Genomic DNA, 57671 nt, shown 5'->3' with positions numbered 1-57671 from the left:
TCCATTGATCGCGCCCTAATGCATCAGTACCCATCCAGAAATATTTGTCCTTTGCCCCTTTCAACTGATAGACGTCTACTTTTGCCTGTACCATCGGAATTTTATTACCACGATAATCAAGCTCGTATTCTTTAAACACTTTCACAATCGAGCCTTTATATTTTTCTTCCATGCTTGTTTTTTTCACATCCATGACTTTCGTTCCATCCCATATCCCCAGCTTCTCTAGCACCGGGACACGCGGGGGCAGTAAGCTCCAATCAATATGTTGTTCCCTATAGGAATAAGAGCTGATCATTGGAGCAATGATCGCCAGTAGAACGATAATGCCAATCACAATTGCCGCGATGGTGGAAGCCTTGCTCCGGCGGAATCGCAGCATCGCATCCTGTAGAAATCCAATCGCCTTGCCTTCAAATTTTTCATCAGCGATAGGCTTGTCCCGTTGTACGAATTCGAATGGGTTCCGCTCCTTGTTGTGCTCCGTATTCTGGCTCGTCTTCATTACTTCTTCCCTCCCATTCGAATTCGCGGGTCAATAATGCCATATGACAAATCTACGACTAGAATACCGATAAGAGCAATTAAAGAATAGAAAAACATGACGGCAATCGTCAGTGGATGATCCAATGAATTGATGGAATTTACAGATAAAGAGCCAATACCTGGCACGCTGAAAATATTCTCAATTACGATTGCTCCCGACAATATGGAGAAAAACATAGGAATAATAATATTCGACAGCGGAATGAACGAGTTGCGTATCGCGTGACGTACGGTAGCCTGCATATGCGATAAACCCTTCATTCTTGCCAGCAGCATATAATCTGAATTAATTGTTTCACATAATTCGGCACGCAAATACCTTGCAATGACGGCAATCTCTCCAAACGATAATGCCAGTACCGGCAAGATCATGGATTTGAACTTATCCCAGGTGATCCCTTGATCCGTTGAGAGCAGAATCGGCAGCAGCTCCAACTTAAAAGCCACCACATATTGGAGCAGAGCGGCAAATACAAAGGAAGGAACGGATATGAACAGAACAACCATTAAGTTAATCCCATGGTCGGTCATCGTATTCTTCTTCAATGCCGCTATGATTCCGCACATAATGCCTATTGGCAGCGTAAAAATAAGAGCCAAAATATTTAACTGGATCGTGATCGGAAGTTTCTCCTTAATAATATTAAATACCGGAACCTTCGGCTGGACTTTAAGCGAATCTCCGAAATTGAAAGTAAGGAAATCCCCCAGGAAATATACGTATTGAACAATGAGCGGCTTATCCAAATGATATTTGGCTTCCACCCGTTCCCGAATGTCCTTAGGCAATAACGGATCGTCTACGATGCTACCGGGCATAGCATGAATTAGAAAGAATAGCAGGCTAATGATAAGAAATAGGGTAATAGCCATGGCAATGAGTCTTTGCGATATGTATCGTAACATAAGCCTGGAACTCCTTTTCCGCAAGGTAGGAGACCTTGCGCAACCGCAAGGCCTCCTCTGTTCTGGTATTAGTCGACAATGTCAGCTTGAAGTATAGCAAAACCGACTTCTGGGAAGTACTTCCCTTTTGTAGCCAAATGAACTCGATCTAGGAAGATCCTAGCATTATTGTTTTGGAAGAGCGGAATTTGCGGCACATAATCGGCTATCATCTTCTCCATCTCCCCTAATGCCTTCAAACGTTCCTCTGGCTTCAAAAGCAAATCACCTGTCGTAGTCCGCTTCTGCAGCGCGTCGAAAGCGTCGCTGGAAAAGCGATGGTTGCGGTTCGGGAAGTCCTTCGTCCATACCTTCATGCTGCCCCATGGATTGAACGGGTTTTGTGTCATGGAGCCGATACCCAATTCGTACTTTCCTTCTTTGTAAGCGTCGTAAGCTGATCTCGGTGGCATTCCTCTAAGCTTAACGGTCAGCTTATCCTTGCCGAACAGGTTCTCGTACGCTTCTTGCGTTACTTCGGCTGTGCGCTTCATTTCTTCCTGCGCATCGAAGTAAGTAATTTCAATCGTGATTTTTTTGCCGCCGTTCGCCTGATAGGCCTTTTCGAAATACTCCTTCGCCTTATCCGGATCATAGCCCGTTCCTGGGACTACGGCTAACTTCGCTTCTTCGGAATCACGATAACGCTTGCCCTCTGTATAGTCTCCTACGATACATATCGTGGAGATATAATATGGAGCCGGTTTGAACGTTTTAAAAATCCCTTTTGCAATTTTATCGCGATCGATCCCATAATACAGCGCTTTGCGGAAATCGTTGTTTTTCAAAATCGGGTTGCTGTCCGATTCCGAGTTTACGTAGAAGCCCCATACTCCATTAGCTTCTGTATAGGCGACCCGAGGATCCTCACCATATTTATCGAATTGTTCGCCGCTAATAGAAACGAAGTCTATTTCCCCTTTTTCCCACAATTGAACGCGTGTTGAGCTTTCCGTGACAACACGGGTTTCGATGCGGTCAGGCTTATAAATTGCCGCTAATGGCGAATCCGGGTTCTTTTCAAACGTATGATGCTGGTCGCGCACCCACTCCGTTAATCGATACGTTCCAGAAGAAGGAACCTGTTCTACCGTTGTTCCGTAAGTCGTTTCCGTTCGATCAGCCTTCATGCCGCCCTCATAGAGCTTTTCGTTAACGGGAGACGTCGCCCCGCCGTTCGCAAAGGCGCCGTAGATATCAATTTCCGGCATTTTCGATTCTAACGTAATTTCCAGCGTAGTATCATCTTTGACCTTAATTCCGACATCTTCCCATTTTGCTTCGCCCTTAAAATATTTGTTAGCGTTTACAATAGGAATATCGTCAAATAATATGTAAGAGTTCTTATTGGCCAGCTTTGGATCAAGCAGCATTTTATAGGAATATTCATAAGTTTTCGCATTAATCGGCGTGCCGTCCGTCCACTTCAATCCATCCTTCAGCTTGAACGTCCATACTGTATTATCTGTTGAAGTAGGCAGATCAACCGCATGATTACCGACAAATTTTATATTGTCTGAAGGCTCGTCATAAATGATTTCCAATAAGTTCCCGTAAATATATTTCATCATATCTGCGGTTTCGGCACTGTTGTACGTATGCTGATTGAACGTATCCGCAGACATCGTAGAAAGCCGTAATACCTTCGGCTTATCGCTCGCTGCGCCTCTCTGCTCGGTCGTAACCTTACCTTCATTCTCTTTACTTCCCTGACTCTCTTGTCCGGCATTCCCGCTCCCGCTCGTGCAACCCGCGAACGTAAGCATCATCATGATAGCCAAAACAACCAAGAACGGTTTTTTTGGCAGCTTCATACAATCCCCTCCTGATTTTCTCATTTTTTTCAATTCATTATGTAAAATATGTGGGTAACAAAGGAAATAGAATGTTGGGTCGATTATGCCAACAAAATTGACACCTTGTGAAATAATGTGCCTTTGGATTGGATGGATGCGTTCACATTGTTGTAGGTTTGATATTAGACTGAGAGCCGATTCATTGAGGAAGATCATTACTTGTCGGTTGCTATATATGCGTATATACCACGAATCGACAACGATCTAATGCATACTTGTGAGGTAAATTATGGTACAGTTTTTTATAAATCTATCAAACTAAATACCCATAGTCAACAGTTAAATCACAGAATATTCCTTAGAATACTGGAATAAATGGAGAAATAGGAGGATTAATGATGGATTATGGCGAATATTTCCTAGTCATCAGATCAAAATATCTTCTCACTCGTCACATCCGAATCCTCCAACACATCTAGATACGAGCGAGTTTAAAGGGAAAGGATTTTTCGCCATGAAACGACTGCTGCTTGTTGTAACCCTCTTATTTGCCGTTGGTTATTCCATCTTAAACGGTCATAATTCCCTGCTTATAAATCTGTCGAATTCCTTCTTCATTATCGGTCTTATCTACCTATTGATCGCCTTGCTTGCTTACGTGCGGAACATCGGCTTTTTTAAATCATTGAGTTATCACCTCCATCGTAAGGAGAAGGAACAAGAACAGGCGGTTCATTACGATTCCAGTGACATATCGTCGTCTGGGCAGCCCAAAAAGAGAATGGCTCTGCATGAATATGCTGAATTGATTCACACAAACCAATGGTCAAGCAAAATATTATATTTGTATTCGATTCCGCTGCTGCTGTGCTCCTGCATATTGGCAATGTTCGCAGCATAAACAATACGCGTTCCATAACAGAACGGGGATTAATCAAACGCTATTCAATGTTTAAAACGTTCATTTCCATGTAATCACAAAGTATTAACCCGTCCAGCAAGGACGGGTCTAATCCTTCATCTCTTTTTGACTAATTGGACAAGGTCTGCTGTTGTACATGTTCCTGCTCGCTTGTCTCCGAATCTGTATAGCTTAATTGACGCAATGCTGGCCGCGTCATGGCACCAAATACAATGACTAACAAAAATATCCCAAAAATACGCACAACAAACTGGATACCTATCCCAGCATGCAGCAAATAAGCAACGAATGCGTAAGAAAGCGGTGTTAATCCGGTTACAATCGATATGAAAATACTCATTACTTTCCCTATCATATGATGGGGAGTGCTTGAATGAATGTACGTGAACAATGGGATATTCATAACCTGAATCAATACTCCAATCGTGAACAATACAAGCATAGACACGACTAAATGATGCACATATCCGAGTGACGTGTAAGCAATAACGATTAGAAACAACGAGCATAAAATAACAATTCCCGGTCTTGCGAAAGACTTTCGCAGCGATACAACAATGGATCCCAATATAAATCCGACTCCCAGCGAGACCTCTAACAGGGCTAACACAACTGCGTTCCCCTTGAAAATATCCTTAGCCAAAATCGGAAGCATTACCCCCATTGGACCAGTCACAAAAAAATTCATGATGAATCCAATTGCCATTAACGTGGGTAATGCGCAATGTGTACGAATATATTCGAAGGAGGAAGTCAATTCCCTCCACTTTGATTTCCTCGGTGTACTTGAATCATGCGATTGAATCCGAATAAAGGATATAAGCGTAGTCGAAATAATGATAGAAATAAGACTAAATAGAAAGACACCGGAAAAGCCTATTGTAATAATAAACGTGCTGCTGATTAAGGGACCTATGATTAAACTGTACTGATTAGCCATACGAAGCAGCGCGTTGCCTCTCTGGTAAGCCTTCTTATCAATGATTGACGTAATAACAGAGTCATAGGCCGGGCCAGCAAATGCATCCAGCACACCGAACAAGAAGGAGACGATGATAAGGAATAACGGGGTGATCATATCCAGCCAGTACATCGTCAGCAGTACCCCGATCGAGAGCACCTTCATCCATTGCGATGAGAGGATAATGATCTTTCGATTGACGCGATCTGCGATTACTCCGCCGTATATCATGAACAGCAGTCTCGCACCGGAAGAGGAGAAAAGGATCAAACCCAAATAACTGCGCGAGTCAAATAAGGTCACTGTCAGCCATTCGACAGCAACAATGTAAATATAATACCCAGGACTAACTAGAATTGCGGCGGTCAGCAGCAGCATGTAGTTCCTGTTGCTACGGAGATTAGTTGTTGTATTCATAGGCAGGCTCATTCATTCTGGATTCTTCATGCAAGATCAACTGAATCAACTCTTCCGGTTGCGGAAGAGCGGCATCTGAACCGGTATAGGTTCCGCTTGAAGCTTTATATCCCTCTGCCTGTACATTAACGAACAGATGTCCATCCGTCTTGAGGATTTCCACGTTCCGCTGCACGCTCGGCTGATTCCACATGGTGTTATTCATATTCGGGGCGATGTATATCGGGTTCGTATAGTTCAATACGCAGCAGCTTAACAGATCGTCTGCCATCCCGTGCGCCATCTTGGCCAAGAAGTCCGCAGATGCGGGAAGTATGAGGAAGATGTCGGCATCCTGAACAGCGTTGACATGCGGAGCTTTGAGATTTGTCGTAAATAGATCATCATAGACATGATCGCACAAATTGGCTAGTGCAAGCGTAGACACGAACTGCTTGGCATTATCGGTAACCACAATATCCAATTGACACTGAAAGCGGCCTTTAAGCGCGAAAATATAGTTATGTACGTTCAAGGCGCCAATTGTACCTGTAATCCCTATTAAGATTTTGTTATACGCTCGGCTCATAAGCATAATCCTCATTTACTAATGTAATGTACTTCTTAATACTCTTCTTGACTGGAGGACATGGTGTTGCGCCAGTCTCAATTCGTTCGAGCGGGCATGCATTCCCCTGGCATGATGGTCTGAAGAAGCATTTGGTACAAGATGTATCCTCATTGACTCCGCCTGTAACCCACAAGCTCCATTTCTCTTGATCAATGACCATATCCCCATTTTCAAGAATATCGCCTACATGATTCATTGGATTATTGAATGCAACTGTGCATTTGTAGATCATCCCGTCAGACCCGATTACACATGAGGATGGACTGGAGGCATAGCATTCAGAACCTCCTGGGCGCAAGTATTGCTTGTAGAAATCGAAATTAAATCCTTTTTCTTTCGCTTTCTCATAGAACGGAAACAGCATTTTCGTATCGCATAAATGGATGTCAGCTGTCTGTTCCCCTTTCAAATTCTGTATCGGCACGAAATGCAGCATGAAACGGGGATCGTCAACAAATGCACTGCTGACTAACGAAATATAGTTATCCATCACAGTCGACACTTCTTGATTGATATTGGAACGCAGTACAACATTGAATGGTCTATCGCTTTGCTTCATCTTCAATAAATTAGAGAAGATCGTATCAAATGTCTTCTCTCCGAATCGGCCAACTCGATAACTGTCATGCGTTTCCGCAGTCCCATCCAATGTGATTTGAAAGCTTCTCACATTCATCTCTAGCAGTTCCTCGAAAGTCTCACTATTAAGCAAATAGCCATTCGTTGTGATATTGGCGTGATATTGCACGTTGTATTTGGCGCAAATCTCCTTAATTGGAGCAGACATACGCTTTATGACATCGAATGATTTGAGCGGCTCCCCGCCAAACCAGCTAATGAGCAGCCGGCTATAATTTTTTACGTTTCTCTCCAAAAAGTTCAATATTCCTTGCTGCACTGATTCCTTCATTTCGGACTTCAGAAAGTCTTCATAACAGTAAGTACAACGGAAGTTGCAATCCTCATTTGGCAGTATTATTAACTGCAGCATACGGTTCTCAGCTAACATATTGTACTTTTGCGCAGTTGCCAGCTGAAATTCATTCACTCGATTCTTAACTAAGAAACCTTTATTTTGTAAATGTTGAATTAACCCACTGCGAACCTCATCTTGCGACTCTACTGCCTCAAGCTCCCTGACTTTCAACAGCTCTTCTACGATCTCTGCCTCTTCACCAGTGAACTTACTTATTTTCCCGGTATATGAATTATATAATCGCAAATATTCGCCGTCTGCGACACGTACATTGAAACGAGATGCCTTGAGCGTGCTGCTGTCCTGGATCGTTATATCTCCTCTTAATACCAATTGAATCCCTCCGCAGCTATTTAAAATACCTACCAAATTGAGAATTATGTACTCGCTCAGCATTGCTGCTGCTATTGCTATATGGATAACTGTCCTGCTCATTAGTGCAAGTAGAATCAGTAGAATAACCTCGGTTTAAATAGATGTAAACGATTACAAAATAGGCTGGAGCCTATTTTGTAATCGTTTGGGATAAGTGCTTAACAGAAAATGTTGATTGTCTTGGATCCGCCTTCTTCGCCTTCTTTTTCAACTGAAAATGCCATTTGATTCACCTCCATAATTTGGTTTGTTTGCCACTTGCAAGTTCAGAATAATTCCATTTTATACTAAAGTCAACTCTTTTCTTGAAATTTTTTTTGGTATAATATATAACAAAATTAGGTTTAATCCATGTATGACAACATTCTATCTATTACCCTCTAATCGCTAAGTAAACAAGTTGTTTCCACACTGATGTTAAGTTGATTCACTCCCTTATTACGAACATTCGATATCACTCTCCACAACAAAAAGAGCCAAAATCCTGCAGGCAGAATAATGGCTCCCCAACGTATATGTTATCTGTTACTTGTAATCATGACTCTTCCTCTCGTTTCTTAAGGCAAATATTCATATCTTACGTCGACCCAAGCATTTTCGTTTGTGGCAAGACCTAACGTTGCAGCAACGCCTGGCGACAAATCGATCCCGGCAGGATTGAGCACCTTGCGACCCTGTGAATCCTTGCCATTGTTCCAATTGTTATAATAGGCAGCTGTTGAAGCAGGAGTACCCAATGCTAATCCAGAGCCGAATCGCCTAGGATTGCTTCCGTTGGCAGTATCCCAGTAATTATCATCGACATTCCAAGGGCCAACATCCTTCACTTCTACACCAAGGGCAGACATAACCGTATTTGGATTATAAACATTGACTACATACTTCGGATTGCCATACGTCCCTCGCAATTGGACTGGGATATTACTAATCCAGCCTTTATTCGCAAATTTAATATATTTATCAGGCAGTGCGACCTCATAGGAGCCGCTTATATCTGGATCATATTGAGTTGCAAAAATTCCAGAGATTCGCGGTACGTCAGCATTTGCACCGTATTTTGTCTTCAACCATGTATTTCTATATTCTTTCTCGTCTGCCCACCACTTCGTCACCCATTCTTCGAAGGCAATGTGCTTATCTTGGAGCAGACTCTGTAAGGCAGCATTCCGTACTTGAAATAAGGTGTCTGCCTTCGCGTTATAGCTGTCCACCGTTAGCGACTGCGCCTGCAGCTGCAGTGCTCTGGCTGAATTACGTTCTTTGAGCCCCATATCCTTTAGTTGTGTCATTTGCTGATCGGACAATCCCAGAGCCGTCTGAAGTGAGGCTACGTCCGCCTTCAGCTTGTCGTCCTTGGTCCAAAATAAATAATTCAATACTTCCTTGCTGTCCAGCAGTGGGTTCGATTGTTCATCAATTGCATTTCCATAAGCAGATCCCGTCGAAGCAAAGAGAGACAAAATGAGAGTAAAAAGCAACATGATGGTCATATTCCTTTTTAACATAAAATTCGCCTCCATATTTCATGGCATGTTTTCCGTGCTTATTCATTACTCGCAAAACGATACCTGCTTACGACAAATATGCCAGAAGGACCTTCCTTACTTGGTTGGATGAGCTCTAGCTGAATGGTTCTCCCGTCTTTGAGTGCGTATTGGACAACTTTCTTGGCTTTCTCATCTACAATAAGCTTCACATCAATGTCTTCATTAACTACGAGGCCTTCTTGTGTATGAGATACTCTCTCGATACTTGCTGCCAGTCTGTTAGTCCAGGCTTATGGCCTTCATCCACCTGTTTTTGCAAGTTATCTGCTTCTTGCTGCGAGAAATTTGTGCTCACCCAACCCTCACCCTTTGAAGGTGAACCTGAACAACCAATCAGTACAAACACTACAACTAAAAGTATGGCGCTAACGGAAAAGAAACCTGTCTTTACTCTCATATACGCGTCTCCTTCTCATCATTCGTATTTGTTTGTCACGCTGGCATGTTATAGACGCGCAAGTCTTGACCAATGTTTCTCGCATCACACCAAAGGCATCCCCCGCTCCTCAGTTTGATAGGGCTTGTCCCTCTTGTTGCAGTCCAACTGATGTATATCTATGACTACGTAATAGACCAATCAAACTTGACACAAACGTGAAAATAAAATAGCCGTTCAAGCTCATTGAGATGAAAGACTAGATTGTATCGATATGGAGTAGAAGAAAAGATAATCGGTAACCGAGGGGGGGGGTATGCTGGAGTTATTGTAGCGTTCACACAAATACGAACACCTTATCGGGAAGCCGTGAGGCGGGGTATCCTCTGACACTCTCACGTGCCTCCCTGCACAAGCGTATTCTTGTGCATGCCTGAGGTGCTTCAAACTACATCAATTGCTTATGCAAGCTCACGAGTGCTCGCAGACAGATTCAAGAAATAGTTCAACGTCTTCTGAACTCGTTGAATCACTTGCTCCTGAACAGGCTGCCCTTCTGCTGTGAATTGTCTTGCATCGCCGCCGATGGAAATCCATTCTGGACAGTTAATTCCGTGTACATTGCGAACGATTGTCTGTAAATGCGTCAACGAACTGATACCAACCGCACCACCTGCAGAGCTAACCGACAAAACGACCTTATTGTTGAAATAGTCAAAGCTCAAATAATCGAGCGCGTTCTTCAGTACGCCGGATATACTCCCGTGATACTCAGGTGTAGCCAACACAATGGCATCAGCTGCGAGAACCGACTCTCTCAACAGCTTCACATTCGTATGCTGTTCTGCATCGTCTGGGCTGTAGAGAGGAAGCTGCAGTTCATTGAGATCAATGACTTGCGCCTCATGGCCTTTCTCCTGAATACTTGCTGCTAGATAACGAACAAGCTTCGTGCTTGTTGCTTCTTTACGATTGCTGCCAGAAATACATACGATGCGCATGATCGCACTCCCCTTCCATCATCATTCGGCTGACAAGCGTCTATTACGTCTATTAATCTCGAACGGGGATGATATATCCGCTGCCATTCACGCAGCGTTTCTTCTCTAGCAAAGTCAAGCCCTCCCAAGTAACACCCGGGATCTCCCGCTCGAAATGTGCTTCTGCTTGCAGAAATGCTTGTTCTTCTGTATCTGCTGTCAGCACACATACGAACGTTCCTTGCACCGAGGACGCTTCCAACCGATATATGTACATTTTTCCATCCCCTTCCCTATCGCACATCATACATAAAACCGGAATCATGCGTCAAGATGTCACATCAATTGAAATCATCTATCCCTCCTCCGCACATCTTGCAAATATACAAAAAAACCCGGCCAACCGCATGATGCGGCTTTGCCGGGCTTATCCAAAACTGCGTGAACCAGCAGCGTCTTATTGACACAGACGCGAAGCCAATTCGTACAGCTCCATATTGAATTCCTTCTTCGTGTTCACAACAAGATCGATGTCGGTTGCGACCAGCTCACCCTTAATCATACCGCAAGCCTTGCCGGATTCGCCTTCTATCAGCTGGCGAACTGCGAAGTCGCCTAGACGGCTTGCCAAGATACGGTCGAACGCTGTTGGAGAACCACCGCGCTGAATATGACCGAGAACCGTAACGCGCGGCTCAACAGTTGGGCAGCGTTCAATGATGGCGTTCGCGACATCTTCACCGCGTCCAACACCTTCCGCGACGATAACGATGCTGTGGCGCTTGCCGCATTCGAAGTTCTCACGCATACGACCTGCAACTTCATCGATGTTATGGTCAACCTCAGGTACAAGAATCGATTCCGCACCACTAGCAAGACCTGCATACAGCGCTATATCTCCACAATGGCGACCCATCACTTCTACGACGGAAGAACGCTCGTGGGAGCTCATCGTATCGCGAAGCTTGTTTACTGCGTCAACTACGATGCTGACAGCTGTGTCGAAGCCAATTGTATAATCTGTAAAGGAAATATCATTATCAATTGTTCCTGGCAGACCCATTGTCTTGATGCCAAGCTTGCTCAACTTGTTCGCACCTTGATAGGAACCGTCGCCACCGATAACAATCAAGCCATCGATGCCGTGCTTGCGCAAAATGTCTGCACCCTTTTGCTGGCCTTCTGGAGTTCTGAACTCTTGGCAGCGAGCGGATTGCAGAATCGTTCCGCCACGTTGAATGATGTCACCTACACTGCGAATATCCATTGGGCGAATATCTTCGTTCAATAACCCTTGATAGCCGCGCTGAACTCCATAAACCTCAATTCCATTGAATATAGCTGCACGCACTACTGATCGGATTGCAGCGTTCATACCTTGTGAGTCTCCGCCGCTTGTCAATACGGCAATCTTTTTTACAGCAGACATGATTCGTTTCCTCCCTCATAATCCTCAATACATATGTTTACGTATCCAAAGACTGTTCAACCAGAAAAATAATCTCATAAGCGGACTATTCTTCATGAGACGCTTGGATACTTGTTGAACCGCGGCCTGTTCCCTTACTTTCGGATCTGATAAATATAGAGCTAGCAGCCCTTCTATAATCATACGATGAAATCGTCCATCCGGCAGTGAGCTAACTCGCACCGTTGCAAGGTCTGCAAAGTGGCCAATCCGGTTCACGACCAAGCTCTGATCGTCGTAATAATTGCAGAAATTCAAGTCTCCGCCGGCACGATCTTCTTCTTGGTCAATTAAATAATCTAACATAATATGCAGTCCACATACATATGGAAAATATGCCTCTAGAATGCGGTCTGCATCTGCTTGCGTCAGACTCTCGTCCGCCGCAGCCAAAAATAACTGGAACACACCTAGTGTGGAGCCGGTCGCCGCAGCGAATTCATTCCAGCCCAGCTCCGTATAAGCCGATTCATGCAGACTCCACCAATCCAGCAGCGCCTGCTCCCGAGAATCCGGGTGAATATGCTTGTACACCTGAAGGTCTGTATACAGTCCGACGAGACGAACAATATGCGGCTGTGCGATTCCATACGCCGGCAGTGAAGCAATACTATCTCTGCACGTCTGTACTAGATCACGCAAATAGCCCCCGTCCTCTTGATCATCACGGAGCGCATAATAGTCTTTGAGCGGTTCGTCCGGTTGGACCGCATCCAGCATAGCCTGATGGAGCAAGCGGAAATCCTCCGCATCCATCGAGGTGCTTCGGTCGCACAGGTTGTCCAAATAGTCACTGATCGTCTGAAAAGCAACAATGAGCGGGATCAATATATGGCGTACATCTAACCTAGCCGCAGCGTATACAGCACCGCCCTCACAATGAAATTGCTTGCTAGCGATGCTCGCGAGCGCCTGCTTGCGCAGCTCCTCGTTCGGAATTCGTTCAGCCCGCGTCTGCCAGCTTGCCAACGATTGACGAACCCCCGGCAATATATACTTATATACGCGGTACATGAGTCCGAGCGGCTCTTTCGGAGCTCGCGTACGGCGTTGCCTCACCTGATTCAAGAAAATCCTCCGTCCTCTGTGTAGGTCAACTTCTACGAGATGATGTTACTCACACTTATTGAGTACCCATTTTAACCACACCTATTATATTACGAAGTGACTAATTGCACAAACGATTGCATGCGATATTCACTAGTGGTGATTTTTGGCATCTACGTCCTGATGAACCCGGTACCACAAATTCAAATCGATAATTTGCGAAGCAAGCTCTGCGATCTCGCTATTCAGCCGGCAGGAAGCCTCAAATTGCTCCTCCTCATTCAGCGCATTCTGCTTCAAAACAATCGTACGTTCCAGCTCTTTAATACGGTCGGGAATTCTGCCGCGAGTGTGTTCCCACTTGTCCATAATGAGCACTTGTTCGTCCCAGCTCATTCCATCCCAAGAATCCTCAACTATGGGCACTTCAATACCAAGCCGTTCGTCGAATTCGAACCAATCATTCACCATGCTGCCGCACCTCCGGTAAATAGGATGCATCATTAATGCTGTTAATGTACCATGCCGCTTGCGAGGATGTAAATGACGAAACCGCCCCAATCCACAGGAAGCATGCTATACTAGGGATTATTCCATTTTTACTTGCTCAATTGACAACTCCGATTTATACACATTCATCTACTTCATGGAGGGAACACGCATGGCGTATCCGGCACCCCGGAACACAGAAGCGCATTGGCTGCGCGCCTTTACATTTATGATCTTTATGACCTCTTCGGTCGTTGTATCGTATTTGCCGCTCTACTACAAATCATTGCAGTTTACAAGTGTCCAGATTGGGCTTCTCTATTCCATTGGACCGCTCATCTCTATCATTTCCAACCTATTCTGGGGCGTAACCAGCGATAAACTCGGTACGTTGAAAAAAGTGCTCATCACGTTGTTGGTCGCACAAATCGTATTATCTGTGGCACTTGCTCAAGTATCCTCGTACGGGTTGGTTGCTCTGCTTCTCGTTTGCTTTTATTTCTTTTACTTTCCGATATATCCACTGAACGACAGCTTCGCGATTATGACTGCGCAGGCTCAAGGCAAGAGCTTTATCGGCATTCGTGTTTTTGGCTCGATCGGTTTCGCTGTATCTGCACTCTTATTCGGATTCATATTACGCTCGGTAGGCGCTTCGTACAGCATATGGGTCATTGTTCTGCTTGGCTTGCTATCGCTGGGGCTTGCCTTCCCCCTTACGGATAAGCGCGCCACGATGAAGAAGATGGAACTGTCCGGACTGTGGGTTGTCCTGCGGCAGCGAGAAGTACTATTGTTCTTCCTGTTCGTGCTGCTGCTTGCCATCGGGCATCGTCTGAATGAAGCCTTCCTCGGATTGTCATTGTCCCAGATTGGGGCAGATGAATCTTTGGTTGGATGGGCTTGGATGCTCTCAGCGCTTAGTGAAATTCCAATCTTCTTCTTATTGAATGCCTATGGGGAGAAATTCAAGGAACTGCCGCTATTAGCATTCTCCGGGTTAACCTATACCATTCGGCTTCTGCTTATTGCAGTGCTGCAAGATCCAACATGGATTGTTTCTACGCAGTTGCTGCACAGCGTGTCATTCGGGATCTTTTATTTCGTTGCCGTTCGCTATATAAGCCGTGTCATTCCTGACGAATATCGTTCAACAGGGCTTGCACTGTATACGATCGTCTGGTCCAGCATCGCAGGGCTCATAAGCGGAACTTTCGGTGGAATCTTAATGCAATCCTTCGGCAAGGATGTGCTATATGAGGTTGCAGCAGGGTTCTCATTTATAGCCTGCCTCGGCTTTATAACTATGGCTATCATTGCCCGTCATAGTGAAACAGCGACAATCCAAGCGTCCAGCAGACACAGCTAATTGCATTTTTTCAACTGTACCGTATAATAGTAGTAGGTCTTAATACAAGGTCTTAAAGCAATCATACTACTCGTTCGGTGGAGGGTCACCAATATGACAACAACGTATGAGACAATAAAGGAAGTCATTCATGGGCGCCGCAGCGTTCGTCGCTACGATGAACGTCCAGTGTCTGTCGACGACATTAAAGAGCTTGTGGATTGTGCGCGTTACGCGCCAAGCGACACAAACTCCCAAACATGGGAGTTCATCGCCGTTGTGAATCGTTCGATGATCAAGCAAATCGAGCAGCTTACATGGGATGCACTGCATGCCAAGGCTCAAATAGCGGAAGAGCAAGGATTAAACAAGGAAGCGAGAATGCTGCTCAAGTCCTTCGGGCCCTATGCAACGGCCTTCTCAGACGCACCAGCACTCATTGTATGCTTAGCGACGCCTTACACTTCGAAATTCCGTGAGCGCATCTTCGATCCGATTCAACTGGTGCCGACTGCGGTATGGGAAGAAGAGGGCATTAAGAGCAGCTGCTTGGCCATTCAAAATCTGATGCTAGCCGCTCATGCGCAGGGCTTGGCTACCTGTCCAATGACTGGCCCTGTCCTACTGGCTGCTGATGCAATCAAGTCACTGCTTGACATTCCAGAAGACCGCCAGGTCAACATGGTGCTTGCACTCGGCTATCCGCTGGAAACACCGGCCAAGCTCCCACGCAAGCCGGTCGAAGAGATACTGCGCATCATTGAATAACAGGGCATGTCCACGTATCAATAGCACATGAAGCCCCTTAACTCCCCACAATAACTGTGGCGGAGCGAGGGGCTTCTCTTTTGGGAGATTCGTATTATTACTACTATAAGATCTGATATTACTGCCGGATCTATGTTCCATTCACTTCTGTAGCATCAAATACACGATGATCACCCATCAGTTTCCCCGCATGAAGGAGACGGAACTGGACTGGCGTCATTCCCTCTTGCTGCTTGAATCGATGAATGAAATAACTCGTGTGCATGAAGCCAACCTCCTGTCCCACCTGCTGGACAGACAGCCTCGGGTAAGCGAGTAGAAGCTGCTTCGACTTACGAATCCGCAGACGTATCACATATTGAAGCGGCCGCATATCAAGTGTTCTTCGAAACAGCTTGCATACATATTGCGGAGTAACACCTATCTGGTCGGCCATCTGCTGAAGTGTAAGCTCCTGATGAACATGTTCTTGAATCCACTCCAACAACGGCGTTAACGGATCATTATCCACGTGCCGCCCTTCCCTGACCAGAGTCTCCCATCCGGATTGAGTCCACGCCATAATCAGCTCATAGGCATGTCCTGACAGCATTGTGCCTTGTCCCTCATTGAACGAGGATCGGTTCAATAGAGCAATCGCCCTCTTGATTGGCTCTAGCGTGAGCTCAGGGTTCATTGGCGTAATCCTTGTCGATTGATACAATTGAGCCGCAGTCAGCAGCTCCTGCGATAAGCTTCCTTGAAATCCAAACCAATAGATTCCCCATGGCTCCTCAATTGGCCTATATTCATGCGGTATATGGGGAAATAAGATAACACCCTGCCCAGTCTCAACAACGATAGGCTCACTCATCCCCTTCCACCAGAACTCGCCACGGCCGGACGTGCATTGCAGCCACTGGTAATCAGGATATCCGCTCAGACGCACAATTTCCTGTTGGCTTACCCAGCTTCCTACCGTAGTTACAACGAGTGGCAACGACCGCTCACGTTCGCTGATCATTGGAAAATGAAAATGCTGCATTGACTTCACCTGTTTCGAGTTTCATATATTGTTATTTCAAATAAAATCGTTAGATTGATTGAGCGTCTTTTTTCATTTTATCATATATACAATCAACAGCCTTTTATATTCATATCGTGATATTGAGTCTATAGCATTTGAAGGGAAGATGAGAATGTCAGTAGAACGAATGAACCTGGTAGATCCGCACAATGAACAAGCTCCATTAACACTGAATGAATTATTGCAGTCACCTACTGTATTGCATCAACAACGCCTCCATGACCGTGCCTACTTCATTCCTTGTGCAAGCGCCTCCGAAGCATTGACGTACGAGCGCGGTGCATCGGCCTATTTCCAGCAGCTGAGCGGCACCTGGAAATTCAGCTACGCATCGAGTCCCGAGCAAGCACCGGCAGCGTGCTGGATGCCCCAGTACGATGATTCCGATTGGGACGAGATTCCGGTACCTTCGAATTGGCAAATGCACGGCTACGGAAAACCAGAATATACGAATATCCTCTATCCGTTCCCAGTTGAACCTCCCTTTGTTCCCCATGAGAATCCTACAGGAACGTATCGCAGGACTTTTTGGATTGAGCCAAGCTGGATGGAGCAGCGGGTCGTCCTTCGATTCGAAGGTGTGGACAGCGCATTTCGAGTATGGGTGAACGGGCACTTTATTGGCTACAGTCAAGGAAGCCGCATTCCTGCGGAATTCGACATCCGTCCCGCCCTGCAGCAAGGTATGAATCAAATTACCGTTCAGGTATACCAATGGTGCGACGGCTCCTATCTGGAAGATCAGGATATGTGGTGGTTAAGCGGTATTTTCCGCGATGTGTATTTGCTGGCCTTCCCGACGGAGCATATGTGGGACTTTACGGTTCGCACGCACCTGCTCGACAATGGTAAGCGTGCTCAACTGGACGTTGATGTCGAGCTCTGTATCAGCGAGGAGGCTGCGCAGTCACATACATTTGCATGGACATTATTGAATGCAGCCCGCCAGCCAATTTCGCCGGCGAACACAATCTTGGTATGTGATCGATGCCAGCAATCAGAGCCAATCATCCGGGTAAGCACTACCGTAGAAGCCCCTACACTATGGTCAGCGGAGACCCCTTATTTGTATCATCTCGTGCTGGAGCTTCGAGACAAGAACCAAGAGGTCATTCAAGTAATCTCGCAGCGAATCGGATTCAGAGAAGTGAAGCTTACCGGTACGAATCTTCTCGTAAACGGGAAGGCCATCATGTTCAAGGGCGTCAATCGGCATGAATTCCATCCGGATCATGGACGTGCGATTCCCTATGCCACAATGGTCGAAGATGTGCGCTTAATGAAGCAGTTCAACTTGAATGCTGTGCGGACCTCACACTACCCGAATGATCCGCGCTTCTACGCCTTATGTGATGAGGCAGGGCTATACGTAATCGACGAAGCGGACTTGGAAACACATGGATTTCAAGCTGCCGGGTGTTGGTCACTGCTCAGTGAGGATGAGACGTGGAAACAAGCCTATGTGGAGCGAATGCAGCGGATGGTAATCCGTGACAAAAATGCGCCGAGCGTCATCATGTGGTCACTTGGCAATGAATCCGGCTGCGGGTCCAATCATGCAGCCATGGCTGAGTGGGCACAGCAATATGATCCGACTCGCCCCGTTCATTACGAAGGCGATTGGAGCAACATGCTTGAGCTCGGCATCCGCTCAACGATGTACCCAACACTCGAAGCCATTGAGAAGGTTGTCCAGTCTGATGACGATCGTCCGTATATTTTATGTGAATTCGCGCATGCAATGGGCAACGGCCCGGGAGCGCTTAAGGACTACGTGGAAATGTTCTATCGCTACCCGAAGCTGCAAGGTTCGTTCGTCTGGGATTGGGTCGATCAAGGCATTCGGCGTGAGCGAGAGGATGGCCGCCAAGAAATGGCGTATGGCGGAGACTTCGGCGAGCTTATTCATGACGGAAACTTCTGCTTGAATGGACTCATCGACGGAGACCGTAAGCCGTGGCCCGCTCTGCATGAATACAAAAAAGCGATCGAGCCTGTCAAAGTCTATGCCAGCAGTGAACCAGGAGAATATATCATCGAGAACCGGTACGACTTCCTTCCATTATCATGCTTGCGCGGTCACTATTCCATCATTGCCGATGGTGAACTAATTGCCGAAGGGACATTCGAGGTACCCGAAGTAACTCCACGTGAGCGCGCTGCATGGCGGTGGGATGCGCGGACAGCGATTCGAGCCGCGTTCGGCCATACGATATCTGAACCGGCATTTCAACATATGTGGCTTCGGTTCTCCTTCCGTTCGGGTAGCGGCACTTATGGCACAATCCCCTGGCTCCCTGTGGGTCATGAAGTGGCATGGGCTCAATTTGAGCTTGAGCCTTCGCAGGTTCTTCAGCTACAGCATACCGATTGCATACAGGAGACAGCAGCCTCCTCTACCATATCATCGTCTAAGAGCAGCCTGACATCCGGCTTCGGTATTCATACTGCCCCTGCAGGCATGATGTCGCTGAAGCCCATTTCGATCCATGACCAAGGAGCTAGCCTCATCCTTACAGGCAGCAGCTTTACTATGGAGATCAATCGGTCAGACGGAAGCCTTCTCTCTTGGCGTTTCCATAATACAGATTTGCTAACTGGCAGTCCCCGCCTTCAATTATGGCGTGCCGTTATCGATAATGATCGCTATCTAGTGACGGATTGGCGGAATGCTCGACTACATCAATTGAAGAAACGGATAAAACAGGTGACCATCGATTCATCACGCGCAGCAGAGGGGATGATTACCGTAACGACCTGCTTCCGGTTAGGAGCACCTGCCTTCATGTGGGGATTGGCCTGTGAGCAGATCATGACCATACAAGGAAATGGGATCATACAGCTGCACATTGACGTACGGCCTGAAGGATGCCATCCAGAGGTTCTCCCTCGTTTTGGCTACGAGCTTGGCATCCCTGCCGGCTTGAATTCCTGCAGCTGGTATGGACGCGGTCCAGGCGAAAGCTATGTCGACAGCAAGGAAGCAGCTGCAATAGGCTGGTACGAAGCGAAGGTCGATGATCTTATGGTGGCATACGAGAAGCCGCAGGAGAATGGCAATCGTACAGATACAAGATGGGTATCTTTTGTGAACACTCAAGGCACGGGACTATTCTTTACAAGCAGTTCTGGAGTGGATACCTTTGACTTTAGCGCCCATCGCTACTCGGTCATGGACTTGGAGAATGCCGCCCATCATGCTGATCTAGTGCCTCGAAGCGATATTGTTCTTCATCTGGACAAAGCACAGAATGGTCTTGGTAGCAACAGCTGCGGCCCGAGAGCGCTCCCTGAGCATGAATTGAAGTGCAAGGACATGTCATTCAGCCTGCAAGTGATCCCATTCAACTGTGAGACACTGTCTCCGAGGCAACTTGCGCGGCTCGTGCACAGCGGTATTTTATCCTAATCAAATCCATGACTCTCGGATCGAGCAAATATCTTTATGAACAAGTCCGATGAACAAATAGGGTACTGGCTAACAAAATAATGGGTTCAGGCTACTGCGATCAGATGAGAACATAAAAAAGCAGCCATGCTCAACATGAACATGGCTGCTTGGCGTTGCTAGTGCACTATTTATAAATGACAGCCCTTAACGGGACAATTCATTATAATTTAATGACATTAGCTGCTTGCGCACCGCGATTGCCTTCAGTAATATCGAACTCTACTTCTTGGCCTTCGTCAAGTGTTTTGAAACCGTCGCCTTGGATTGCGGAGAAATGAACGAATACGTCTTCGCCGTTTTCCACTTGGATAAATCCGTAGCCTTTTTCTGCGTTAAACCATTTTACAGTACCTTTCAAAGTCAAAACCTCCTCACTTCTTCGCCCTGACAGGCGAATAGTAATATTATACTTAAGCAAAAAGTCAAACGCAACTTTTCCCACAAAAAAAGATTTCTAAAAAAATTGCAAATAATGTGATCAATATTGCGGTTTTCCAGTGAAATCAGATTTGATTTCATTTAATGGCTAAGGTATCATGATCGGTAAGACGAACTGCTTGGCAATACCGCTTACAACTTAGAGTGACAGTGCCCTGCACCAAGAAACGAGGGAACCAAATTATGATGAAGAAACATGTTATTTATAAAAAGGATAACTGGAATATGCTTACGGTTGAAGTACAAGGCCGTTATATCGTATTGCGTGAAATATCCGAACAATGGGGAGAAGAATGCCACAACTTCTTGAGCCGTCCGGCCTTGATGCATTGGGCTGAACAACGCTTTCCTAAAGAAGATTACGTAGGCAAGGAAGAAGAATGGAACGAGATCATGGACAAATTCAAGCAAGTATAAAGGCAGGATGCTTATGAATTCATCAACGAACCTTATTTTTATTTTGCTTGCATTTTCACTTGGTGTGATCCTAGTCTGGAAGAGAGACACGCTGCCGGAGAAGCTGCGCAGGCCGTTGGCGATTACTGCATTATGCTTGATTACATTCGCCTTCTTCCTAATTGTCTATTCTTTCTTTGCGCTCGGCAGTTAGCTTCTTCAACGAACAAGCACAGCCGTCCGCAACAAATAGTTTGGCGTTCTCTGGTCATACTACCCTACAGATTAATCGGTGAGTGCACACAGCACCATTGCCGCACGGCAACGCTACCGGAGGGGGATATATGGCCACGACACGCCAATTGGTTATTGGGCTGGTCACCTCTGCCATCATGGTGACCAGCCTACTGTCTGCTTCAACAGCCGCTAGTTATAAGCAAGCGACAGCGAAGCCATTATCGCAATATCAATATATGAGGAGGGTACATATGGAACAAGTATGGAAACGTTCAGAAGTCCCACAGGATGTCCGCTGGAAATTGGAGGACTTATTCGGATCACAAGCAGAATGGGACAAAGAATTCTCGCTGGTTAACCAGCTGTTGGATAAAATGAAGCAATATCAAGGCAAGTTGAGTGATGCGGAAGCACTGAAGAATTGCTTTGAGCTGGAAGACGATATTTCCCTACATACAGAGCGCCTGTACGTATATGCGAGCATGCGCCATCATGAAGACACAGCGGAACCTGGATATCAGGCATTGTCCGAGAAGGCCAAGCAATTAAGCGTAACAGTTGGGGAGGCTCTCTCTTTCATTACGCCTGAAGTTCTGTCCTTGTCTGATGAGCAATTGAATGCCTTCATTCAAGAACCGAAGCTGGCTGCTTACCGCTTCACGTTGACTGAAATGCAGCGCCAAAAGGCACATATTCTGTCCAAGCAAGAAGAAGCGCTGCTCGCGCAAGTTGGAAGCATGTCCAAGGCGCCTGAGACCATTTACAGCATGCTGAACAATGCCGACATGAAGTTCCCAACGATTAAGGACGAGAACGGCAAGGATGTAGAGCTGACACATGGCCGCTACATTCAATTCCTTGAAAGCCGCAGCAGCGAAGTTCGCAAGGCTGCTTTTGAAGGCGTATACGGTACATATCGCAAGCTTCGCAATACAGTTGCTTCTACACTCAATGCGAACGTACAGAAGAACCTGTTCTATTCTCGCGCACGCAAATACCCTTCCACATTGGAAATGTATCTGTACGGCGACAACATTCCGAAGGAAGTATATACGAATCTGATTGACACGATCCACAAGCACTTGCCGCTTATGCACCGCTACATGAAGCTTCGCAAGCAGCTTCTGGGTGTGAAGGAACTACATATGTACGACCTATTCGCTCCGGTTGTCGATGAGTTCGACATGAATATTACATTCGAAGAAGCGAAGGCAACTGTTAAGGAAAGCTTGAAGCCGCTTGGTGAATCGTATCTGAATGTGCTTCAAGATGGTTTCGACAACGGATGGATTGACGTTTATGAAAATGAAGGCAAGCGTACTGGCGCATACAGCTGGGGCGCATACGGCACGCACCCTTACGTGCTGTTGAACCATAAAGACAATTTGAACAGCATGTTCACATTGACACATGAAATGGGTCACGCACTACATTCGTACCATTCGGACAACAACCTGCCATATCGTGACGCACAGTACACCATCTTCTTGGCAGAGGTTGCTTCCACGTTAAATGAAGCGCTGCTCATGGATTATATGCTGAAGAAGACAACGGATAAGAAAGAAAAGATGTATCTGCTTGCGTACTACATCGATCAATTCCGTACAACTGTATTCCGTCAGACGATGTTCGCTGAATTCGAGATGATTATCCATGATCACGCTGAGAAAGGTGAAGCACTGACACCGCAGCTCCTCTGTGACGTATACTATGACTTGAATAAGAAGTACTACGGAGATGACATGGTCATCGACAAAGATATCGAGATGGAATGGGCACGTATTCCTCACTTCTATACAAGCTTCTACGTGTTCAAATACGCGACAGGCTTCTCGGCTGCACAAAGCTTCGCGAAGCAAATTCTCGAAGAAGGTCAACCGGCAGTCGATCGTTACACAGGCTTCTTGAAGAGCGGCGGCAGCGACTTCTCGATCAACATTCTGAAGAAGGCCGGCGTCGATATGTCCACTCCGAAGCCAATCGAAGAAGGCATGAGCTTGCTTGAATCCCTTATCAAAGAGATGGAACAGCTCGCTGCAAAATAAATGTAAAAGAGACGCTAGACAGCCTAACTAACTGCTGTCTGGGCGTCTCTTTTTTTGTCAGCTATCCTGTCACATTCACTCTTGTATCAAATTGAGTAAACCTAGGGACACGATGCGTGCTAATAGGTAAGAAGCGAAGAAGTTGATATAGCTGCGCTATACGATTTCGGTTCCATCGAACGGCCAGCTTCGCTGTACGCCTGCCCCATCCAGCTCCGCTTGATAAGCGCTGAGATGGTGCTTATCCTCATAGACCTTGCGCGGAATGACCCCTTGCTCAATCGAATAAGCGATCAAGTGACCGACGGATTCTCCAATATTCCATTCGGTTGGATGCAAGCGATAGCACCCGTTAGTGAGCTGAGTCGTACCGATATTTTTGCAAGCAGGCAGAACATTCGTGACCCGCTTCGGAATGAGAGATCCAAGCGGAATTTCATAAGGCAAGGTCGGAATATAGCAGCTTCGTCCAGTCTTGGTTGTTGTATGCAAATCCATAGAATAATGCCCTACTCCTACACTATCCTCATATCGTCGAATACCTAGTCCCTGCCCCTTGCGAAGCTCCTTGCTCACATCATGTTCCGTTATCGTATATAAGGCATGAATTCTTCTCGATTCACGAATGTAAGCCGACTTAGCAAGGCCATCATCAGTGCCGACAGATGGACGATACAAGCGGAATTCGGGGTACCCTACTCTACCATCTTCACGTGGCGCTTCTGTCTGAAGCCAATATAACAGAGACAAGCTTAACTGCTTAGCCTCCTCAACAACCGCATCCCGCTCTTCATAACTCATCTCAACAGGAGATGCAATGGAATAATCATTTTGCGGCCAATTAATTAAGGACAGATCTCCCTCATAATGTCCGTCCCGAAACTGCGATGCGTCCACAGTACGGCGATACGTCCACAGAGGCAGCGGGTCTATACCGTCGGGCAAGCAAATGAACTTGCGCAATTCATGAGTCGCATTCGGCTTTGTATCCCACCAACTTAACAAAGGATAAGGCGATCCTTCATGGTGAAAGCTTCTCCACCAATCATAACTTGCGGGCTTGGCAATCGGCTCATTGCGTTCAGCGGCGTTGGCATCCAGCTTCTCCAGCGACATCACTACTGTAAACGCTTGCAAATCAGCTGGGTCTGCTTCTGTTAGCGCATGAGGCTCCCCTGTCATCTGCTGTGATTCAGCACCAACGATATATTCAACACCTGCGAGCGGCAGCACGTCACCACATTCTGTTGCATCTACGTAATATTGTCCAGTGAGTACTGTCTTCTCTCCTGTAATTCGATTGAGCACGGTGGTGTCTTGTACGGCATCGCCTTGCGTGTGCGCTTCAAGCGGAACCGTATGATACAAAATGTGCAGACGCCCTTCCTCAACGTGAGGGCAAAGCCACGCTTGCAGCAGATCATGCGCAACATTCGGCTCGTGACACAGCCGGCTTACCCATCCATTCCCCGGATTGAAAGTATTGTCGTATGCATCTCGATCCTGCAGCAGCTCCGGCTTCACAAGTGCAGCATAATAACTCCGAATCTGATTGCGGAATGCTCGATAAGCAGCCGTACATCCTGTTTGTTCAATCCATGGGTGTTCATCTGGTGGAACTGCTTGACTGGTAAGCTGGCCGCCAATCCAGTCCGTCTCTTCTGTCATGATCACTTCTAGACCCCGATTCGCCAGTGTCCAAGCTGCCAGCGTTCCCCCAAGCCCTCCACCAATAATGACAACGTCTGCCTTCCTCGTATTCATGAATGCCCCTCCATTCACTTCCAGATCATTCCTCCCCATGATCATATCATGACATGTCTGTATTATGAATCCTTATTCCATAATGAAAATATTTGATTGGAGCAACCATTCAACTTGTGGCGAATGAAGTCGAACATTATACTGAGAATAGATACATAAACATAATGGTAAGGAGGCTACCTGCAATGCGTATTCAATGGTCCCTGCTAGCAGGACTTATATTTGCGCTCATTACGGCGATATTCGCAGTCATTAACGTGAATCCAGTACAAGTGAATCTCTTGTTCGGCACGTTCGATGTACCGCTTATTCTTCTCATTTTGGGCTGCACCCTGCTTGGAGCTGTAATTGTCGGTTCATACAGCATCTACCTGCAGTTCCGCTCCCAGAAGAAGATTAAGCAATTGGAGCATCAGCTTGCTCAATATACAGGCGACGCTGACACTAGCTTGTTCGAGAATCTTGAATCGACAAACAACCTGGAAGAATTGCATCCTCATGGCGACAGCATGACAAATGAGGATTTAACGGGACTCACATCAAGCACAGCCAATTCGAGCAAGATTGATCACTAGCACCAGTACTTGCATTGGTACTTGCATTAGTACTTGCATTAGTACTTGCATTAGTACTTGCATTAGTACTTGCATTAGTACTTGTATTAGTACTTGCATTAGTACTTACATTAGTACTAGTCTCAGAACTAGTATTTGCATTAACATTAACACTGATTAACACTGGTATTTAGCGTTTAGCGATTAAATCGTACCCATTTATCATATCAAGGAGGAATACAGTCATGACTGCACCCGATCATTCAACTATTTCATCACAACCCTTCCAAGCGATAATTGACGAAAAATACGTAACTTCCTTCCTGCTCGAATTGCTTAATACACCGAGTCCAACAGGCTATACCCACCATATTATGGCCCGCATTGGCCGTGAAGCGGAACAACTCGGATACGCATTCGAGCAGACTCAAAAAGGCTGTGGCGTCATTAAGGTAGCAGGAGAGAAGCACGATTCGAACAAAGTCATCGGATTGTCTGCCCATGTCGACACGCTGGGTGCTATGGTACGATCCATCCATGCTGATGGCACACTTCGCTTAACTTCCCTAGGCGGATATATGTCTAGTTCCATGGAGAATGAATATTGCCACATACATACTCGTGACGGTCGTACATACACAGGTACAATTATGACGAACCACCCTTCTGTGCATGTATACAGCGACGCACGCGAATACGCACGTGAAGAGAAGAACATGATTGTGCGCATCGATGAGCTTGTACATACCAAGAAAGATACCGAGGAACTTGGCATTCGCACAGGTGATTACGTTTCATTTGACGCACGTCCTGTACACTTGCCAAATGGATTTATTAAGTCGCGCCATCTGGATGACAAAGCTAGTGTAGCTGCCTTATTCGGATTGCTGGAGAGCATGAAGCGCCACGCATGGCAGCCAAAGCACGATATTGTCATTTTCATTACGAATTACGAAGAAATCGGACATGGCGCATCCTACATTCCCCAGGAAATAACGGAGATGCTTGCTGTTGATATGGGAGCTATGGGCGATGATCTGTCTTGCAAGGAGACGGACGTGTCCATCTGTGCGAAAGATTCATCCGGGCCTTACGACTATATGATGACGGGCACTCTTATTGCTCTGGCAGAACGAGAGGGAATCGAGCATGCAGTTGATATTTACCCTCACTATGGTTCCGATGCTTCAGCTGCGCTTCGCGGTGGCAACAACATCCGTGCTGCCTTAATTGGGCCAGGCGTTCATGCCTCACATGCGATGGAACGCACTCATCAGCGGGCAGTAATCAATACAGCACGCTTGATTGCTGCATACATCACAGAGGAATAAGAACCTGATCCCTTATAATTAATGCTGTCTAAATGCCAACTCTGAAGCGAGTGATATCAGCCTGTCTTCTACCTAATTACATATAAGCAGCATGGAATGAAAGGGAGGTTCGAAGGTAAGATGAAACAGCAATTTGCAGCGTTATGGATTAACCAGCAAACGGATGGGACGCTGGATGTAAGTGTTCAAAAATGTACCCCCGAGCAATTGTCAGCGGGAACCGTAACGATTCGTACCGCGTATTCTGGATTGAACTACAAAGACGCGCTTGCCTGCTCACCAACAGGAAATATCGTAAAATCATACCCCTTCATCCCCGGAATTGATGTATCTGGGGTCATCATTGAATCAGAGGATGAACGATATTCGGCAGGACAGCGTGTACTGGTAACGGGATATGGGCTAGGCGTAACCCATACGGGCGGTCTCAGTGAGATTGTGCGCGTACCAGGCGATTGGATCGTTCCACTCCCCGATTCGCTCAGCCTAAGGGAAGCAATGATATTCGGCACAGCGGGTCTCACTGCTGCTCTCGCTGTCGAACGGATAGAACGCCATGGTATTACAACTGATAAAGGCCCTATCCTTGTTACTGGTGCAACAGGCGGAGTCGGCTCCATCGCAGTCTCTATGCTGGCACAGCTCGGATATGAGGTTGCCGCTTCTACAGGTAAAGCCCAGTATGAAGAGTTACTTCGTTCTCTTGGTGCCAAGCAGATTGTTGCACGTGAGGAACTTCTTCCAGAGCGGCCTCGGGCTCTCGATAAGCAGCGCTGGGCAGGAGCGATCGACGTCTGTGGCGGCGCGATTCTTGCCTCTGTCCTAGCGTCCCTCCATTACGGCGGGGCTGTGGCCGCAACAGGAATGACGGCTGGTGGAACTTTGCCGGCTTCTGTCTTCCCATTTATTCTGAGAGGGACCGCCTTATATGGCATCGATTCTGTATTCGTACCGAGTACAGATCGTGTCCGCCTCTGGTCACGAATCGCGGCGGAGTGGAAGTCATTCACCCATACCCCGAACTGGATTCATGAATTGCAGCTGACTGATGTCCCTGGTTATCTCAACCAGTTGCTCCAGGGCCAATCATCTGGGAGAGCCATCGTCAAGATTGGCGAAGATGAATAACAGTATGAATTGCGATTGATCGGCAGAATTGTTGAACGGTTTGCCGTACGAAAAAAAGAGCAGGAACCTCACATGGGGACTACCCACTGAGGTTACCTGCTCTTCTCTTATTCGCCTAAGTTTGTTGCGACTTGGCACGATCCCAGCGTACGAGCATCTCTTGAGCCATTTGCTCCAGCGAGCCTCGAATGCCAACCTTTGGGATGTTGATCTGCGTATCAACGAATGCTCGGTTCGCTGACATGAGCGAACGTTTCCAGCCTGGACACCGAGCAAGGAATTCTTCCGGATTGGCCATCTTCACTCCCAGGAAGGATTGGCCCATCATATCGTACACTTTAATTTCTTCTACCTCTGAACCACAATACTCTCCCTGCTGCCCCAAGCGAGGCTTGATCATAGAAGGCATCCGCTGTCAGGATGACAGCTGGCTTAGGGACTAACATGCGGTATGCGCAATATACACCGCACATACCGAAAAATACGACACTTACTCCCCCTAGAAGCACGACTCCACCTTGATCTTGCATGAGCATGACCATTCCAATCGCAATAAACACTATGGAACATAGGAACATGGCGACTAACTTGCGCTTGCTAGGATATATCACTATATCATGTGGTGCTGGTTCATACTTCCCCCTCATACGAACGCTTCCCTCACTCCGCTGATATTCCATCGTAGTTGTTTCGATCGCTATAATCATCGATGAACTAAGGTATATTCACATTCACTCGAACCAGCAGCATTATTTCGACTTCTCAGCCTCGATTTGCTCCGCTAGCTCGCTTAAATAAGTCCATCTCTCCATCAAATGCTCCAAGAGCTTCTGAGCCTCCGCATCTTCCTTCATCAGCTCCTGCAAGCGTACTGAATCATTGAACGCTTGTTCCATATCTTGCTGGATACGTTCAATATTGCTTTCCGCTTCCATGATTCGTTCCTCAATCTGTTCATACTCCCGCTCTTCCTTGTATGACATCTTGAGCTTAGGCTTGCGCTCTGATCGGCCCGCAGGATCTGCAGCAATTGCTGTCTTCACTGTTGGCGTGCCGCCTTCTGTATTCGCCGCCTGTGCATGCTTAGCTCTCCATTCCATATATTCGGAGTAATTGCCAACATGCTGGGAGACACGACCGTTCTCAAACGACCAAATACGTTCTGCCACTCGATCTAAGAAGTAACGATCATGAGATACCGTAATAACAACGCCAGGGAAGTCATCCAAATACTGTTCAAGCACAGCAAGTGTCTGTACATCCAAGTCATTCGTAGGCTCGTCAAGGAGCAGCACATTCGGCGCTTCCATCAAGATACGAAGCAGTTGAAGGCGTCGCTTCTCACCACCGGACAGCTTGCCAATCAATGTCCATTGCATCGTAGGGCTGAACATGAACCGTTCGAGCATTTGTGCAGCCGTTACGGTATACCCCTCGGCGGTTTGCACGGTCTCTGCTCCCTCACGTATATATTCGATGACACGAAGGGATTCATCCATCTCTTCATGTTCTTGTGTGAAGAATCCAATCCGAACCGTAGGACCGAGCACAATTGTCCCTTGCTGCGGTTCGCGCTTGCCTGCAATGACACGAAGCAATGTCGACTTGCCGCTTCCATTTGGCCCTATGATACCAATGCGATCCCCTGGAACTGCGATGTAGCTGAGATCCTTGAACAGCTCCCGTCCATCAATCGAACACCCCAGAGACTCAATCTCCATGATCTTCTTCCCTAGCCGTGCAGACATCGCAGATATCTCCACTTGACCGTTCTTCGCTGCTGGGTTATCGGCCTGTAATTCCTCGAAGCGCTGAATACGCGCCTTCTGCTTCGTCGACCGAGCCTGTGCCCCGCGCCGAATCCATGCCAACTCATTACGGAGCAAATTCTGACGCTTATCCTCCGAGGCTGCTTCACGCGCCTCACGATCTGCCTTCAACTCTAGGAAACGCGTATAGTTCGCTTCATAGAAATACGCGCGTCCTTGATCTAATTCAATCATGCGATTCGCGACGCGATCGAGGAAATAGCGATCATGCGTAATCATAATCAATGCACCGCTTCGCTTCTGAAGCAATGCTTCCAACCACGCTACGGTCTCATTATCAATATGGTTCGTAGGTTCGTCCAGCAGCAGAAGATCCGAAGGATGAATAAGTGCTGACGCAAGCGCCACACGCTTACGCTGGCCACCTGAGAGATCGCCCATTCGGGCATCGAAGCGCTGAATCCCCAGACGGGACAGGATCGTCTTCGCATCGCTCTCAAGCTGCCAAGCCTGGAGGCGATCCATGTCATCACTCGCGCGTACCAAGCGATGCTGTACTTGCTCATCATTCGGTTGGGAAGATGCTGCTTCCAAGCACGCGGTATACGTCCGGATTGCGACCATTTCTGGGGCATCCCCACCCATTACCTGATCCAATACAGTTGCATTAGGATCAAATTCCGGCTCCTGCGGCACAAATTGAACCCGAACGCGGCTGCCAACCATGATCTTGCCTTCCTCAACGGGCTCTAATCCCATAATCGTACGAAGGAATGTAGATTTCCCCGTCCCATTCACCCCAACAATTCCGAATCGATCCCCTTCTTCGATTCCGAATGATACGTCTTTAAATAAGGTTTTGTCCCCATAACTTTTACCTAGCTGTTCAATCGTCATTACATGCATGAATTCCGTTCCTCCAATCAAGCATCAGCCATCTATAACGAAGGTGAAGCTGCAAGCGAACTAAGCTTACTTCATCCCCTTATAACCTTTTATCCTAACCCGTAGACACATCCAGATTGCAAATAGCTGTCAACAGAATAGAGTGCAGATTTATCCGCCTATCTCCTCTCCCATCATCGAAAGAGGAGAACCTACGGTTCCCCCCTTGCACGCGATCAGGTATGAAGCTGCTAGAGCGGTATGCCCTGCTTACAGCCATTCACAAACAACTCAGATGCGAACTGAATCCGCTGCCGCAAATCCTGGTTAGAGAAGGTCGGATTAAATAATATATCCATCTTGAGCATATCGAGCATACCGATAAATGATTTGGCATGAAGGAGAGGATCTGGCAAATTGAAATCCTCCATCGAGCTTGCGATTCGCTGTACATAACTCTTCATGAAGTTGCACAGCGCCTCCATCATTTCCGGATCCTTATTTGGCGCCTTGAAGAACAGCTTCGTATACTCCCTGCGATTATAATAATATTCCAAATGATGCTCGGCAACGAAACCTAGACTTCCCTCCAAGGAGTCCCGCTCAAGAAGCCCCTGATCCAACTCTTGCAGAAATTGCTCAAAGCCTTGCATCATCATTACGGTAAACAGCTGCTCTTTGCTCTCGAAATATAAATATAGCGTTCCTTTGGCAATACCTGCCTTGTCAGCTATATCCGACATTTTCGTTTCATAAAAACCATTCGAACCGAAGAGTTCATAAGCCGCGTCCATAATCAACTGCAGCTTGTCACCCTGTCCATAACTCACTCGGTTCACCTCCTTGTACGCTGCTGCCATGGTTACTTACATTCTGCTTCGACTATAACATGAGACAGGAATGTTGTCGATTTCAATTGCATGACAATTGATCAACTCTTTTCGCCTATAACAGCAGAATGACAACAATAGACATCAGCCCGCCGGCACAAGAAGCAAGCAAGTTCACGTTATCATTATTTAACCAGGATAGGCCGCGGATGTGCTTGGTTGCTGCACCGCAGTGCATAAGCCGCTCAGTCGACGCCCCGCAAGCGTTGCATTGATATCCTGCTTGGATAGTTGCCCCCAGCAGGGAATCGACTAATGCGCCTGCAGTACCGCCAATTGATGCTGCGACTATGATAATCAGGAAATAGGTCCAATTCAATCCTTCAACAGGCTCTTGGCCTATGATTGCATGCTGCAGGATCATCAAGCACATTGCCGCCATTCCAATCGTGAACGCGCCTGCAACCGACGCCAGGGTTCCGAGGAGTGATATCGCCCCTGATGTACCCGCTTCGACTTGCTTGCCACTTAACAGTGAGCGTGGTAATCGACGGCTCAGGCTGCCAATCTCGGTTGCCCATGTATCTGCATTCACGCTCGCCATTACCCCAATAAACAGCCACAGCCAATAGGGACTCGGCCAAATGAAATTGACAATGCATAGCAGCATCCCAATTCCACCATTTGCGAATACTTGTCCAGCATCACGCTCGCCTGTCTTCTCATAAATCTGATCCAGATGGGCCTTCTTCCGTTTCTTCCATTTCGACCAGAAGGTCGAAGATATGAAGAAAGTAAGCAGCAAGCCAAACCAGACAAGATCACCGCAGCTATAATAAATCGTACCCATGATCACAGCTGCAGCAGCCCCGGATCGTGTTAATGCACGCTTCCACAGGGCTGCTCCTGCTACAGCAGCGCTGCCGATAAATCCGATCAACCACGGATTGATGCTAAGCCCAAGTTCAATCCAACGATGGAGCATTGTAGCCCTCCTTACGTTCTACCATACCATCACCGCTCAACAGGAGGCTTGGCTGTAATGCGACAGCTGCCAACCGATTCTTCGCCAAGTTTAAGCACCAATTCATCATTCTCTTCTATCGGCCCTACACCGGCTGGTGTGCCTGTGAAGATGACGTCGCCTGCACCAAGCCCATAATGCTCGGCAATGTGGTTGATAAGCACATCGATAGAGAACAGCATGTCCCGTGCTGTACCGGATTGAACAGTTTCTCCATTGCGTAGAAGGCTGAATGACGAATCGAGCAATGCACCAGTTCCTGGATACGGAAGGAAGTGTGTAATCGGAGCAGAATTCAGCACCCCCTTCGCCGCCATCCACGGATGACCTTTGCGTTTCAACACATCCTGAACATCACGCAGCGTAAAATCAATGCCCAGCGCATAGCCATCAACTGCCTCATCTGCAGTCATGCCTGGCTGCACGGTTGTTCCGATATGCAGGACAAGCTCTAACTCATGGTGAACGGCTCCAAGATGCAGCGGAAGGGGCAGCAGTGTCCCCTCTGCTACGCTATGAACCGCATGAGATGGCTTCATAAATACCATTGGCTCTTGCGGAACCTCGTTGCCAAGCTCGGCAGCATGCATGCGGTAATTACGGCCAATGCAATACACATTACGAATATTAGAAGGATCTATCTCTCCTGTAAATTGCGACTTTACTGGATTCATGTTCATCCGTTTCTCCCCCACTTCATATGCCATTCATTATGATAAGTATAAGCTATGATTTCTTCCGAATGTTCCCGCCCTGATCGATCTGGACGCCCGGGGATATTTCCTGCACCCGCTTCATTAGCTTCTGCCCTCGTTCACCTTCGAGTGGGATAGCTTGCCCTACGTTTGTAAAGAACGGGGTCATCTTAAGCTCGCACTTCCCATCCTTCTTGCATTCCGCTTGAAGCGCCATCGTTTCCCAGGTTTTTGGGTTTTCTGCTTGCGTAAAAATAAAGTTGCCCATTGAGTATGCAATCCAGCTGTTTTTTTGCTGCTCGAAGCCCTGCACGACATGGGGATGGCCGCCAACGATGAGGTCTGCTCCGGAATCCACGAACAGCTTCGCCAGCTCCTTCTGCTTCGCATTCGGCTCGTCCGTCCGTTCTTCTCCCCAATGTGCAATCACGACAACAATATCCGCTTCCTTCTTGGCGGACTTGATTGCTTCTGCCGCCCGCTCCTTCGTCCCTTCATAGGTTGTTGCTACTCCAGGCTTGTTCTTCCACGCATACCAGGTGTCGTCCGGAATGACTCGACTAAGTCCCAAGAATGCCAATTTAATGCCATTGCGCTCTACAATATGCGGCGTATAGGCTTCTTTGGAATTGCTTCCAGCTCCTATGTAAGCAATGTTAGCAGATTTTAATGCTTTAAATGTATCAAGCAGCCCTTCTTCACCTTGATCCATCGAATGATTATTGGCCAAATTGACAATATCGATTCCCGCCTCAGCCATTGCCTGTGCCATCTTCGGAGACGATTTGTATACAAACAGTTTGTTGTCTGCTGGAGAACCACCAGTCGTGAGCGGTGTCTCCAAATTTCCAATCGCAAGATCCGCATCCTGCAGCAGTGACTTCGCATAATAATAAGGGAAGTCATACCCTTTATCCTTCACAACATCCTCAACGCGACCTGACATCATCATGTCACCTACGAAGGCTAGACGAACTGTCGGCTCCTTCTTATCATCCGGCACTGCTGTTGAATCATCCGCATTGGCATCCTTAGGATCCTTCGAGTCATCCGCACCTTCTGCGGTCTGATCTTGTCCGTCTGTCCCTGACTTATCTCCGACAGGAGCTGTTATTCCATCCTGTGCTTCCGTTCCACCCAAATCGAACAACTTCCCCTGCAATGCAAACAGCGCCGCTGCAATGATGATGATACCTAGAACACTGTATCCCCATACAGCTTTCCGCTTCCTGTTCTGGCGCTGCTCTCGCTGCTGCTTGTGACGTTCCGTTCTTGATAGCTCCATAAGCCCTCCTTCGTATCTTCATTTTTTGTATGGTTAGATCCAATACATGCTAATTCTATTATAACAAGGGTACGATAGCCTCGGCAAAGAAGCATTTTCAACTCCCTCTACTCTGCCTATACCCAAACGAAGAACGAATGAACTACAATCTAAGTCCAACCAGTTCCAGTTCCAGTTCTAGTTCTAGTTCCAGCAGATGTTAGTCAGTCTCATGGGCAAACATCTATCTTTTTGCACCAATTTGCACCGCATGAACAATACAAAAAAGAGGCCGTGTTCATACACGACCTCCTAATTATCACGATCTATTTATATACGTACGATATCGCACTCATTTTATCATGGCAGTATGTCAGGAACTGCAAGCTTCTGCAAACGTTCAGGCCATGCTGCTCGCACATGCTGTCGGCATGCCGTTCTCTGAAGCAGTCTCAGCTAAGATTGCAACGGACTGTTCACCCGCCATTCGCCCACTGTGAATACAGTCTGGCATTCCAACCCCTTCATAGGGTTGACCCGCAAGAAATACACCTGGCAATTGAGTGCCAACTGACGCGCGCAGCTTCTGAATCGCCTGCACATGTCCTACCGGATATTGCGGCATCGAGTGCTTCAGTCTCGTAACCTCTACGAACTCCGGCTCGGATGTAATTCCCATAAGGTCTCGCAATTCATTGCGAACCGTGCGCTTCAGCGCTTCATCCGGCCAGTCGACACGCTCCTCATCTCCCGCTCGCCCAATGTAGCAGCGAACGATAAGCTTATCCCCTCTTGAAGTATGGGGCCACTTGATCGATGTCCACGTGCAAGCCGTTATGGCTCGCTTCTCTTTGCGCGAGATGAGGAAGCCAGTTCCATCCATCGGCTTGTTTACCACACTGCGTTCGAATACACTGACAACATTGGCAACCGATACATGTTCAATCGCCCGTAGTGCAGATGTATCCACATGTCCCTCTAAGAAGGTCGAAGCATGGTACGATGGTGTTGTGACCACGATTGAGGACGTCTCTATCTGGCTCCCATCATGGAGATGGATGCGATAGCGGCCATCTTCCATCTTCTCGAATCGGTCAGCACTCACGCCCAATTGAACATTCACCTTCAATTCTCGCAGGACATCCTCCAAGCGCTCAACAAGTGAGGTTAGTCCGCTGCGGAACGTTAAGAAGGTGGAGCCTCTTGCCACATCCGGCAATCCAGGGAGATTCTGTCCAGCCTTCCGGCTTGCCATCATTCCCTTGATAAGACTACCATACTTCCGCTCCACTTCAGCAAATTGCGGGAACGTCTGCTGCAAGCTCAACTTGCTCATATCACCTGCATAAATACCGGCAAGCAGCGGCTCTGCAATGTGCTCCATCACTTCATGACCTAATCGCCGCTCCAAGAATGAGCCTAGCGACTCATCCTCAGTCGACATACGCGGCTTCTTGAACAAATCCATCAACGCTCGCAGTTTGCCCATGACAGAAATAAGGCCTGTCTTCGCGAATGGAGTAAGCTCAGTAGGAATTCCAAGAATAAGGCCTGGCGGCATGCGATGCATAACCCCCCGCCTTACAATGTATGTCTTCTTGGCATGTGGATTCGTAGCTACAAGCTCCGTCTCCAGTCCGAGATCGCGTGCTAAATCGATCATCGGCATCTTACGGGCGAGAAAGGAATCCGGGCCCTTCTCGATAACACATCCATCCTTGCGCAAGGTCTCGATCTTGCCTCCAAGTCGTGTTGCTTGCTCAATGATAGTTATATTCAGAGTTCGTCCGTTCTCTTCCGCCTTCTTTGCCGCGTAGTAGGCAGCGGACAACCCCGTTATTCCCCCGCCGATGATGACCAGATCCCGCGAACAGTTCATGTTACGCCCCTTCTTTCTCTAGCTCCCTATTGATCCAATTTCATAATCGTGTCGGCCAATACCGACATGAATTGTGGATCGTCGTTCAACATGCGAATGCGCTTGAAGCCAAGCTGCAAGTTCTGTGCATTCTGAAGTGCTTCAATGTCCAAATCATACAGGACTTCCAAATGATCGGATACGAATCCGATCGGTGCGGACAGCACCCACTTGGTTCCCTCGTCCGCAACAGTGGACAGCGTGTCTAATATATCTGGGCCAAGCCATGGTGTTGCAGTCTGGCCTGCACTTTGCCATGTAAAGCGCCATTGGCTATCCTTCAACCCACACTGCTTGGCTATAGCTGCAGCTGTTGCATTCAATTCATCTGGATATGGATCGTTCATCTCCAGTATTCGTGCCGGCAAGCTGTGGGCACTGAACAGCACCTCAACCGCTCCACGATCCACTCCTTCTTGTACGAATGCATCCAGCTGCTCATTCACTCGCTTCGCAAGCGCATCAATAAGTTCCGGATGCAGATGATAGCTATTCACACATTTCATCCGGATACCGTGCTTCTCCGCCTCTTCCTGAGCACGTTTATTGTAGCTGCCGACACTCATCACGGAGTAATGCGGAGCCAGTACAATACTGACGGCCTCCGTAATACCATCGTGCGCCATTGCTGCTACGCCGTCTTCTATATAAGGATGAACATGCTTCAACCCTTGATAGCACATATACTGTACATTTGTATTTTCCGTGAGTCGATCCAAAGCAAGCTGCAAGCCAGCGACTTGGCGATCCGTATGCTCACGAAGTGGAAATACACCGCCTACAATTGCTTCATAGCGCTCTTGTAGTTCAGCAAGCTGCTCGGCAGAAGGCGGATTTCCTCTCCGGATGTGCGTGTAATAGGGTTCGATTTCTTCCATGCTGCGTGGTGTCCCGTAAGACATGACGAGGACGCCTACTCTTCTCTTACTCATGCGCCACCTCCATCGTGATTTACTGCCATGTTCTATTTACGAGAAGCAATGGCTTCAGCCGAGTACGAGTGAACAAATTCCGTTAATTGCTTCAACTTGTCTAGCGATGCCTCTGGGAATAGTCCGTGTCCAAGGTTGAATATATAACCTGGCTCCTTCACGCCTTCGTCTATAATATGAGCCGCTTCACGTTGAATAATGTCCATCGGACCGGTCAGCAGATAAGGATCAAGATTGCCTTGCACCGCATATTTGCCAGCCAAGCGCTTGCGACCTTCTGCAATCGACACACGCCAATCCAGTCCGATCACATCAGCCTTCAGCTCATGCAAATACGGCAGCAGCTCACCTGAGCTAACGCCTGGGAAGTAGATGCTTGGCACACCCAAATCAGATAATTCAGAATATATCCGTTCCATAACAGGGAGGACATATCTCACGTAATCACGTGGCGACAAGGAGCCCACCCAGCTGTCAAATAACTGGAATGCCTTGCCCCCATTCGCAATCTGAGCACGAATATAGCGAATAACCATATCGCCCAGCTTGTCCATAAGAGCGAACCATACTTCCGGCGCTTCATACATCATCGTCTTCGTCCGAATATAGGACTTCGATGGCCGTCCCTCAATGAGATAGCTCGCAATCGTGAACGGTGCTCCCGTAAATGTAATCAACGGTACGTTCAGCTCCGCGTCCAGTATCCGAATTGTCTCGAGAATATGCCCAAGATCTCCTTCTGGATCAACTGGCTTCAAGCGCTCAACATCCTTAGCAGTGCGGATCGGATTATGAATAACTGGACCAACCTGCGCTACAATATCGAAATCAATACCCATCGATGCGACTGGATTCATGATGTCTGAGTAGAGGATAGCAGCATCGACACCAAGCTTCTTCACTGGCATCATCGTTACTTCCGCAGCCAAGTCTGGCTGGCGGCATATTTCAAGTAAGCTGTACTTCTCCTTAATCTTGCGATACTCCGGATCATAGCGACCCGCCTGGCGCATATACCATACTGGCAAGCGATCTACGGATTGTTTGCGGCATGCGCGGATAAAACGATCATTATAAGTCATAGATACCCTCCGAACGAACGGTATTGTGCAAATTGTTACAACCTGACGCTTCCATTATGCCCGTTTTCCAGAACGACCACAACCAGACCATCTCTCGAAGCTATGACAATCTGTTGACAATCGACGTCCGGAAATGAACAGACTTTGACATTTTATCATACATGCCCCTCCTTTGCCGATATTCCACCACTTCTCTGCATTCATTCTGCGTATTCAAATTTGAACATGGACACATTCGAGACAACCTTATCCTCATAAAATTTATAATGTTGCACATCATATGCTCATGGATTAGGGACACATAGGAGGGACAGCACTTATGGACTGGCTTCAGCAGCTCAATGACGCATTTCATGATTGCGATGACTTAACCGTGCGTTCTTATGGTGACGGAGAAGTAACGCTATATTACTTTGATCGCCTACTTGATGGAAGGCAATTTCAACAAATTGTGACCTCTTTCTTCGAGGATAATCCAACGGATGTGAGCATTATGCGAATGTTGTCCACATGGCAAGCCGTCAATGAGCCTAGCCCAGCAGCAAGCGAACGCTGCTTCATCACTTCCGTATTGGAAGGTCAGATTGGTGCGGTATACCGTTCAAAACTGTATACCGTTGCCTCTGGAGGCGCCCCGACTAGACCCGTTGGCGTTACAGAGCGAGAAACCTTAATCACGGGCCCACACGACGCCTTCATCGAAGATGCGTGCACCAACATCGCTCTCTTGCGCCAGCGTTTGCGCACAACTCACCTCAAAGTGAAGCAAATAGACATCGGACACAAATGTACTCAATACGTTTACCTGGTTTACTTGGAAGGGAAAGTGGATAAGTCTGCACTTGAAGAAATCAATCGCCGACTGCAGTTCCTTCAAATGGATGAAGTGATGGATGGAAATACAGTTGCTAAACATTTGGAGAATTCGCCGTACTCATTTTTCCCACAGTGGTACGATACAGAACGGCCTGATGCAATTGCTAGTTGTCTCTCGCTTGGCAAAATCGCGCTAATTACGGATAACAGCCCTTCCGTGATGGCGGCTCCTGCACGTTTCTTGGAATTTTTCGCATCAACAGGGGATGCATATGAGAGATGGCATTTTAGCGTATTTATCCGCTTTCTGCGTTTAGCTGCCTTCATGCTTTCTATTATGTTTAGTGCTTTTTATGTGGCGGTTACAACCTATCACTATCAATTCATTCCGGCTACGTTGCTGAAGACCATTGTTAGTTCACGCTCGTCTGTTCCCTTTGACCCGATGATTGAGGCGCTGCTGATGGAATTTGTCATCGAGCTGCTTCGAGAAGCAGGAGTGCGGCTGCCGACGAAGATTGGACAGACTATCGGTATCGTAGGCGGTCTCGTTATTGGACAAGCCGTTGTTCAAGCTGGACTAGCCGGGAATGTACTTATCGTCTCTGTTGCGGCCGGAGCGTTGTCCTCCTTCATCGTGCCGAATTATACCATGGAGACCTCACTGCGCCTGCTGCGCTTTGTTGCGATTCTGTTAGCCGGCTTCCTTGGCTACTTCGGGCTGATGGTGTTCTTCATCGTCTTCATTGTGCACCTATGCCATCTGCGCAGTATCAATCGGGAGTATATCTACTTAAATGGAGTGCCCTTTTATATGTTCTTGACCCGATCCCTAATGCCGCAATCTGTGGCGCACCCAGCAACTGATGTTGTGGCGGGTGACGGAAGTAAACATGAGATGAAATCGGAGGTGCAGTCTTGTCACCAACATGCAAAGCCTGGGGAGTAGGTATTCTCATCTATATGGCACAGCGCGGGGTTATGTTTTTTCAATTGCCTAACCTTATGGCACAGCAATTTGGAACGAACAGCTGGATTATGATTCCGGTTTTTTACTTACTGTCTCTGCTTCACATTATCGTGATGTACTATGGGATGCGAAGACAAGAATTTCGATCCATCCCTCAGCTCATAACGGAGCAGCTGCCTAAGTATGTGGCTATCCCTCTTCTCACCTTTATTGGCATCCAGTTCATTAGTATCGTGTATATTGTGATTCACTCCTACACCCTTGTATTTCAATATACGAACGATACTTCTGTGAGCATTAATACACTGAGCTTAATCGTATTGGGGACGGCGTTATATTGTGCATGGCTCGGCCCTTATACGATGTCCAAAGCTTCTATTATTTTTCTGGCGCTGACATGCTGGTCTATCGGATTGGAGCTGTTGCAGTTCACCGATTTCCAGATTGCAAGACTTACACCATTTATCTTTTATCAAGCCCAGCCAACAGCAAAAGGCATCGGAGAAATCATGAGTTCGTTCTTCGGGTTTGAGCTATTAATGATGATGGCTCCGCTGCTGGATAACAGGACGAAATGGTTCCGATCCGTGCTCCTATTCAATGGATTCGTAGCTGCCTACTATCTCATGTACTGCTTGCTAGTCCAGGGCATGCTTCCGCTGCATCAATCCAGTACAATGCGATATCCGGTGCTTCGACTATACGGCGGCTCCCGATTGACAGCATTAGAGAACATTACCGACTTGCTATTTATTTTCATGATGTTCTCAGCTGTTGTCTCTGCCGCGATGTACATATGGAGCGCCTCGCGAGCCATCATGCAATATCAGTTGCAGGAATGCAAACGGCCAGTATTCCTTCTTTTAGGACTGTTGTGTGCGCTGCTTCTGCTTGCTCCCGTTTCAGTTGAACAGTTCAACATTGTTAACGAGATCATCGCTTACGGAGACTGGATTCTTATTTTCACCCTCATTATGCTGTATTGGATACTACCAGTCCGGAATGATAAGACGCGCTCTGCCATGCAGCACGAAGATACGTCCATGCACGAATCCGCCTGCCCGCAGCCGTGAACTGGAGGTTATCACATGAAGATTATACCCACTAGAAAGCTTGTCTTGACTGGGATCATTTTGAGTACCTGGATTGCAACAACCGGATGCCAGCAGAAGATTATTGTCAATGAGGCTGGTTTCATTCAGACGATTACCGTCGACACCGGAACGAAACAGCCCTACGAATATGGCATCAGCTTTCCTCAAGAAGCCAATGGAAAAAAGTCAATCATATGGAACTCGATTTTGGAAGCACCGGACTTCCAAGGAGCGATGAATCATTTCAATTTATTGACGCAATCTCAGCTCGTGGTTGGACAATTACGCAACATCTTATTCGGCGAAGAGGTCGGGAAACAAACGGTGAATGCCATTCGACATCTCGTCTATGATTCGAAGTTCCCGCTCACTTCTAACCTGCTCATGGTACGGGGCAAGGCGAACTCTATCCTCCAAGCACCGAAGGAAGAGCTGAACCTGCCACTATATCAATTGCTGATGAAGCTTCACAAAAACAAAAATTTAACCTTGTCCTCGCTCTTCAACTTTATCCGAGATGATCTGGATGACGGAATTGAGCCTATCTGTTCGATTGCGAGGTTTGATAATAATAATGTATCTATTCATGGAATGGCATTATTCCGTAATGGAAATTGGGTAGCTACCATACCTGAGGAGGATGTCAACTTCATGCTTACTATGCGTCATAACCGGATGACTGCCCCACTGTATATCGCTGAGAAGCATCTTAACACCACCCAGCCGCTTATTATTGAGAACGCTCAAGTCAGAAGGGAAATTCGAGTCCTTCGAACAGATCCCCATCCGGAGGTGGAAATCGTGCTTACCATTAAAGGAGCCACCACCTCTTCATTGAACGAGCTCGGCAACAATAAAGTCGGCACTTCAACAAACATTGCCAAAGAGCTTCAGCGCAAGTATGAGCAAGTCATTCACTTTCTGCAGGAGAATCGGACAGATTGCCTCGGAGTAGGCATGCATGTGCGCAATAAAATCGGGTATCCCGCTTATAAAGGGGAAGAATGGCCGGAGCGATTTGCGAAATCCAACATACGGTGCACAGTTAGTTTCACGAAAATTAACGAGGTGTAAGATTGATTGGCACGACACCATTCAATATGACAACATTGTTATAGTACAATATGGTATACTGATACCAGTTGCTGGCACATCGGACGGACCGTGACCTAAGAAAGTGGTGAACAGGATATATGCAGCAATGGAAACTAAATCTCATCATTTTATGGTTCGGTTCATTTCTTGCCATGGCGGGAATGACCATGGTAACACCGTTTCTCGCTTTATATTTGCAGCATGATATCGGGCTAACCGATACCCATCAAATCGCACTCTGGTCGGGTTTTATATTTGCTGCGAACTTCTTCACTTCATTCATCTTCCAGCCAATCTGGGGGAAATTTGCCGACAAGTACGGTCGTAAAGTAATGCTGCTCCGCTCTGGATTCGGAATGGCGGCAGTAACCGCGTTAATGGGGCTAGCGCAGACACCTTGGCACCTCCTGCTGCTGCGCATGCTGAACGGAACCATTTCCGGGTTCAACCCTGCCGCCGTTGCCCTCGTATCGTCAACGACACCGAAGGAACGAATGGGCTTCGCAATGGGTGTGCTTCAATCCGGCGTCGTTGCCGGATCTATCTTGGGTCCACTGATTGGCGGCGTTCTAGCCGATTGGGTCGGATATCGCCCTATCTTCTACATTACAGGCACCTTGCTCTTCCTCGCGACCTTGCTGACGATGTTCATGGTGAAGGAATCATTCGACCGCGAGAAGGCAACCGACGCAGCCGAAAAGTCTGTACTCGAGGGCTTCAAGGAATTGGCTCGCATCCCGCAATTGAAGTCGTTATTGGCTGTAACCTTCCTACTTCAATTTGCAATGCTAAGCCCCATGTCGCTGCTTCCGCTCTATGTACAAGAGCTGCATGGGTCACAGAAAGATCTTGCGCTGCTCGCGGGCATTGTCAGTGCGGTTACCGGGCTATCCAATATGATATGCTCGCCGATACTCGGGAAGCTTAGTGATAGGATCGGGTCGCATCGCATCTTGACCGTCTGTCTTATTGGTGCAGCCTGCTCCTTAATCCCTCAGGCATTCGTCAATCAAGTATGGCAGCTTGCTGCCGTACGATTCGTGCTTGGCATATTTATGGGAGGTCTTCTCCCTTCCGTCAACTCGCTTATTCGCAAATATACGCCTGACGGAATGGAAAGCCGAGCTTACAGCTTCAACAGCAGCACACTGGCACTAGGCAATATGGTTGGGCCAATCGTCGGAGGATTGGTCTCCGGCGTGATCGGAATAGAGGGAATCTTTATTATGTCGGGAGCGTTATTGCTTATCAATACTGTGTGGACTCGCTTCTCGTTGTACGGCAGTACACGTGCACAAGTCCGTCCGTAGTGTTAGCGAAGCACGTGTTCCATTTGAGTAGTCGTTCATAAGCAGTTCAAGAATAGGTCACAGCAGCATGCCAGTTACCTCAATAGGCTTCAGACATAACGAGAATATCGCCAACAAGACCCAGGGATGCCCTAGGTCTTGTTCTATATTAGACTCGCCACCGAGCTTCGCTCTACGAACTCAAAACGCATAATATGCTGCTCTGGCATCGCTTCTGGCTGCATTATGCGGGTATAGCAAGCCTGGAACATGGCAGCACCAGCCTCTTCGTTGCGATAATCAATCGAAGTTACGCCGATTACTGCCGCCATAGGGAAGTTCTCACAGCTTATCAGGGACAGATGTTCCGGTACATAAATGTCCCGCTTCCTTCCCTCCAATATAATCCCAGCCGCAACTTCATCGCCAGAAGCAATAATAGCGGTCGGACGATTATCCATGGCAATCCACCTCTGCAGCACCTCAGCCCCATGCTGTATATTACTGCTTCGATAGAACATCCAATCCTCATCAGGTGTTACACCAACATCCCGCAGGGCATCCATATAGGCCTGCAAGCGGATTGAACTATTGTAGCTATACTCCCTACAGACTGATATTCCGATATGTCGATGACCTTTATCGATTAGATAGCGCATGGCATAGCTGTAGCTTCCATAGTAATCGAAGCTGATCGAGCTGATCGGGCGATTGCCAGCATGCTCTAACGACACAATCGGCCCATAGTGTGCGTACTCCTCAATCGTATCCCATGATAAATCCTTCGATACAATAATCAGTCCATCAATTTGTCTACGCTTCAACATATGAAGCGCGCGCAGCTCTTCTTCCTCGTTATAATCCGTTTGAAAAAATACGAGGTTATATTTATGTTTCAGCGCTTCATCTGCCAATCCCGTCATGAAACTGGAGAAGAAAGGCATATCCATGCACGGGAGGAGGATGCCAATCATCTGTGTTCTCCCTTTGACTAGATGAACCGCATTGAAATTTTGACTGTAATCAAGCTGCTCGACCACCTGCATGACGGCCTCACGCTTCTCCTGACTCACATAGGGATGATTGTTCAATACACGGGAGACCGTGGTGACGGATACCCCCGATAGCTCCGCAATCTGCTTAATATTCGCCATATACGTAATCCCCCTCATTCATCCATCGCACTCTTTATTATAACGCATGGTAACCGTTGTCTGAAAAAAAGTAAAAAAAGCTTGCTATGAAATGCATTTCATCTGTTACGTTATAGCTGTAGCCGTTATCTGCTGGCGTAACCGATGCATGTGATGAAGCACGTACAGCATTGCTTCGTCTCATGGAAGAGGGCGTTACGGCAGAACGGCTCGCAGCCGAGCAGCATGAAGAAGGAGAGAGAAATGATGACAAGAAGCATCGTATTTTTTGACATAGACGGAACATTATTGAATGAACAGAAGCGGATCGATCCTTCTACGAAGCAGGCTATCACACAGCTCCAGCAGTCCGGCATATATACAGCGATTGCAACCGGCCGCTGTCCTGCATCCTTCAAGTGGGTATGCGAGGAGCTCAATATCCAATCCTTCGTGTCCATGAACGGACAGTATGTCGTCTTTGAAGGACAAGTTATCCATGATAATCCGATTCCAGCTGCTGAAGTTGACCGCTTAACCACAATGGCTGACGAGCGCAACCATCCTCTCGTCTATTTGCAGGCAGATGCCATGCAGAAGTCCATGAAGCAGAATACATTTACCGAGGCGCTGAAGCAGTTCCAAATCGACCGGCTGCCGATCCGGCAGGCCAGTGATTCGAATAAGCCCGTGTACCAAATTTTACTATTCTGCAATGAGCAGGATGGAATGGAATACGCCGCACACTTCCCTGATTATCAGCAGCATCGCTGGCATACCCACGCAGTAGACTTTCTACATGCCGAAACAACAAAAGCTGTTGGGCTGCAAAAGATGATCGAGCATGCCGGATTTTCTCGGGAGCATTGCTATGCTTTTGGCGACGGCACGAACGATATTGAAATGCTACAATTCGTTGGCACTGGTGTGGCGATGGGGAACGCATCCGATGATATTCAGATGCATGCTAATTATGTAACATCCTCAAATAATGAAGACGGAATTCGGAATGGTCTGCAAGCAATTGGTCTCATTTAGCACATATATGAACGAACAACCCTCCGGCCTGCATGCTGGAGGGTTGTTCGTTCTGTTCTTACGTTACTATGATTTCTTATACAATGTGCAGCAGGTTCAAGAATACGAGCAGAATGACTATCGGAATGACATAACGCAGCAGCATCACATATAGGGCAAGCCCCTTCTGCCACCATGCTGCTTCTGTACGGAACTCCTCCTTCAACCGATCCTTAGGGAACCGATAGCCGACGAATAATGCGATTAGCAGTACGCCGAGCGGCATCAAAATATTCGTTACTGCGTAGTCAGCAGCTTCGAAGATCGTCAAGCCGAATAGCTGAACTTCGGACAGTACGCCGAAGGACAACGCAGAAGGCACACCAGCCAAAAAGATCAAGATACCGAACAGCACACTTAGCCGTTTCCGATTGATTTTATTCCCGCGCGAGAAGCCCGACACCAAGATTTCCAACATCGAAAATGCGGAAGTCAATGCCGCGAATAAGAATAGCGCCAAGAATAACGTAATAAAAATTCCGCCGTAAGGCATTTGCTCGAACAGTGCTGGAAGCGTGCCAAACAGCAGACCTGGACCTTCCTGCGGCTTCATCCCCAATGCGAACAACGCTGGAAAAATCGCGATTCCCGCCATAATCGAAGTCAACACGTTCAAGCTAACGACCGACGTCGCAGATTTCACCAACGACTCCTTCTTGTTCAGGTAAGAGCTGTATGTGACCATAACAGATACACCGACACTGAGGCAGAAGAAGGACTGTCCGAGCGCATTCAGAACAGCTTGTCCGGTCAGCTTGCTGAAGTCTGGCATAAGGAAGTACTCAAGCCCTTCCGTCATGCCCGGAAGTGTCAGCGATCGAAGAATGAGGACAAGAAACAGGATGAACAGCCCTGGCATCAAGATGCGGCTTGCTCGCTCAATGCCTGACTTAATCCCTTGACCGACGACGACAATCGTAATCAGCATGAAGGATAGCTGCGCCATGACTGCAGTCCATGGATTGGAGACTGTCTGCGCAAACAGCTCATCATAATTTCTGCCTTCTACGAGCAATCCCCCTACAATACCACGGGCCAAATACAGTAGAATCCAGCCGCCTACTACACTGTAGAAGGAGAGCAGCAGGAAACAAGTTCCCATCCCTAAATATCCTGTCCAATGCCAACGCGTGCCCGGCGCAATTTCTTTATATGCACCGATTGCTTCCTTGCCTGTTCCACGACCGATCACAAATTCTGCAATGAGCAGCGGCAAGCCAATGCCTAATGTAAAAATAAGAAACAGAAGTAAAAATGCCCCGCCACCGCTAGTGGCGACGACATTCGGGAACTTCCATATCGCTCCGAGGCCAATGGCCGATCCCGCCGAGGCCAATATAAATCCAATCTTCGAAGTCCACTGCTCATTACCCTTCATGAATTCCTCCTGCAACCGTTCTTTCTCGTTGTCATCATCTCATCTTGCTTGTTGCCTAATCTGTGATTGTTGTACCTTAGAACGGAAGCCAATTCATTCCGTGCAAAAACACAATACCTACGATAATTGGCAGAACGTAGCGCAGCAGCACTACATATAACATTAGACCCTTATGCCACATTGATGGCATTGTGCTCCATTCTTCCTTCAATCGCTCCCGAGGGTATCGGAAGCCGACAAATAAGGAAATAAGCAGTACCCCTAGTGGAAGCATCACATTCGTTACTGCGAAGTCTGCCCACTCGAATACATTCTTGTTCAACCATGTCAGCTCGCTGCCTATTCCGAACGACAGTGCAGATGGCACGCCGAGCACGAAAATAATCGTTCCAAACAACCAGCACATTCGCTTTCTACGTACCGCATCATGATGCGAGAAGGCAGCGACAACGATCTCAAGCAGCGAGAACGCTGATGTTAATGTTGCGAACAGGAACAAAGCGAGGAAGACCGCTATAAATACACTGCCGTACGGAAGCTGCTCAAATACATTTGGCAAAGTCACGAACAGCAACCCAGGCCCGTCCACTGGCTTCATCCCCAACGCGAACAATGCAGGGAAGATGGCGATTCCCGCCATGAATGAGGTCATCACATTTAGGCCAACGACAGATAGTGCAGGCTTGCCAAGCGATTCCCCTTTCTTCAAATAGGAGCTGTAGGTCACCATACAAGATCCGCCTACGCTCAAGCAGAAGAACGACTGCCCTAGTGCATTCAGCAGCGCTTCCGAGGACAGCTTGCTGAAGTCAGGCTTCAAAAAGTATACAATACCTTCATACATTCCAGGCAGCGTCAAGGAACGCACAATCAGCACCAGAAACAACACGAACAATCCTGGCATTAATATACGGCTTGCACGCTCGATGCCCGCCGTTACCCCTTTGGACACGACGATAATCGTCAACAGCATAAAGGCGCCCTGTGACAGCACCGCAAACCACGGATCTGCTGAGGTTTGCGAGAATAACTGCCCATAATCACGTCCGTTCTCCAGCAATGTGCCGCTAATTGAACGAAGAAAATAAAGTACAATCCACCCGCCTACTACACTATAAAAGGATAGCAGCAGCGAGCATGTTGCCATCCCGAGATATCCGATCCAGTGCCAACGGCTGTTCGGCGCCAGATCACGATAAGCGGACACGGCTTCCTTGCCTGTTCCACGACCGATAAAAAATTCGGCAAGGAGCAGCGGGAGACCGATACCGAATGTAAACAAGATAAATACAAGAAAGAAGGCTCCGCCGCCGCTCGTTGCGACTACATTTGGAAACTTCCATATTGCCCCGAGACCAATAGCGGCTCCGGCAGAAGCCAGTATGAATCCTAGCTTGGACGTCCATTGTTCTCCCGATTTCATATCATGATCCATCCTTCATTGTCGAGTTGCCGTCACATATTATAACATAAGAAGGAACGGCTTCACGCATGATTTTAGGGCTTCGGCTGCGGAATTCATACACCAAATTACGGTTATCGAACAATCGCGAGCGCCAAGCCGTCATAGGCAGGCAGCAGCGTGCTGATCAGGCGTTCATCCTGAGCAATTCTCTTATTGAAGAGACGCATAGCCTGTACAGCTGGCCCTTGCTTGGATTCATCGAGGGTGCGTCCACGCAGCATCAAGTTATCTCCTGCAATAATGGCGCCCGGTCTAGCCAGCCGTATTGCATACTCCAAGTAGTTTGGGTAGTTTCCTTTGTCCGCATCAATAAAGAAGAAGTCAAATCTTGCCTGCTCCTTCTCTAGCTCAGCCAAGGCGTTCATCGCTTCACCGACTCTATATTCCACTTGACTTCCATATCCCGCTTCTGTCAAGTTGTTCTTGGCAATATCCGCATAATCCTGACGCAATTCAAGCGATACCAGCTTGCCGTCTGACGGCATTCCGCGAAGCAGACAGCAGCCGCTATAGCCGCCCAGGGCTCCAATTTCCAGTACATCCTTGCCCCCTGACATACTTACAAGCATGGTCAGCAATCTTCCGTACCCTTCGTGTACGGATATATCAGGCAAGCCATGTTGCCGAATATTTTCCTTAATCCTCTCTAATTCATGATCCTTCTTATAGAGCTGTTCCAAATATGTTTCAACCGCTTCATTAGACATTTTCACAACCTCCTGCTTTTTATGATATGATGAATGCCATATGAGTACAAGTCAGACGAGAAAACGGAGTTGAATGAGAACAATGAATCGACCTTGGTCGTTAATCGCAACTACGCCGATGGGGCTGGAATCCGTCGTCGCACGCGAATTGCAGCAACTAGGATATGAAACCCAAACCGAGAACGGACGCGTCAATTTCACTGGCGGCCCGCTGGATGTGTGCCGCGCCAATTTATGGCTGCGCTCCGCGGATCGCATACTAATTAAGATGGGACAATTCCCTGCCCGCACCTTCGATGAGCTATTTGAAGGAACCAAGGCCATTGACTGGCATGATTGGATTCCGGCTCACGGCGAATTCCCGGTTGATGGACGCTCACACAAATCCCAGCTGTCAAGTGTGCCTGCCTGCCAAGGCATCGTGAAGAAGGCGGTTGTTGATAAATTAAAGCAGCAGTACCATATTGAGTGGTTTGAGGAAACAGGGCCGTTATACCGGATTGAGGTATCCCTGCTTAACGATATCGCTACCATTACATTAGACACAACAGGGCCTGGACTCCATAAGCGTGGGTATCGCAAGCAGCTGACTGGGAAAGCCCCGCTCAAAGAAACAATGGCCGCTGCACTTGTTCAGCTTAGCCGCTGGAATCCAGAGCGGCCGCTGTATGACCCATTCTGCGGCTCCGGCACACTGCTCATCGAAGCAGCTATGATTGGATGGAATGTAGCTCCCGGACTTCGCCGCACCTTCTCCAGTGAAGCATGGTCCGTCATCGGCGAATCATACTGGGAAGAAGCACGAGATGAAGCATTCGATGCTGTTCGGGACGATATTGAACTGCAGATCATGGGCTCTGACATTGATCCGGAAGCGATTCGCCTAGCTGAAGCAGCAGCGAAAAGCGCAGGCTTCGGTCGTGAGATCCAGTTCCGTGTTGCACCGGTTGCACAGGCTAAGCCTACCGGAGATTACGGCGTCATATTGACGAACCCGCCGTACGGGGAACGCTTAAGTGAGCAGGAGGAAGTCGACCGCATGATCCGCCAGCTCGGCTTCGTCTATAAGACGCTTCCGACATGGTCGATGTTCGTCATCAGTCCAAACCGCCAGTTCGAACATCGAATCGGCGATCCAGCAACGAAGCGCCGCAAGCTGTTCAACGGCAATATCGAATGCCAGTTTTATCAATACATGGGCCCGCTCCCACCACGCAAGCCGCGTCCGGAGCAACAGTCTTAATTTTAATTGGAGGCCGCCTCTATCCAATCGAGTTGTACGTCACTCGATTAGGATGGGGCGGCCTTTTTTTATCGAATCCATCGGATAGAAACGTTGACGAAAATACCTCCATTTTTAAATAATTGGTAAATATATAAACGAAGTCCACTACTGTAACAGGTACCTTCTTTTTCAATTATTACATTATCGTAAAATCTGGTATGATGAAGATTGTTTGAATAAGTAGAAGTACAGAAAGGATGGAAGTATGAATTCGTCTATGTATGGCTCGTACCACAACTCAAGCCGTCGTCTTTCTTTCTCGTCCATATTCGGACGATTCGATATGGTATGGTTCATTGTCTTCATGATGTGGAAGCTGTTTTGGTTCGATCGAACGCTATCGATTCCCTATATGACAATGACCACGCCCGACTTTTTCGTCGCACTTGGCGCTGTTATCCTTATCGCCGGTTGGACGTTCTGGCTGTCCAAGCGCTGGCGTACAATAGTACTGCTTGTGCTCAATGTACTACTTACAATTCTTATCTTTTCCGACTTGGTATACTTTCGCTATTTTCAAGACTTCATCACAGTACCGGTGCTGCTGCAAGCTGGACAAGTAAGCTCGCTTGGCGACAGTATCGCATCCTTGATCCATATCAGGGACATCTGGCTATTCATCGATTGGATCATCGTTATTCCATTGACGATCATGTATTTCAGAGTACTGTCCAAGGAACGCCGGGAACATCGGAGTGGATACTCGATTAGCAGTGAACGGCGCCGTCGACCGGCATGGGTGAGTCGCTTAATCACCTATATTCTTAGCCTTGTCATAGGCGCATTCATGATGGCTGTGCCGATACATCAAGCAACGACAACATGGGCATCCGGCGTCTTCTCGAGCAATTGGTGGAATGCTTCCATCTATAACATAACAGGGCTGTTCGGATTTCATGGGTATGATGTGTACCGCTATGCGGAATTGAAATGGTTCGGCGGAAATAAGCTTAGCGAAGAAGAACTGGATAAGGCGCAGCATTGGTTCGACGATCACCGTGCGAAGCTGCAAGGCCCACCTGCCTCTTTCGGCAAATATAAGGGCAGCAATGTCATTATTGTACAGGCAGAAGCTTTTGAGAATTTTGTCATCGGCAAGTCCTTCAACGGACAAGAGATTACACCGAATTTGAACAAACTGCTGAAGGAAAGCATGTACTTTAGTCGTTTCTCCCATCAAACCGGACAAGGACGGACATCAGATGCAGACTTTGGAGTGAACGCAAGCCTTCACCCATTACCAACCGGGTCTGTCTTTATCCGTTATCCAGATCAAACGTATGATTCGCTGCCATCTATTCTGAAATCGTCAGGATATTCCACTGGTGCGTATCATGCCTATGATGCGGGGTTCTGGAATCGATATATTATGTACAGCAATATGGGGTACGACACCTTTATGAGCCGTACCGATTATAAGATAGACGAGCCGCTTGGGTGGTCACTTGGTGATAAGTCATTCCTGCACCAATCCGTAGCGCACATGGCTGACGGCAAATCTCCATTCTATAGCTTCCTTATTACGTTGACCAGCCATCATCCGTACAAGCTGCCAGCAGATAAACAGGAGCTGAATGTCGAGCCATATCAGGACACGATCTTTGGCGACTATTTGCAGGCTATCCATTATGTAGATGCAGCACTGGGCGAAATGATTGAAGATTTGAAGCAGCGCGGTCTATGGGATAAGACAATTTGGATGATGTACGGGGATCATGATAATTCGATTGAAGATCGCGAACCGCTTGCTCGCATGCTTGGACATGAGATCAGTGATTTCGATATGCTTGAAATGAAAAACCAAGTGCCACTTATCGTGCACTTGCCTGATGGAGCAAATGCGGGTACCTATGATACCGTGAGCGGTCAGCTAGATGTTGAGCCGACGCTCTTGCATTGGCTCGGAATCGATGCAAGCGATAAGCACCTCATGGGGCAAAATCTGCTGAACTCAGCAAGTCGCTTAGTCGTCTTCCGTAATGGCTCATTCACAAACGGCAATATATATTATGTACCGTCTGCTGACGGACTGCTCGAACACGGTACCTGCTATGATTATGGGACACGCCAGCCAACTGATGTAGCTGCGTGCCAGCCATTCGCGGCAGAAGCGCAGAACCGACTTCACATCTCAGATCAGATCATTATGAACAACGCAATTCAACAATTGCGTGAACGCAAGAAATAAAATAAACAACGAAAAGAGCCGCTGCATCATCGCAAGCGGCTCTTCTTATATCTTCTTGCTGACCGTGAACCAAGGTGTACAGACATCATGTAGTGCAGTGTTTACAGTAAATCCTCCTGCTCCAACAGCTTATCAACCTTGCGCCGTCTGCGCTTCTCCTTCAAGCGGTAGTCCCGCTCCTCTTTGCGAAGCGCCTTCGTTATGGACAGACACATCCCGAGCAGAATGACGGCAAATGGCAGGGCTGTAAGAATGGATGCGGTCTGCAATGCCTCCAAGCCGCCTCCGAGCAGCAGGACAACTGCGATAAGGGACTGGAATAAACCCCATGCAATTTTAATCAGCGCACTTGGATTCGGATTCCCGTTCGTCGACATCATGCCGAGCACGAAGGTTGCGGAATCTGCTGATGTAACGAAGAAGGTAATAATCAGCAGCGTCGCCAGAATGGCAATATAACTTCCAAACGGCAGAGCATCCAGTGTTACAAACAATGCTGACGTAATGTCCGCTTTGACCGACTCTACGATTGGGAGTCCATCGAACATTTCCAACTTCAGACCCGTAGCACCGAATACCGAGAACCAAATAAAGCTGAATCCACTTGGCAACAGCATCGTTCCTAGTACGAATTCCTTAATCGTTCTCCCCCTGGAGACACGCGCAATAAAGGAACCGACAAATGGCGCCCACGCTATCCACCACGACCAATAGAACAAGGTCCAGCTTGCTACCCAGGAATCTTCTGTGAACGGCGTCAGCCGCAAACTCATCTGAATAATATTTTGCAAGTAACCGCCAAGCGTCGTCGTAAAGGAATCAAAAATAAAGGATGTTGGACCCAGCAGCAAAGTGAACAAGAGCAAGCCTAACGCAATAAGTAAATTCGTATTGCTGAGAATACGAATTCCCTTGTCCAGTCCCGACACTGCAGAAGCAAGGAACAACACCGTTACAATCGCAATAATGATGACCTGCACCGTTGCATTGCTCGGAATACCGAATGTGTGGGCAAGTCCACCATTAATTTGCATCGCACCGAGACCTAGCGATGTTGCTACCCCGAAGGCCGTTGCAATAATCGCCAATATGTCGATCGTCTTACCGATCGGCCCCTTTACCCGATCGCCAAGCAATGGCTCAAAAGTCCAACTGATCAAGCCATTATGGCCTTTTCGGAACGTAAAATAAGCGATTCCCAGCGAGACGAGCGTATAAATGCCCCAAGGATGCAATCCCCAATGGAAGAAGGAATAGCGCAGCGCTTCATTCGCAGCACCAGGCGTCATCCCTTTCAGCGTTGGCGGATTTATGTAATGGCTGATGGGTTCGGCCACCCCCCAGAATACGAGCCCGATCCCCATGCCTGCACTGAACAGCATGGCGAACCAAGAAATATTGGAGTATTCCGGATCATCATCATCATTGCCTAGTGTAATATGTCCAAACTTGCCAAATGCAAGATAAAGACAGAATACTAAAATGATTAGCGCCGTAATCAGGTAGAACCATCCAAACCGCTCTGTCGTAAATGACAAGGCTGCGCTAGATTGCGTGGATAAGCTCTCCGGGGACAGGAAACCCCAAATAACAAACGCTAAAATAACTACTACTGATATACCAAATACCATAACCTCACTCCCAGATGCTAAGACTTGATGTCGGCGATGGAAGGGCAAAAAAATCCCAGACATAGTCCGGGACAAGAACAAATATCATGACGATAAAAGACATAAATTGCGTGCACCTATCCCTCAAAGGAATCCAGTTGGTCTGCACCAATGGAATTCAACCGGGATTGCTCCGCTGCAAGCATTTCTTCAGCTAATTGGACCGGATGTGGATTATCGCTGTCTGCGGCCTGTAGTACGGCACGCTCAGCGTGTTGAAGAGATTGCTCCGCCTGATAGACGGATTGGTCCGAAGGATGTGACATTGCTTGAGATACAGCGTTGTGCGCTGTCTTGACTGCGTTCTGCGCTTGCGAAATCGGGTTTTGCGATTGCAAGCTTGAGTCATATTTGGACATGCTGCGAGCCTCCTGCGCCAGAGTATGGACTTTTCCCAACAGAGAGTAGTTGTCTCCAACGATTAGGATATCGCTTCGCAGCTTTTTCTATGCGGTTAAAAACTTACTATTTCACAAAAGGCTTCGCCTTCTCGATAGCTTCATCCTCCGTCGGAGCGATTACGTATCGTCCGTTGATAAAGATGAACACTCGCTTGGCACAATGCCCACAGTATGACTTACAGCCAATCTTGATATCCGCTTCCGGATCTAGACCTTTGACTTTCGGCAAAAAAGTCTTCATTTTGATATGCCGACATTTATCACAAATACGAATATCGTTCGCCATTGTTCTTCACTCCGCTTTACCCCATTGTCTTGTTGTACTTTCGCAATGAAATTGTTGCGTTCGCCAACCTCTATGTCATTGTACGGGAACCTGGGGCGAGAAGCAACCTTTTGCGTCACATTCCGTCATTTTAGGTTCGGATCTTCATACTTTAGGGCACGTTTGGAAAACCAAGGCAGCAGAATTAAGGTGAGAATAATGTCATCAATCGGCATAAATGGAATCAAATCTACCGGAATCAACCAGTAGATAACAATTGCACCTACAAATACTGCCTTCTCCCAAAAAGGAACACGCTTCGATGTCAGTAATCTTGGCACCGAACTGAGAAGCAGCCACAGCCTCTGCCAAGATCGCTTAGGACGTGGTCGCCGTTGTGGACTGCGTGGAGTTGGATTCGCCAATGGTTACACACCTCCTGCTGTTAGTGTGCGTAGCGAATCAGAGATCATACAGCAGCAAGCAGCAATGCCCTTGCGTGTCCTTCATTATCGTTGCCTTCGCTATGGAAGCAGCGCTTCCTTCATGATAGCGGCTACTTCCCGATACATCCCATCGAAGTCATCGAGCGGTAGTGGACTAATACCGTTGCCAACTTCAATCGTGAAACCAGGCTTCCTGTAGCGCTGTATGAACCAATCCTTATAGCCTGCATCGCTGCCTGACAACTTCACTGCCCGATATCCACTCGCCATCTGGAATCGTTCTGCCCACGCTAAGGATTCATCTGGTTCGAAATCACGATAGTTCCAATATATTTCCTGTCCTTGCGTATGGAAGGACAGAGCTAGTTCAAATGGAATCCGCTCGGATAATCCCGCCAGCGCAGCTGCTTCCGGCTCAGACAGCGGCCTCGTCCCACCATAGTTGAGAGGTGCTGGCGAATACACACCCCTTCGGGCTTGTTCTTCCTCCCAAAAGGCAGGGAACTGATCATTGAGATCAATCCCGCGAATATTGGCTTTCCAACGATGGAATCTGCGAGAGCCTTGATTCCATTCCATAATCGAATTGTAGAACGGATGATTCGGGGAGATTCCTTCTTGCACAAGCTCTACCCCATCAGGATTCGTCATCGGTACGATCCACAATGTCGTTCGCTCATACGCAGCAAGGGGATCCCACCCGTTCCATGCCCCACCACTGTCGTAGGCTCTTGCATAATCTTCGGCAAATTGCATCAATAGCGCCGATGTGATCCATTCATTCGCATGTACGGAACCATTTGCATGCACGGGCACAGCACCGTTGCCGATTACAATTGCGGGAATCGGCTTCCCCAGCACACTCATTCCGATCTGCTCAACGCGGACGAAGGGATAACTGTTCTGCAAATGATGAATATCTCGTACTAACTGACCATAACCGTATTCGGTGGTCTTCCTCTCCCATTCCCTACTCCACTCGTAAGGGATTAGCATCAATTGACCTTGTATGATTCTCCTCGGATCAATGGTTGGATTCGCTTCGGCGAGTCGCTGTGTCGATACTTGGAATCGCTGAGCGATATGATAGAACGTGTCTTTTGCCTGCACAACATACTTATTAAACGGAAGCTCCGGAATATCAATTACTTGTCCGGGAATTGCGTATCCCTCTAAGCGCAGCTGAGGGTTGGCGTTCATCAACGCATGCAGTTGTATGCCGTAACGTGCACAAATACGAAGATAGGTATCCCCTTTTTGCACTAGATAAGGAACAGCCACGATTGTCGCTCCTCTCCCAATTCGTTATTGGTTGAGCATATGCGACGGGATAGAGGTTCATAACTTCAAGGATGATCATCCCTAGGTCGTAACACAGAGAAGGCGTTCCTATCTGGCAGACTATCTGCTCAAAGGAACGCCCTCAAATATCATGATCATATATAAGTTCATGAATCTCATTGAATGATTTTGGATTACATGATTTTAGGAATTTGCCAAATGACTGGAGTAGCCTGAATCTGCTCGCCAAGCCACTGGCGGGCGATAGTCTGGAATATTTCCGGATCGCCGCTGCAGAAAAACTGATGAACCGGTACTGCTTCCGTATTCGCCAACTGGCTTTTGTCCTGCAAAATCGTACTGATCTCGCGAGCTGTCTCTTCCGCTGAGTTTATTAATTGTACCTTAGGCCCAATCGCATCTTGGATAGAATCGGACAGGAATGGATAATGGGTGCAACCTAAAATGAGAGTATCAATAGGTACATTCTGCAACTGTTCGAGTGACTCGCGTACAACATCAGAGGTCGATTCACTGTTTCTGAACATCCCCCTCTCAACAAGAGGAGCTAGACGAGGACAAGCTTGACTGACTACTTCAACATGAGGAGACAGCCGCTTCAATGCTTGTTCATATGCGCCACTGCGGATTGTGCCTTCTGTTCCGATAACACCGACATAGCCGCTATTGGTAGCGGACAGCGCCGCACGGGCACCTGGATGAATGACTCC

General features: G+C 47.6%; 53 protein-coding genes (2 of these 53 cut by a window edge). 17 read left to right on the top strand and 36 right to left on the bottom strand.

Annotation, left to right across the window (positions count from 1 at the left end; all coding sequences use genetic code 11):
- From BP95_RS0128965 to BP95_RS0128955, 3 genes are all read right to left on the bottom strand, one after another.
- Positions 1 to 505 carry the 5' end (the start) of an ABC transporter permease gene (locus tag BP95_RS0128965; RefSeq protein WP_021253231.1) on the bottom strand. It extends 635 nt beyond the left edge of the window, so only the first 505 of its 1140 coding nucleotides appear in the window; its start codon is at positions 503 to 505; its stop codon lies beyond the left edge, outside the window.
- The gene (locus BP95_RS0128960; RefSeq protein WP_021253232.1) at positions 505 to 1452 is read right to left on the bottom strand and encodes an ABC transporter permease; all 948 of its coding nucleotides are present in this window, start codon (positions 1450 to 1452) and stop codon (positions 505 to 507) included. Before BP95_RS0128960 ends, BP95_RS0128965 begins: the two co-directional genes overlap by 1 nt.
- Positions 1453 to 1520: 68 nt before the next feature.
- On the bottom strand, positions 1521 to 3305 hold the full coding sequence (locus BP95_RS0128955; protein WP_028533860.1) for a peptide ABC transporter substrate-binding protein: 1785 nt from the start codon (positions 3303 to 3305) through the stop codon (positions 1521 to 1523).
- Between the two features lie 496 nt (positions 3306 to 3801).
- Between BP95_RS0128955 and BP95_RS0128950 the strand changes: the two genes are divergently transcribed.
- Complete coding sequence (locus BP95_RS0128950; protein ID WP_021253234.1) at positions 3802 to 4188, top strand: DUF3899 domain-containing protein; 387 nt, start codon at positions 3802 to 3804, stop codon at positions 4186 to 4188.
- Positions 4189 to 4318: 130 nt separating this feature from the next.
- Here the strand turns inward: BP95_RS0128950 and BP95_RS0128945 are convergent, their stop codons facing one another.
- The 10 genes from BP95_RS0128945 to BP95_RS0128895 all read right to left on the bottom strand — a co-directional run bounded on the left by BP95_RS0128945 (position 4319) and on the right by BP95_RS0128895 (position 13437).
- Positions 4319 to 5587: an MFS transporter gene (locus tag BP95_RS0128945; protein ID WP_028533859.1), complete on the bottom strand. Its 1269-nt coding sequence runs from the start codon at positions 5585 to 5587 to the stop codon at positions 4319 to 4321.
- Positions 5571 to 6155, bottom strand: coding sequence for a flavoprotein (locus BP95_RS0128940; protein ID WP_021253236.1), 585 nt, complete (start codon positions 6153 to 6155; stop codon positions 5571 to 5573). Before BP95_RS0128940 ends, BP95_RS0128945 begins: the two co-directional genes overlap by 17 nt.
- A complete protein-coding gene (locus BP95_RS0128935; RefSeq protein WP_051614220.1) occupies positions 6139 to 7506 on the bottom strand; it encodes a radical SAM/SPASM domain-containing protein in 1368 nt (455 codons plus the stop codon). Before BP95_RS0128935 ends, BP95_RS0128940 begins: the two co-directional genes overlap by 17 nt.
- Before the next feature lie 599 nt (positions 7507 to 8105).
- Positions 8106 to 9053: a hypothetical protein gene (locus BP95_RS0128930; RefSeq protein ID WP_021253238.1), complete on the bottom strand. Its 948-nt coding sequence runs from the start codon at positions 9051 to 9053 to the stop codon at positions 8106 to 8108.
- Positions 9054 to 9261: 208 nt separating this feature from the next.
- Positions 9262 to 9492: a hypothetical protein gene (locus tag BP95_RS0128920; protein WP_021253239.1), complete on the bottom strand. Its 231-nt coding sequence runs from the start codon at positions 9490 to 9492 to the stop codon at positions 9262 to 9264.
- Positions 9493 to 9932: 440 nt separating this feature from the next.
- Positions 9933 to 10472 carry an NADPH-dependent FMN reductase gene (locus BP95_RS0128915; protein ID WP_021253240.1) on the bottom strand — a complete coding sequence of 180 codons (540 nt, stop codon included), beginning with the start codon at positions 10470 to 10472 and terminating at the stop codon, positions 9933 to 9935.
- A gap of 52 nt (positions 10473 to 10524) precedes the next feature.
- On the bottom strand, positions 10525 to 10728 hold the full coding sequence (locus BP95_RS0128910; RefSeq protein ID WP_021253241.1) for a DUF3906 family protein: 204 nt from the start codon (positions 10726 to 10728) through the stop codon (positions 10525 to 10527).
- Between the two features lie 180 nt (positions 10729 to 10908).
- Entirely contained in the window at positions 10909 to 11880 is a 972-nt protein-coding gene (pfkA, locus tag BP95_RS0128905; RefSeq protein WP_028533856.1) for a 6-phosphofructokinase, read from the bottom strand.
- Positions 11881 to 11904: 24 nt separating this feature from the next.
- Entirely contained in the window at positions 11905 to 12987 is a 1083-nt protein-coding gene (locus BP95_RS0128900) for a tetraprenyl-beta-curcumene synthase family protein (protein ID WP_021253243.1), read from the bottom strand.
- A gap of 132 nt (positions 12988 to 13119) precedes the next feature.
- A complete protein-coding gene (locus tag BP95_RS0128895) occupies positions 13120 to 13437 on the bottom strand; it encodes a hypothetical protein (RefSeq protein WP_021253244.1) in 318 nt (105 codons plus the stop codon).
- 190 nt (positions 13438 to 13627) lie between these two features.
- Between BP95_RS0128895 and BP95_RS0128890 the strand changes: the two genes are divergently transcribed.
- Together BP95_RS0128890 and BP95_RS0128885 are read left to right on the top strand one after the other, a co-directional pair.
- Positions 13628 to 14824 (top strand): MFS transporter, encoded by a 1197-nt coding sequence (locus tag BP95_RS0128890; protein WP_021253245.1) that lies wholly within the window; start codon positions 13628 to 13630, stop codon positions 14822 to 14824.
- A 93-nt stretch (positions 14825 to 14917) separates the two neighbouring features.
- The gene (locus tag BP95_RS0128885) at positions 14918 to 15571 is read left to right on the top strand and encodes a nitroreductase family protein (RefSeq protein WP_021253246.1); all 654 of its coding nucleotides are present in this window, start codon (positions 14918 to 14920) and stop codon (positions 15569 to 15571) included.
- Positions 15572 to 15701: 130 nt separating this feature from the next.
- Here the strand turns inward: BP95_RS0128885 and BP95_RS31645 are convergent, their stop codons facing one another.
- Entirely contained in the window at positions 15702 to 16595 is an 894-nt protein-coding gene (locus tag BP95_RS31645; protein WP_021253247.1) for a helix-turn-helix transcriptional regulator, read from the bottom strand.
- 154 nt (positions 16596 to 16749) lie between these two features.
- On the opposite strand from BP95_RS31645, the gene BP95_RS0128875 reads away from it, so the two are divergent.
- The gene (locus BP95_RS0128875) at positions 16750 to 20046 is read left to right on the top strand and encodes a glycoside hydrolase family 2 TIM barrel-domain containing protein (protein ID WP_231515229.1); all 3297 of its coding nucleotides are present in this window, start codon (positions 16750 to 16752) and stop codon (positions 20044 to 20046) included.
- A gap of 202 nt (positions 20047 to 20248) precedes the next feature.
- Here the strand turns inward: BP95_RS0128875 and BP95_RS0128870 are convergent, their stop codons facing one another.
- Positions 20249 to 20446, bottom strand: a complete 198-nt coding sequence (locus BP95_RS0128870; protein ID WP_005546053.1) for a cold shock domain-containing protein — start codon at positions 20444 to 20446, stop codon at positions 20249 to 20251.
- 263 nt (positions 20447 to 20709) lie between these two features.
- On the opposite strand from BP95_RS0128870, the gene BP95_RS0128865 reads away from it, so the two are divergent.
- The 3 genes from BP95_RS0128865 to pepF all read left to right on the top strand — a co-directional run bounded on the left by BP95_RS0128865 (position 20710) and on the right by pepF (position 23204).
- The gene (locus tag BP95_RS0128865) at positions 20710 to 20943 is read left to right on the top strand and encodes a hypothetical protein (RefSeq protein ID WP_021253250.1); all 234 of its coding nucleotides are present in this window, start codon (positions 20710 to 20712) and stop codon (positions 20941 to 20943) included.
- Between the two features lie 13 nt (positions 20944 to 20956).
- Positions 20957 to 21136, top strand: a complete 180-nt coding sequence (locus BP95_RS0128860; RefSeq protein WP_021260126.1) for a hypothetical protein — start codon at positions 20957 to 20959, stop codon at positions 21134 to 21136.
- Between the two features lie 274 nt (positions 21137 to 21410).
- A complete protein-coding gene (pepF, locus tag BP95_RS0128855) occupies positions 21411 to 23204 on the top strand; it encodes an oligoendopeptidase F (RefSeq protein WP_028533854.1) in 1794 nt (597 codons plus the stop codon).
- Between the two features lie 156 nt (positions 23205 to 23360).
- Here pepF and BP95_RS0128850 read toward each other — a convergent pair whose 3' ends face one another.
- The gene (locus BP95_RS0128850; protein WP_028533853.1) at positions 23361 to 24968 is read right to left on the bottom strand and encodes an FAD-dependent oxidoreductase; all 1608 of its coding nucleotides are present in this window, start codon (positions 24966 to 24968) and stop codon (positions 23361 to 23363) included.
- A gap of 185 nt (positions 24969 to 25153) precedes the next feature.
- On the opposite strand from BP95_RS0128850, the gene BP95_RS0128845 reads away from it, so the two are divergent.
- From BP95_RS0128845 to BP95_RS0128835, 3 genes are all read left to right on the top strand, one after another.
- On the top strand, positions 25154 to 25543 hold the full coding sequence (locus BP95_RS0128845) for a LapA family protein (protein WP_021253253.1): 390 nt from the start codon (positions 25154 to 25156) through the stop codon (positions 25541 to 25543).
- 224 nt (positions 25544 to 25767) lie between these two features.
- Positions 25768 to 26853, top strand: coding sequence for a M42 family metallopeptidase (locus BP95_RS0128840; RefSeq protein WP_021253254.1), 1086 nt, complete (start codon positions 25768 to 25770; stop codon positions 26851 to 26853).
- Positions 26854 to 26973: 120 nt separating this feature from the next.
- Positions 26974 to 27981, top strand: coding sequence for an oxidoreductase (locus BP95_RS0128835; RefSeq protein WP_021253255.1), 1008 nt, complete (start codon positions 26974 to 26976; stop codon positions 27979 to 27981).
- A gap of 115 nt (positions 27982 to 28096) precedes the next feature.
- Here the strand turns inward: BP95_RS0128835 and BP95_RS0128830 are convergent, their stop codons facing one another.
- The 10 genes from BP95_RS0128830 to hemE form a co-directional block, all read right to left on the bottom strand.
- On the bottom strand, positions 28097 to 28381 hold the full coding sequence (locus BP95_RS0128830; RefSeq protein ID WP_139170670.1) for an STM3941 family protein: 285 nt from the start codon (positions 28379 to 28381) through the stop codon (positions 28097 to 28099).
- Complete coding sequence (locus tag BP95_RS34705; RefSeq protein WP_368087126.1) at positions 28320 to 28523, bottom strand: hypothetical protein; 204 nt, start codon at positions 28521 to 28523, stop codon at positions 28320 to 28322. Before BP95_RS34705 ends, BP95_RS0128830 begins: the two co-directional genes overlap by 62 nt.
- 207 nt (positions 28524 to 28730) lie before the next feature.
- Positions 28731 to 30656 carry an ABC-F family ATP-binding cassette domain-containing protein gene (locus BP95_RS0128820; protein ID WP_028533851.1) on the bottom strand — a complete coding sequence of 642 codons (1926 nt, stop codon included), beginning with the start codon at positions 30654 to 30656 and terminating at the stop codon, positions 28731 to 28733.
- 230 nt (positions 30657 to 30886) lie between these two features.
- The gene (locus BP95_RS0128815; RefSeq protein ID WP_028533850.1) at positions 30887 to 31465 is read right to left on the bottom strand and encodes a TetR/AcrR family transcriptional regulator; all 579 of its coding nucleotides are present in this window, start codon (positions 31463 to 31465) and stop codon (positions 30887 to 30889) included.
- Positions 31466 to 31580: 115 nt separating this feature from the next.
- Positions 31581 to 32450 carry a DUF92 domain-containing protein gene (locus BP95_RS0128810; RefSeq protein WP_028533849.1) on the bottom strand — a complete coding sequence of 290 codons (870 nt, stop codon included), beginning with the start codon at positions 32448 to 32450 and terminating at the stop codon, positions 31581 to 31583.
- A gap of 29 nt (positions 32451 to 32479) precedes the next feature.
- Positions 32480 to 33169 carry a fumarylacetoacetate hydrolase family protein gene (locus tag BP95_RS0128805; RefSeq protein ID WP_331281232.1) on the bottom strand — a complete coding sequence of 230 codons (690 nt, stop codon included), beginning with the start codon at positions 33167 to 33169 and terminating at the stop codon, positions 32480 to 32482.
- Positions 33170 to 33215: 46 nt separating this feature from the next.
- Positions 33216 to 34469: a CapA family protein gene (locus BP95_RS0128800; RefSeq protein WP_028533847.1), complete on the bottom strand. Its 1254-nt coding sequence runs from the start codon at positions 34467 to 34469 to the stop codon at positions 33216 to 33218.
- Positions 34470 to 34848: 379 nt separating this feature from the next.
- A complete protein-coding gene (gene hemG, locus BP95_RS31640; RefSeq protein ID WP_021253263.1) occupies positions 34849 to 36327 on the bottom strand; it encodes a protoporphyrinogen oxidase in 1479 nt (492 codons plus the stop codon).
- 26 nt (positions 36328 to 36353) lie between these two features.
- Complete coding sequence (gene hemH / locus BP95_RS0128790; RefSeq protein ID WP_021253264.1) at positions 36354 to 37298, bottom strand: ferrochelatase; 945 nt, start codon at positions 37296 to 37298, stop codon at positions 36354 to 36356.
- Between the two features lie 32 nt (positions 37299 to 37330).
- Positions 37331 to 38380 (bottom strand): uroporphyrinogen decarboxylase, encoded by a 1050-nt coding sequence (hemE, locus tag BP95_RS0128785; protein ID WP_021253265.1) that lies wholly within the window; start codon positions 38378 to 38380, stop codon positions 37331 to 37333.
- A 319-nt stretch (positions 38381 to 38699) separates the two neighbouring features.
- On the opposite strand from hemE, the gene BP95_RS31635 reads away from it, so the two are divergent.
- The 4 genes from BP95_RS31635 (at position 38700) to BP95_RS0128765 (ending at position 43665) form a co-directional block, all read left to right on the top strand.
- Positions 38700 to 40145, top strand: coding sequence for a spore germination protein (locus tag BP95_RS31635; protein WP_021253266.1), 1446 nt, complete (start codon positions 38700 to 38702; stop codon positions 40143 to 40145).
- A complete protein-coding gene (locus BP95_RS0128775; RefSeq protein ID WP_028533846.1) occupies positions 40115 to 41239 on the top strand; it encodes a GerAB/ArcD/ProY family transporter in 1125 nt (374 codons plus the stop codon). The genes BP95_RS31635 and BP95_RS0128775 overlap by 31 nt, the downstream gene beginning before the upstream one ends.
- 15 nt (positions 41240 to 41254) lie before the next feature.
- Positions 41255 to 42334: a Ger(x)C family spore germination protein gene (locus tag BP95_RS0128770; protein ID WP_028533845.1), complete on the top strand. Its 1080-nt coding sequence runs from the start codon at positions 41255 to 41257 to the stop codon at positions 42332 to 42334.
- Between the two features lie 119 nt (positions 42335 to 42453).
- Positions 42454 to 43665, top strand: a complete 1212-nt coding sequence (locus BP95_RS0128765) for an MFS transporter (RefSeq protein WP_021253269.1) — start codon at positions 42454 to 42456, stop codon at positions 43663 to 43665.
- A gap of 143 nt (positions 43666 to 43808) precedes the next feature.
- On the opposite strand, the gene BP95_RS0128760 is transcribed toward BP95_RS0128765, so the two are convergent.
- Positions 43809 to 44798, bottom strand: a complete 990-nt coding sequence (locus BP95_RS0128760) for a LacI family DNA-binding transcriptional regulator (protein WP_021253270.1) — start codon at positions 44796 to 44798, stop codon at positions 43809 to 43811.
- Positions 44799 to 45041: 243 nt separating this feature from the next.
- Here BP95_RS0128760 and BP95_RS0128755 point away from each other — a divergent pair, with 243 nt between their 5' ends.
- A complete protein-coding gene (locus BP95_RS0128755) occupies positions 45042 to 45815 on the top strand; it encodes a Cof-type HAD-IIB family hydrolase (protein ID WP_175460782.1) in 774 nt (257 codons plus the stop codon).
- Positions 45816 to 45891: 76 nt separating this feature from the next.
- Here the strand turns inward: BP95_RS0128755 and BP95_RS0128750 are convergent, their stop codons facing one another.
- From BP95_RS0128750 to BP95_RS0128740, 3 genes are all read right to left on the bottom strand, one after another.
- Positions 45892 to 47232 (bottom strand): sodium-dependent transporter, encoded by a 1341-nt coding sequence (locus BP95_RS0128750; protein ID WP_028533843.1) that lies wholly within the window; start codon positions 47230 to 47232, stop codon positions 45892 to 45894.
- A 76-nt stretch (positions 47233 to 47308) separates the two neighbouring features.
- Entirely contained in the window at positions 47309 to 48655 is a 1347-nt protein-coding gene (locus tag BP95_RS0128745; protein ID WP_021253273.1) for a sodium-dependent transporter, read from the bottom strand.
- A 113-nt stretch (positions 48656 to 48768) separates the two neighbouring features.
- A complete protein-coding gene (locus tag BP95_RS0128740; protein WP_021253274.1) occupies positions 48769 to 49404 on the bottom strand; it encodes an O-methyltransferase in 636 nt (211 codons plus the stop codon).
- Between the two features lie 82 nt (positions 49405 to 49486).
- Between BP95_RS0128740 and BP95_RS0128735 the strand changes: the two genes are divergently transcribed.
- Both BP95_RS0128735 and BP95_RS0128730 read left to right on the top strand, forming a co-directional pair.
- Positions 49487 to 50647 (top strand): THUMP domain-containing class I SAM-dependent RNA methyltransferase, encoded by a 1161-nt coding sequence (locus BP95_RS0128735; protein WP_021253275.1) that lies wholly within the window; start codon positions 49487 to 49489, stop codon positions 50645 to 50647.
- 247 nt (positions 50648 to 50894) lie between these two features.
- A complete protein-coding gene (locus BP95_RS0128730) occupies positions 50895 to 52877 on the top strand; it encodes an LTA synthase family protein (RefSeq protein ID WP_081676836.1) in 1983 nt (660 codons plus the stop codon).
- Between the two features lie 101 nt (positions 52878 to 52978).
- Here BP95_RS0128730 and BP95_RS0128725 read toward each other — a convergent pair whose 3' ends face one another.
- The 6 genes from BP95_RS0128725 to racE form a co-directional block, all read right to left on the bottom strand.
- Positions 52979 to 54508 (bottom strand): glycine betaine uptake BCCT transporter, encoded by a 1530-nt coding sequence (locus BP95_RS0128725; RefSeq protein ID WP_021253277.1) that lies wholly within the window; start codon positions 54506 to 54508, stop codon positions 52979 to 52981.
- Between the two features lie 116 nt (positions 54509 to 54624).
- A complete protein-coding gene (locus BP95_RS0128720; protein ID WP_021253278.1) occupies positions 54625 to 54906 on the bottom strand; it encodes a hypothetical protein in 282 nt (93 codons plus the stop codon).
- Positions 54907 to 55012: 106 nt separating this feature from the next.
- Entirely contained in the window at positions 55013 to 55234 is a 222-nt protein-coding gene (locus BP95_RS0128715) for a YuzB family protein (protein ID WP_021253279.1), read from the bottom strand.
- Positions 55235 to 55359: 125 nt separating this feature from the next.
- The gene (locus BP95_RS0128710) at positions 55360 to 55638 is read right to left on the bottom strand and encodes a YkvA family protein (RefSeq protein ID WP_081820002.1); all 279 of its coding nucleotides are present in this window, start codon (positions 55636 to 55638) and stop codon (positions 55360 to 55362) included.
- Positions 55639 to 55737: 99 nt separating this feature from the next.
- Positions 55738 to 56940: a M14 family zinc carboxypeptidase gene (locus tag BP95_RS0128705; RefSeq protein ID WP_028533841.1), complete on the bottom strand. Its 1203-nt coding sequence runs from the start codon at positions 56938 to 56940 to the stop codon at positions 55738 to 55740.
- A gap of 194 nt (positions 56941 to 57134) precedes the next feature.
- Positions 57135 to 57671, bottom strand: partial view of a glutamate racemase gene (racE, locus tag BP95_RS0128700; RefSeq protein WP_028533840.1) — the 3' portion only. 276 nt of this gene lie beyond the right edge of the window; 537 of the gene's 813 nt are visible here — the last part of the coding sequence; the start codon falls outside the window, past its right edge — the gene reads right to left on this strand; the stop codon is at positions 57135 to 57137.

Origin of the sequence: Paenibacillus sp. UNC217MF (assembly GCF_000686865.1) — a bacterium.
GTDB classification, from domain to species: domain Bacteria; phylum Bacillota; class Bacilli; order Paenibacillales; family Paenibacillaceae; genus Paenibacillus_B; species Paenibacillus_B suaedae.
This window is presented reverse-complemented; position numbering and strand designations above follow the sequence as displayed.

Excerpts from the sequence above, each read along its gene's own strand:
- BP95_RS0128960 (WP_021253232.1), bottom strand. The coding sequence starts at position 1,452 with ATGTTACGATACATATCGCAAAGACTCATTGCCATGGCTATTACCCTA.
- BP95_RS0128955 (WP_028533860.1), bottom strand. The coding sequence starts at position 3,305 with ATGAAGCTGCCAAAAAAACCGTTCTTGGTTGTTTTGGCTATCATGATG.
- BP95_RS0128950 (WP_021253234.1), top strand. The coding sequence starts at position 3,802 with ATGAAACGACTGCTGCTTGTTGTAACCCTCTTATTTGCCGTTGGTTAT.
- BP95_RS0128945 (WP_028533859.1), bottom strand. The coding sequence starts at position 5,587 with ATGAATACAACAACTAATCTCCGTAGCAACAGGAACTACATGCTGCTG.
- BP95_RS0128940 (WP_021253236.1), bottom strand. The coding sequence starts at position 6,155 with ATGAGCCGAGCGTATAACAAAATCTTAATAGGGATTACAGGTACAATT.
- BP95_RS0128930 (WP_021253238.1), bottom strand. The coding sequence starts at position 9,053 with ATGTTAAAAAGGAATATGACCATCATGTTGCTTTTTACTCTCATTTTG.
- BP95_RS0128920 (WP_021253239.1), bottom strand. The coding sequence starts at position 9,492 with ATGAGAGTAAAGACAGGTTTCTTTTCCGTTAGCGCCATACTTTTAGTT.
- BP95_RS0128915 (WP_021253240.1), bottom strand. The coding sequence starts at position 10,472 with ATGCGCATCGTATGTATTTCTGGCAGCAATCGTAAAGAAGCAACAAGC.
- BP95_RS0128910 (WP_021253241.1), bottom strand. The coding sequence starts at position 10,728 with ATGTACATATATCGGTTGGAAGCGTCCTCGGTGCAAGGAACGTTCGTA.
- pfkA (WP_028533856.1), bottom strand. The coding sequence starts at position 11,880 with ATGTCTGCTGTAAAAAAGATTGCCGTATTGACAAGCGGCGGAGACTCA.
- BP95_RS0128895 (WP_021253244.1), bottom strand. The coding sequence starts at position 13,437 with ATGGTGAATGATTGGTTCGAATTCGACGAACGGCTTGGTATTGAAGTG.
- BP95_RS0128890 (WP_021253245.1), top strand. The coding sequence starts at position 13,628 with ATGGCGTATCCGGCACCCCGGAACACAGAAGCGCATTGGCTGCGCGCC.
- BP95_RS0128885 (WP_021253246.1), top strand. The coding sequence starts at position 14,918 with ATGACAACAACGTATGAGACAATAAAGGAAGTCATTCATGGGCGCCGC.
- BP95_RS31645 (WP_021253247.1), bottom strand. The coding sequence starts at position 16,595 with ATGCAGCATTTTCATTTTCCAATGATCAGCGAACGTGAGCGGTCGTTG.
- BP95_RS0128875 (WP_231515229.1), top strand. The coding sequence starts at position 16,750 with ATGTCAGTAGAACGAATGAACCTGGTAGATCCGCACAATGAACAAGCT.
- BP95_RS0128865 (WP_021253250.1), top strand. The coding sequence starts at position 20,710 with ATGATGAAGAAACATGTTATTTATAAAAAGGATAACTGGAATATGCTT.
- BP95_RS0128860 (WP_021260126.1), top strand. The coding sequence starts at position 20,957 with ATGAATTCATCAACGAACCTTATTTTTATTTTGCTTGCATTTTCACTT.
- pepF (WP_028533854.1), top strand. The coding sequence starts at position 21,411 with ATGGAACAAGTATGGAAACGTTCAGAAGTCCCACAGGATGTCCGCTGG.
- BP95_RS0128850 (WP_028533853.1), bottom strand. The coding sequence starts at position 24,968 with ATGAATACGAGGAAGGCAGACGTTGTCATTATTGGTGGAGGGCTTGGG.
- BP95_RS0128845 (WP_021253253.1), top strand. The coding sequence starts at position 25,154 with ATGCGTATTCAATGGTCCCTGCTAGCAGGACTTATATTTGCGCTCATT.
- BP95_RS0128840 (WP_021253254.1), top strand. The coding sequence starts at position 25,768 with ATGACTGCACCCGATCATTCAACTATTTCATCACAACCCTTCCAAGCG.
- BP95_RS0128835 (WP_021253255.1), top strand. The coding sequence starts at position 26,974 with ATGAAACAGCAATTTGCAGCGTTATGGATTAACCAGCAAACGGATGGG.
- BP95_RS0128830 (WP_139170670.1), bottom strand. The coding sequence starts at position 28,381 with ATGATCAAGCCTCGCTTGGGGCAGCAGGGAGAGTATTGTGGTTCAGAG.
- BP95_RS34705 (WP_368087126.1), bottom strand. The coding sequence starts at position 28,523 with ATGGTCATGCTCATGCAAGATCAAGGTGGAGTCGTGCTTCTAGGGGGA.
- BP95_RS0128820 (WP_028533851.1), bottom strand. The coding sequence starts at position 30,656 with ATGCATGTAATGACGATTGAACAGCTAGGTAAAAGTTATGGGGACAAA.
- BP95_RS0128810 (WP_028533849.1), bottom strand. The coding sequence starts at position 32,450 with ATGCTCCATCGTTGGATTGAACTTGGGCTTAGCATCAATCCGTGGTTG.
- BP95_RS0128805 (WP_331281232.1), bottom strand. The coding sequence starts at position 33,169 with ATGAACATGAATCCAGTAAAGTCGCAATTTACAGGAGAGATAGATCCT.
- BP95_RS0128800 (WP_028533847.1), bottom strand. The coding sequence starts at position 34,469 with ATGGAGCTATCAAGAACGGAACGTCACAAGCAGCAGCGAGAGCAGCGC.
- hemG (WP_021253263.1), bottom strand. The coding sequence starts at position 36,327 with ATGAACTGTTCGCGGGATCTGGTCATCATCGGCGGGGGAATAACGGGG.
- hemH (WP_021253264.1), bottom strand. The coding sequence starts at position 37,298 with ATGAGTAAGAGAAGAGTAGGCGTCCTCGTCATGTCTTACGGGACACCA.
- hemE (WP_021253265.1), bottom strand. The coding sequence starts at position 38,380 with ATGACTTATAATGATCGTTTTATCCGCGCATGCCGCAAACAATCCGTA.
- BP95_RS31635 (WP_021253266.1), top strand. The coding sequence starts at position 38,700 with ATGGACTGGCTTCAGCAGCTCAATGACGCATTTCATGATTGCGATGAC.
- BP95_RS0128770 (WP_028533845.1), top strand. The coding sequence starts at position 41,255 with ATGAAGATTATACCCACTAGAAAGCTTGTCTTGACTGGGATCATTTTG.
- BP95_RS0128765 (WP_021253269.1), top strand. The coding sequence starts at position 42,454 with ATGCAGCAATGGAAACTAAATCTCATCATTTTATGGTTCGGTTCATTT.
- BP95_RS0128760 (WP_021253270.1), bottom strand. The coding sequence starts at position 44,798 with ATGGCGAATATTAAGCAGATTGCGGAGCTATCGGGGGTATCCGTCACC.
- BP95_RS0128755 (WP_175460782.1), top strand. The coding sequence starts at position 45,042 with ATGATGACAAGAAGCATCGTATTTTTTGACATAGACGGAACATTATTG.
- BP95_RS0128750 (WP_028533843.1), bottom strand. The coding sequence starts at position 47,232 with ATGAAGGGTAATGAGCAGTGGACTTCGAAGATTGGATTTATATTGGCC.
- BP95_RS0128745 (WP_021253273.1), bottom strand. The coding sequence starts at position 48,655 with ATGAAATCGGGAGAACAATGGACGTCCAAGCTAGGATTCATACTGGCT.
- BP95_RS0128740 (WP_021253274.1), bottom strand. The coding sequence starts at position 49,404 with ATGTCTAATGAAGCGGTTGAAACATATTTGGAACAGCTCTATAAGAAG.
- BP95_RS0128735 (WP_021253275.1), top strand. The coding sequence starts at position 49,487 with ATGAATCGACCTTGGTCGTTAATCGCAACTACGCCGATGGGGCTGGAA.
- BP95_RS0128730 (WP_081676836.1), top strand. The coding sequence starts at position 50,895 with ATGAATTCGTCTATGTATGGCTCGTACCACAACTCAAGCCGTCGTCTT.
- BP95_RS0128725 (WP_021253277.1), bottom strand. The coding sequence starts at position 54,508 with ATGGTATTTGGTATATCAGTAGTAGTTATTTTAGCGTTTGTTATTTGG.
- BP95_RS0128720 (WP_021253278.1), bottom strand. The coding sequence starts at position 54,906 with ATGTCCAAATATGACTCAAGCTTGCAATCGCAAAACCCGATTTCGCAA.
- BP95_RS0128715 (WP_021253279.1), bottom strand. The coding sequence starts at position 55,234 with ATGGCGAACGATATTCGTATTTGTGATAAATGTCGGCATATCAAAATG.